This is a genomic window from Franconibacter pulveris (assembly GCF_056780215.1).
The window spans coordinates 2,733,917-2,791,587 of record NZ_CM165555.1 but is presented as its reverse complement, the minus strand read 5'-3'; the positions used below and the strand labels follow the sequence as shown (position 1 = coordinate 2,791,587).

Sequence of the window (57,671 nt, the reverse complement as noted above, 5' to 3'; positions counted from 1 at the left end):
ACGGAAACCACCCGGCGCGCATGCGGCGCGGCAAGGCGCACCCAGTCCACCACCGCGCCGCCTTCTTCTTCGCTCAGGCCGCGGCCGGTTATCATAATGGTGTCGTAAGCAACGCGCGGGTCAAGCTCCGCCAGGCGGTGATCCGCCAGCAGGTTCAGCCCGGACTGGCCGTGAATAACCTGATGAGGCTGCGTGGTGGCCATGCTAATCCGGTAGCGCGGCTGCGCGCTATTCTCCGCATGATGGCGATTGGCCTGCATCAGGATATCGGCGATACCGGCGGCTTCGAACAGCATGCCGCCGTCGGGAACAATAATCAGAAAGGTTTTCATGGCCTGAAAAGTACGCCGCTTACAGAATAAGTCAAGCGGACAGGCTCGCATTTTACGGGATGCGGGCGATAACCTTAATTTCAAAATCAAACCCGGCGAGCCAGTTCACGCCCACAGCGGTCCAGTTTGGGTAGGGCGCGGCGGGGAACATCTCTTGCTTCACTGCCATGATGGTGTCGAACTGTTTTTCCGGGTCGGTATGAAAGGTGGTGACGTCGATAAGGTCGTCCAAGGTGCAGCCCGCCGCGGCAAGCGTGGCCCGCAGATTATTAAACGCGAGCCTGACCTGCGCGGCGAAATCGGGTTCCGGCGTGCCGTCCGGGCGGCTGCCCACCTGGCCTGATACAAACAGCAAATCGCCGGAGCGGATAGCGGCGGAATAGCCATGCTGCTCATAAAGGGCGTGGCGGTCGGCGGGAAAAATGGGTTCACGTGGGATCATGCTGCACCTCTTGTTGAGCGGAGTTAAACGTCTGGACTGTACGACGGCAGAGCGATTTTCATATACTCTGCGTATGTGAAAATCATTACACATACGGCGCGTATGTCAAATGAAATACGACGCGTATGTGAAAAAGGAGAGAGACGATGGCGGCGAAACGTCGTGCGGAAACGATGGAAGAGAACCGGGGCAAGCTGATTGCCGCAGCGCGCAAGGCGTTCGCGGAAAAAGGCTTTGCCGCCGCCTCAATGGATGAGCTGACTGCAAGCGTCGGGCTGACCCGTGGCGCGCTCTATCCCAATTTTGGCGATAAAAAGGGGCTGCTGGCGGCGGTGGTCGCTCAGGTGGATGAAGAGATTGCGCAGCGAGCCAGAAGCCGGGCGAATGGGCAAAAAGATGACTGGAGCAAGCTGCTGGCGGAAGGCGTCGCTTACATTGAAATGGCGCTTGAGCCGGAGGTGCAGCGCATTGTCCTGCTCGACGGCCCCGCTTTTCTTGGCGACCCTTCGCGCTGGCCGAGCCAGAACGCCTGCCTTGAGGCCACGCGCCAGGCGGTAACCGCGTTGATAGCGCGGGGGATAGTTAAGCCGGTCGACGTGGAGGCGGCGGCGCGCCTGCTCAATGGCGCCGCGTTTAACGCGGCGCTCTGGGTCGCCGCAAGCGAGACGCCGCAAGCGACCCTCGCCAAAGCGACCGAGGCGTTTCAACATCTCGCGAGCGGCCTGCTCGTCAACCCTCGCTAACCAACGCCCCGCTGGCAAAGCCGCGCGGGTCAGCGCGGGCTATTTCTCCACGCCCTGTGAAAGGGTCTTAAGCAGCCGCGTCCGCCGCCGTTCCAGCTCCGCAATTTGCCGCTCAATGGCGGCGAGACGCTGGTACTGTACCGGCTGGGTTTCCGGGCAAAAAGCGGCGCCCTCAATCAGGCGCATGCAGTCCGGAAAGCCACGTATCTCTTCAATGCTGAATCCCATGGCGATCAGCCGCTGAATTTGCCTGACCTGCGTCACCGCCTGCTCGGGAAAATAGCGATAGCCGTTGCAGCCGCGCGTGGCGCTCACCAGCCCGTGCCGATCGTAATGACGGATCGCCCGGACGCTAACGCCCGTCGCCTTCGCAAGCTCGCCGATAGATAACGTAATCTCCGCTCCTTATGGTGCGCTTGACTCTGACATTAGTGTCAGGGTTCAGGATACCCCTGAAGCATAAACCCGAGGAGATCTTTATGACGTTATCTGTTTATCGTCACCTGTTACTTTCTTTATTGCTGATGCTGGTTAGCGTATCGGTTCTGGCGGCGGAAAAGCACTACACCGTAACGGCGCCGGATGGCGTCCGCCTGGCGGTGCAGGAGCACGGCGACCCGCAGGGAAAGCCGATAATTTTTATTCACGGCCTGCTCGGCAGCCGCCTGAACTGGGAGCAACAGCTTAACGACCCGCAGCTCCAGCGCTTTCGTCTTATCACCTATGATCTGCGCGGCCATGGGCTTTCGGATAAACCGGATCAGGAAGCGGCCTACCGGGACGGTAAACGGTGGGGGGAGGACCTGGCGGCAGTGATCGACGCCAGCCGCGCCCGCAAACCGCTGCTGGTAGGCTGGTCGTTGGGCGGCGCGGTCATCACGAATTATCTTGCCCTGCATGGCGATGCCGAAATACGCGGCGCGCTTTATGTCGATGGGGTAGTGGCGTTAACGCCCGCGCTAATCCCTTCGCACCCGGAAGTCTATCGGGATATGACCGCCGGGGATTTAAAAACCCACCTGGATGGCGAACGCGCTTTTCTGCGTCTGTGCTTCTGGCGCCAGCCGGATGCGGCAACGTTTGAGCGCCTGCTGGCGAACGCCGCGTTAGCCGCCTGGCCGATGCAGCGGGCGGTGCCCTCCCTGAGCGTGCCGCTGGAGCAGGGACTGAAACAGGTTCGCGTGCCGCTGCTGTTTATTTATGGCGAGCACGATGCGCTGGTGCGCCCACAAGCCTCGCTTGAGCGGGCGGCGAGCGTCAATCCGCGCATTCAGTCGCGCCTTTATGCGCATTCCGGGCACGCGCCGTTTCTCGAAGAGCCCGCGCGGTTCAACCGGGATCTGGCTCGCTTTGCTGGCAGTCTGTAAGTAAAGCGCTCAGGCCCGCAGGCGTAAACCAAATATAAACCTGCGCTTTGCGCCGGCAGGCGATCACGCGTAAGCCCCGCCTCGTTAGTTTAGTGGGGCTTAAATACAAATAAGCAGAAAAAGCGGCTTGTCGTTTTTATAGACAGGTATTTACAGCGGTATGGTTTGCGTTTTTATCAGGGGAGGTTTGCCGGACTCACGGCTAACGCTGAAAACAGCCGCGTCGCGACTGGTCTCTGGAAGAGAGGGCTGATGCCATTAAGAATATATTTTCTCTTCCAGCGTCTCGTATATCGGCAGCGAGATTTAATGAAGTTTAGCCCGGCTAAAATTATTCATTGAGAAAATACACAAGCAATGAGGGCTTTTTTCTGCGCCTTTATAAGTAACCGGGCGTTATTTTTTCCGGCGATATTATTGCTCAATGCCGTTCGGTTTACGTTTTCGCGCCATAGCGCCGTCAATGACACCTTTTGAAACATACTTTTAAAATGCAATTATTCAATCTTATAAATATATTCTTAAGGGTTTTAAAGCCCTTTAGCTACTAATTATGGTAGTGGTCATCATAATGACAATCCGTTAGGGCGTTAAATTACCATTTCATTAAAAGCTATATATATCAATGAGTTGATCTATTAACGGGTTCGCTTAATAAAACAGGTGTGCAATGTTGTGGCGCTTTAAAAAAATGAATCTAAGATTAGTCCTATAATGCTTTAGCCCGCGTTAAAAACAGCCGAACGAAAAGGGTAAATATTGAATTGAAGAAAAGGTGCTGTAGAATTCTTTCCGGTTTGTCAAAAAATGTCAGGTTACGGCTGGGCCTTATTCGCAAGGCTCGTGCGGTAGCTATGCTCTTTGCACAGGAAAGCGGAATTAAAAAATTCATCTTTCTTTAATAATAGCACTTAAGTCAAATTTCACCTCCTCATCAACCATCATCAAGAATATTGCTACGGAAAAGCATATGAAAATGCGAACGCTCCTTTCTGTTTTGTTTGTCTTTGCTGTTGTAGGTTGTAAAGCGCCGCAGAAACCGGCATTAACAGATGACACGATTGTCACAAGCCAGGTCAATGGCGTTACGTTGACCCACCGCTATGCGGTCTCTCCGCCTGCGGAATTTACCCCGGTAAACGTCTCTTACCGCGCGCTGTACCCGGCCTCGCTGATGAGCCGTCCGGATTTTGGCGGTAAAGTCATTCGCACTCTCGAAACCGGTAAAACCTATGAAGTGTTAGGGCAGGTTGAGCACTTCTGGATGGCGCTGGCTGACGAAGGCAAAGACGAGCTGATTGGCTATGTGCCGATGCGCGCCGTGGTGAAAGCCGACCAGTATGACGCGACGGTCCGCAAGCAAGCCATTCGCCCGAAAGCGCGTAAAAAAGCGACCTGCGTGAACGTCGACGGCAGCGGTAAAGCCTGCAAAGACAGCAACAACGGTACCTGGATTCTGGATTAATCCCGCTTCTGCGAGCGAATCCCTATGCATAATAAAAACTTTTTTGGCCGGGTCTGCCTGGCGTTTGGTATTTTGATTTTCACGTTGGTCAGTGGTTGCGCATCGTCTTCACACAGCGAGCCCTCCCGCTACACTCTTCAGTTCCAGGCTCATCCGCAAATCAACGACTCTGCGCCGCTTAAAGTCAGGGTCCTGCTGCTGAAATCTGACGCGGATTTTATGTCCGCCGATTTCTACTCCCTGCAGAACAACGCGTCAGGCGTGCTTGGCGCGAATCTGCTGAACAGCGACGTGTTCTTCCTCATGCCAGGGCAGCTTTCGAAAACGCTGAGCGGACAAAGCTCGCCGGAAGCGCGCTACATCGGCGTGATGGCGGAGTACCAGGCGCTGGACGGCAAAAAGTGGCGCATTTCTCTTCCTCTGCCTGTACCGGGCGAAAGTCATCTCTACCAGTTCTGGAAATGGTCCGCAGACGAGCTGCAGGCCAGTCTCTTTCTTGACGTAAACGGGATCCGCGTCATTAGCCAGTAACGCGTTTCCTTACAGGAAAACACAACATCATGACGAAAGCAGAAAAGGTCGTGTGGACCGAAGGCATGTTCCTGCGCCCGCACCATTTTCAGCGTGCGGAAAGCTACCTGCAAAGCAACATCCGCGAATGGGGTTCGTTGCAACGCCCCTACCTGTGGGGTTTTCTCGATCTGGAGCTGGACGAGGCGATGCTGCGCCAGGGCTGCGTGGCGCTGAGCTACGCCAGCGGGCTTCTGCCTGACGGCACCTTTTTCCATTTCCGCGACGGTCGCAACGGCCCGCCGCCGCTGCACATCCCCGATAACCTTTCCGGGGAAAAAGTGGTGCTGGCGCTGCCGGTCCGCCGTGGCGGGCGCGAAGAGGTGGTCTTTAGCGAAGAGAAGGCGTCGCTGGCGCGCTTTGTGACTTTCGAAGAGGAAGTGGAAGACGACAATGCGATGTCGGTTGGCGAAGCGACGGTGCAGTTTGGCCGTCTGCGCCTGCAACTGATGCTGGAAAAAGATCTCACGGCGGAGTGGACCGCCATCGGCGTCGCGGTTGTCGTTGAGAAGCGCAACGACAACCACGTGCGGCTGGATAACAGCTACATTCCGCCGATGCTCAACGCCAACAACAGCCAGCTAATCTACAGCATGATTAACGACCTGCACGGTCTGCTGGTGCAGCGCAGCCAGCAGATTGGCGGCCGCCTGCGCCAGCCGGGCCGCTTCAATACCTCCGAGCTGATTGAGTTTACGCTGCTGGCGCTGGTGAACCGCCACCTTGGCGACGTCTCGCACATTAAAACGCTGCCTCTTATTCATCCGGAGACGCTCTGGCGCAGCTGGCTGCCTTTCGCCACGGAGCTTGCCACCTGGACTGCCCAGCGCGCCGCGGAAAACGTACTGCCGGTTTATGACCATGACGACCTCGCGGGCTGCTTTAGCAAACTGATGCTGCTGCTGCGCCAGGGGCTGTCGCTGGTGATGGAAGACCACGCCATCCAGCTGCCGCTCAACGAACGCTCTCATGGACTCAACATCGCCACCGTCCCGGAAATCAGCATGGTGCGCGAATTTGGCTTTGTGCTGGCGGTGAAAGCCAACGTGCCGGGCGAGCATCTGCAAACCCATTTCCCGGCGCAGATGAAAGTGGCGCCCGTCTCTAAGATCCGCGATCTGGTCCAGCTGCAGCTGCCGGGCATTGTGCTGCGCGCCATGCCGGTCGCGCCGCCGCAAATCCCCTGGCACGCCGGTTACAGCTACTTCGAGCTGGAAAAGGGCGGCGAGCTGTGGGGTGAAATGGATAAGTCCGGCGCGTTCGCCCTGCATCTGGCGGGCGAATTCCCGGGCCTGGATATGGAGTTTTGGGCCATCCGTAGCCCGACAGAATAATCAAGCGAGCGCTTATTATGCAGGAACGACAGGCCTCCGGCAGCGATGCCGCGTTTACCGGAGCGAGTGGCAATAACCCCCTGGTGGCGGCCGCCAATCCGCTGCTTAACGCCATCCCGCAAATCCGCCATTCCGTCTCTCATGACGACCAGGCGGGGCTGCGCCAGCGTTTAATTGATGAGATCCGTCGCTTCGAGGTGCGCTGCCAGCAGGCGGGGCTGCCTTATGAAGTGATTGTCGGCGCCCGTTACTGTCTCTGTACGGCGCTTGACGAAGCCGCCGCGCTCACGCCGTGGGGAAGCAGCGGCGTCTGGTCCGGCAGCGGGCTGCTGGTGACCTTCCATAACGAAACCTGGGGCGGCGAGAAGTTCTTCCAACTGCTGGCGCGCCTGTCGCAAAACCCGCGCGAGCACATTCTGCTGCTGGAGATGATCAACTACTGCCTGCTGCTCGGTTTTGAAGGGCGCTACCGGGTGCTGGACAACGGCCGCACCCAGCTGGAGACCATCAAGCAGCGGTTATGGCAGATGATCCGCGGCGTGCGCGGCAGTTACCCGCCGCCGCTTTCGCCGCACCCGGAAGACCAGCCGGTACTGCGTAAACTGTGGCGTCCGATGGTGCCGCTCTGGGCCTGCGTGGCGCTCGCGGGTTTCATCGGCTGCCTGTTCTACATCATTCTCAACTGGCGGCTCGGCGACGTCACCAACCCGGTGCTGGCGAAGATTTACCAGACGCCGCTGCCGGAAGCGACTATTCAGCAACCGGCGCAGCGTCTGCCTGCGGTGCTGAACCTGCGCGGCTTCCTGCGTCCGGAAATCGACGCGGGACTGGTGGCGGTGAAAGATGAGGCCGACCGCAGCGTGGTTATCCTCAAAGGCGACGGGCTGTTCGCTTCCGCCTCGACCGTGGTGCGAGACCGCTACGATCCGGTTATCGACCGCATCGCCCAGGCGATGAACAACGTCAGCGGCAAGATCCTGGTGGTGGGCTACAGCGACAACGTGCCGATTCGCAGCGCGCGCTTCGCGTCTAACTATGAACTTTCGCTGGAGCGCGCCCGCTCGGTGCAAAAACAGCTGCAGGAAAGTCTCTCGCAACCTGAACGCGTGAAAGCGGAAGGGCGGGGAGAGATGAACCCGGTGGCGCCGAATAACACCCCGGAAAACCGCGCCCGCAACCGCCGTGTGGAAATTACGCTGCTGGTGTCGCCTGAAAACACCCGGGCTGAGCTGAACGGATTGCCGCAAGGAAACTAAGGATGCTGACTACACTTCTTTCCATTCTTACCAATCGCCTGCTGTGGGGGTTCCTCGGCGTCACGGCGCTGTCGGCGGTGATCTGGATGATTGGTCCGCTGCTCTCCATCGTCGATACCCGGCCGCTGGAATCGGAGCAGAACCGCATCATCAGCATTGTGGTGGTCTACTTTATCTGGGCCCAGAGCCACATTGTGCCGCGGCTTTATAACGCCTGGCTCAACCGCAAGCTGATGGACAAGCTTAAAGAGAACACCACCGAGCCGCAGGCGGTGGACCCGCAAAACCGCCTGAACAGCGAAGACCAGGTCCTCGCCAGCCGTTTTGACGAAGCGGCGCAAATGCTGAAAAAAGCGCACTTCAGCAAGGCGGGCAACCGCGGCGCGCAGTGGACGCAGCGCTTCGGCACCCAGTATCTCTATCAGCTGCCGTGGTATGTGATTATCGGCGCGCCGGGCTCCGGGAAAACCACCGCGCTCGCCAACTCCGGGCTGCAATTCCCGCTGGCGGATCGCTTTGGCAAAACGGCGCTGCGCGGCATTGGCGGCACCCGTAACTGCGACTGGTGGTTTACCAACGAAGCGGTGCTGCTGGATACCGCGGGCCGCTATACCACGCAGGAGAGCGAGCAGGCGCAGGATGCGGGCGAATGGCTGAAGTTCATTGAACTGCTGCGCAAATATCGCCGCCGCCAGCCTGTTAACGGCGTCATTATCACCATCAGCATTTCAGACCTGCTCACGCAGTCCGCCGAGGCGTCGCGCCAGCAGGCGGTGAACCTGCGCCAGCGCCTTTCGGAGCTGCATGAACAGCTGGGCATCCGTTTTCCGGTCTATGTGATGGTGACCAAGGTTGACCTGCTTAAGGGCTTTCGCGCCTGGTTTGCCGATTTCGACAAGGCGCAGCGCGACCAGATCTGGGGCTTCACGTTCCCCTGGGAGCAGACGAAACAGGCCGATTTCGACCTGCTGGGCAGCTTCGCGCAGGAGTTCTCCCTGCTGCAACAGCGCCTCGACGCCGGCCTGCCGGAAACCATGCTCAAAGAGCACGACGCCAAAACCCGCGCCGAAGCGTACCTCTTCCCGCAGGAGTTCGCCGCGCTGCGTCCGCTGCTGGCGGACTACCTGAGCACGGTGTTCGCCCGCTCCAACTTTGAAACCGAGTTTTCGCCGCGCGGCATTTACTTCGCGAGCGGCACGCAGGAAGGGATGCCGTTCGACCGGGTGATGGGCGAGCTTAACCGCGCGCTTTCGCTGCCGGAAGGCAGCGCGGGCGACAACTGGGACTCGGTAAGCAAAGAAGCGCCCATCCCGGGGGCGAAGGGGCAGAGCTTCTTCATTAAAAACCTGCTGCAAAACGTTATTTTCCAGGAAGCGGGCATCGCCGGGGAGAACCGCTGGTGGGAGCTGCGCAACCGCGCGGTTATCTGGTCCGGCTATGCGGCGCTGCTGGCGTTGCTGGTGATCCTCGGCGCCCTGTGGCTTACCAGCTACGGTAAAAATAAAGCCTATCTGGAAGAGGTGCAGGCGAAAGTGCCGCAGGTGGAGCAGCAGAGCAAAGCGCTGCAAAACCTCCAGCAGCGCGACCTGTTTGCGCTACTGCCGCTGCTCAATGGCCTGATGGACTTGCCGAAAAGCAAGGAGTTCGACGTTAACGACCCGCCGGTCACTCGCCGCATGGGGCTTTACCGCGGTTATGACGTCAGCGACGCGTCGCAGTCGCTCTATCAAAAAGCGCTGGACCAGATGCTGCTGCCTGCCGTCGCCATGCATATCACCACCTGGCTTCGCAACGACAACGGCAGCGACGTGGAGTACAGCTACGAAGCGCTGAAAGCCTACCAGATGCTTTATCAGCCGAAGCACTACGACGGGAAATTCCTGCATTCGTGGGTAATGCTGAACCTGGAGCGCAACCTGCCGCAGAACGTCACGCAGGCGCAGCTGCGCGAGCTTGAGTGGCACCTGACGCAGCTGCTGGAGCCGCAGATCCAGTCTTCGCCTTATGCGAAAGACGAGGCGCTGATAGCCCGCGAGCAGGCGCTTATCAACCGTCAGCCGCTTTCCGCCCGCGTCTACGGCCGCCTGAAACGGTTGCTTGAGCATGACGAAAACCTCAAGCCGGTTTCGCTGGCCGCCCTTGGCGGGCCGCAGAGCGAACTGGTTTTCTCCCGCAAAAGCGGCAAGCCGGTGAGCGAAGGGGTGCCGGGGCTTTATACCCCGGACGGTTACTGGAAAAGCTTCAACGGCCAGATAGATAGCGTGACCACCGCGCTGCATGAAGATGACGCCTGGGTGTTGGGCGGCGCGACGGCGCAGGAAGATAAACAGCAGACCGATAACGCTGTGCGCCAGCTCTATATGCGCGACTTTATCGCCAACTGGGACAGCTATCTCGCCGATATCCAGCTCAACAACAGTGCCGATCTCTCCCAGCGCATCAACACGGCGCGGCTGCTTTCCGGCAACAACTCGCCGCTGCGCCGGCTGGTGCTGAACTTAAGCCAGGTGCTGACGCTCTCGCGAGACACGCCGTCGCCGGAAAATGCCCAGCAGGCCAGCGAGCAGAGCAACCGCGCCACCCGCACGCTGGAAGCGCTGTTTAGCGACCGCGATAAAGCGCCGACCCAGGGCGCGGTAATGACGCAGACGCCGGAACAACTGGTGACTGACCACTACGCGCCGATGATTGAGCTGGCGCAGCCGCTGGAGAAGGGCGGCAAAACTATCGTTTTTGACGACTTTCTTAAGCAGGTTGACGAACTCTACCGCTACCTGACCGCCGTGCAGGACGCGGCGAACAGCGGCATGCCCGCGCCGGGCGGCGAAGCTATCAGCCGTTTGCAGGCGAGCGCGGGCCGTCTGCCGGGCGGTTTGCAAACCATGTTCAGCAACATGGCGGTGGGCGCGAGCAGCGATACGCAGCGCCGGGATCTCGAAAACGTGCGCAAGCGCATCAACGTTGAAGTGGGCGGCTTCTGCCGTCAGGCCATCGCCGGACGCTACCCGCTGGTGCGCAGCGCCAGCAGCGAAGTGACGCCGGATGACCTGGCGCGCATGTTCGCGCCGGGCACCGGGCTGATGGACACGTTTTTTCGCGACAACCTGACCAACAAAGTGGACACCACCCAGGCGAACTGGCGCTTTATGCCGGGCATTGACGGCAAAACGCTGCCGGGCAGCGAAGGGCTGCTGCGTCCTTTCCAGCAGGCGCAATCTGTCCGCGACGCCTTCTTCGCCAACGGCGCCACCACGCCTTCTTATAAGGTTACGGTGCGCACCGTGCGGATGGATAACACCATTCTTAACCTGACGCTGGATGTGGACGGCCAGCTGTTGCGCTACAGCCATGGCCCGCAGGCGGTGCAGATCATGAACTGGCCGGGGCCGGGCGGCACCAATCAGGTGCGCATGCAGCTGGGACTGACCAACGGCAGCACCTCGACGCTGGTGACTAACGGCGCCTGGGCGCTGAACCGCTTTTTCGACAAGGCGCGCATCAGCCCGGGGAGTGGCAGCCTGAGCCGCCAGGCCACGTTTACCGTTGATGGCCATCAGGTCACGCTGGAGTTTGCGCCCAACAGCATTCGCAACCCGTTCCAGCTCCCCCGTTTTTCATGCCCCTAACCGCAAGGACAGCCGTATGACGAATTCTCCTGCGATGAACTGGTACAGCTGGTACGGAAAGTTACCCAGTGCCGGCGACTTCTTACAGCGTCGCTTTCCCGACTCGCTCCAGCGTCAGTGGTCGCACTGGTTTCAGGTGGGCCTGCACGCATGGCTTCAGGAAGAGCAGCGCTTCGGCGAGCGCCAGTTCGGCAGCGCGCCGGTCTGGAACTTTGTCGTGCCGCCGATGCTCGGCAGCCAGATGGTGCAGATGGGCTGCCTGCTGCCGGGACGCGACAGCGTAGGCCGCCAGTATCCCGTCTGCGCCCAGATAGCCTTTAGCCCGACAGAGTGGTCGCCGCGACTGCTGGCCCAGGCGGAAAGCTGGTATCAGCAGCTTGGCCGCGTGCTGCTGCATGCCGTGCGCAACAGCTACTCCGCCGAGCAGCTCGACCAGACGCTGATGGCTATCCCTAAGCCGCAGCCCGCCGAACCGGAAAAGCGCTCCGACATCCTCGACGTGATTGGTTATGAAGGGGAGGAGACCTGCACCCTGGGCTGGCCGCAGGCGGCGGAGTGCTTCGACCCGCAGCGTCAGACCAGCTTCTGGTGGACCAACCGCTGCGACGGCTACCCGCTTTACACCCACGTACACAGCGGCAACTTCACCGGGCAGCTCTTTACGCTGCTGTTCGACCCGGCAGGCGGCGCCCGCCCCGGACGCCATGGCCTCTATCCGCCCATGTTTGAGTAAGCAGGTATCTGATGAGCATTGATGACTTTCTCGCCCCGATAAGCCCGGAAAAACCGTGCGGCGAAAACCTGGAGTACGACGCCGACTACCAGGCGATGGAGCAGGCGAGCCAGGGCAAGGCCGAGCAGCAGTTCGGCGACACCATTATTCCGGCGGAACCGGCGGACTGGACCACGGTGGAAAAGCTCGCCGTCAGCCTGCTTGGGCGCACCAAAGATCTGCGCGTTATGCTGGCGCTGACCCACGCCTGGACCCGCCGTCGCGGCCTTGTGGGCTATGCCGACGGGCTGCTGCTGGTGCAGCAGGCTATCTCCCTTTACTGGGAGCCGCTCTATCCGCTGCTGGAGGAGTACGGCGAAACCGACCCGTTCTACCGCATCAACGCGCTGGCGGGGCTCGGCGATAAATCGGAGCTGACCAGCGCCGTGCGCAGCGCTTCGCTCCTGCGCTCAAACGGCGATGAGATCTCGCTGCGCGACGCCCAGGCGCTGCTGGACGGCAGTAAGACGGAGTGCCCGGACTATCCCGGCGGCCGTCCGCGTCTGCTTGATGAGCTGGCGCGCGGCGACCAGCCCGGCATCCAGGCGGTCGTGCAGATAAACGAGCGCCTGCAAACCATCCGCGAACTGCTGACCGGCTATCTGGGGGAAAGCGGCGTACCGGAGATGGAACAGCTGCAAAAAACCGTCGGGCTTGTCGCCAGCGCCTGTCAGGCCACCGACATCGGCTCGCTGCTGGCGGGCCGTGAAGCGGCGGACGTCGGCGAGGCGGACGGCTCCACGCCTGTCGCCGCGCAAGCCGCGCCGTTTGTTGCGGACTGGCGCAGCGTGCAGGTCACCAGCCGCGCCGACGCGCAGCTGATGCTGGAGAAAGCCAAGCACTATTTCGCGCAGTACGAGCCGAGCCACCCTGCGCCGCTGATGATTGAGCGGGTGCAGCGGCTTATCGAGCTCAACTTTATGGACATCATCCGGGACCTGGCACCGGATGGCGTGCACCAGCTGGAAAACATTTTTGGACGCCGCGACTGACGCGTCTCTTATTACGACGCCGGGCATCGCGTCTGGCGACACACCTTCACCGCGCATCTTTGATGGAGAACATCATGGCAATGAGTAACAGTGGGCAGAAATTCATCGCACGTAACCGTGCGCCCCGCGTACAGATCGAATACGACGTAGAAATTTACGGTGCGGAGCGCAAAATCCAGCTGCCGTTTGTGATGGGGGTTATGGCGGACCTGGTCGGCAAACCGGTGGAGAACCTGCCTGCGGTCGACGAGCGCAAATTCATGGAAATCGACATCGATAACTTCGATGAGCGCATGAAGGCGTTGAAGCCGCGCGTGGCGTTCCATGTGGACAACACCCTGACCGGCGAAGGCAAACTGAACGTCGACCTGACCTTTGAAAGCATGGAAGATTTCCTGCCGGACGCCGTGGCGCGCAAGGTCGAGCCGCTTAACAAGCTGCTGGAGGCGCGCACCCAGCTCTCTAACCTGCTGACCTACATGGACGGCAAAAACGGCGCGGAAGAGCTTATCGCCAAAATTCTGCAGGACCCGACGCTGCTCAAATCCCTGAGCCAGATGCCGAAAAACGAAGAGAGCGAAAAAGGTAGCGAGGAGTAATCATGAGCAACCCGACTCAACAACATGAGCAGCAGGCGGGACAGGCGTTCAGCCAGGATGAGTTCAGCGCGCTGTTGAATAAAGAGTTCCGCCCGAAAACCGACCAGGCGCGTTCCGCCGTGGAAAGCGCGGTTAAAACCCTGGCGCAGCAGGCGCTGGAGAACACCGTTACCTTTTCTAACGACACCTACCGCACCATTCAGAACCTGATCGCCGGCATCGACGAGCAGCTTTCGCAGCAGGTGAACCAGATTATTCACCATGACGAGTTTCAGAAGCTGGAGAGCGCCTGGCGCGGCCTGAGCTATCTGGTGAATAACACTGAAACCGACGAGATGCTGAAAATCCGCTTTATGAGCATCTCCAAGCAGGAGCTGGGCCGCACCCTCAAGCGTTACAAAGGGGTGGGCTGGGACCAGAGCCCTATCTTCAAAAAGATTTACGAGCAAGAGTATGGCCAGTTCGGCGGCGAGCCGTTTGGCTGCATCGTGGGCGATTACTACTTCGACCACAGCCCGCAGGACGTTGAGCTTTTAGGCGAGATGGCGCGCATCGGCGCCGCCGCGCACTGCCCGTTCATCACCGGCACCGCGCCGAGCGTGATGCAGATGGAGTCCTGGCAGGAGCTGGCGAACCCGCGCGATCTCACCAAGATTTTCCAGAACACCGAGTACGCCGCCTGGCGTTCGCTGCGCGAGTCGGAAGATGCGCGCTATCTGGGGATGGTGATGCCGCGCTTCCTCTCCCGTTTGCCGTACGGCATTCGCACCAACCCGGTGGACAGCTTCGATTTTGAAGAAGAGACCGACGGTGCGAACCACAACAACTACGCCTGGGCGAACGCCGCCTATGCGATGGCGACCAACATCAACCGCTCGTTCAAAGAGTACGGCTGGTGCACCTCCATCCGCGGCGTGGAATCGGGCGGGGCGGTGGAAAACCTGCCGTGTCACACCTTCCCGAGCGACGACGGCGGCGTGGATATGAAGTGCCCGACCGAAATCGCCATCAGCGACCGTCGCGAAGCGGAACTGGCGAAAAACGGCTTTATGCCGCTGATCCACCGCAAAAACTCCGACTTCGCCGCGTTTATTGGCGCGCAGTCGCTGCAAAAACCGGCGGAATACCACGACCCGGACGCCACCGCCAACGCGCGTCTGGCCGCGCGTCTGCCCTACCTGTTCGCCTGCTGCCGCTTCGCGCACTACCTGAAGTGCATCGTTCGCGACAAGATTGGTTCCTTCCGCGAGCGCGAAGAGATGGAACGCTGGCTGAACGACTGGGTGATGAACTACGTGGACGGCGACCCGGCGAACTCCTCTCAGGAGACCAAGTCCCGCAAACCGCTGGCCGCAGCGGAAGTGCAGGTGCAGGAGATAGAAGACAACCCGGGCTACTACGCCGCCAAGTTCTTCCTGCGTCCGCACTATCAGCTGGAAGGGCTGACCGTTTCGCTGCGTCTGGTCTCCAAGCTGCCTTCGCTTAAGAGCAACGACGCGTAATCCTGCTCTGGCCGTAAGGGCACTCCTTACGGCCTGTCATTAGCGTAAGACACACAAGGAAGCGTGATGAAAATGCGCCTTGCCCTTGCAGGCGGACTGCTGGCGCTGTCGGCTTTAGCCGCAGCAAAAAACACGATTTATACATACCCGCGAGCAGAGTCTTTGCCTGAAGACAGTACCGCCGTATTTCCGCGCGACCCGGCATTATTAACCCGTTTTGACAACCACATGACGGGGGCGCGTTTTTTCGCCGCATGGAGCAACAGGCAGAACGAGCGCGAGCGTATCAAAGCCGATATGTATTTCGCAGGTGTGCTGGATGCCACTGAAGGATCGCAGTGGTGTGCTGACCGACCCATTAAACCTGGCGCTTTGCACGAATGGACCTACGGGTACTTTGCAAAAGTATCACCCGAGCGGCTAAAAAAAGAGCGTGCCGCCGCGCTTATCGTCGAGGCGGTAAAAAAGGTGACGAACTGTCATTAAAACACCATGAAAAAAGATATTTTCGCTTTGCTGTTTATTTGCAACAGCGCTTTTGCCGGTGCGACATCCGATCCTGTCGCTTTTATTAAAGATAAGCCATACATACAGGTCGTAAAAGATATTGTGCTGGCGCGCTGCCTGGCACAAATTGCTGAGCCATATTCCACATTTTCGCTCGATGCGGCGCACACATCAAATGCCCTGCGTGAATGGGTGCCTTTTGATATTGATAACGGTGACAAGAAAATCAATGACCTGATCGACCAGTTTAAAGGCGCTATTAATTATTCGCATAGCGACCGTAGTAAGGACAATAAAGGGTTAACGCTAAATTGTCTGCGTTTATACCACAGCCCTGAACTGGATAAGGTGGCGAAAGCGGTTTTATTAGAAAATCCTGACCGCACCTGGAATCAGGATAATCCACAGTAGTAAAAGACTTCACATTCTTTCCTTTCATTCAGGGGGAATGTAAGACTGTCAAATGACATAGGTCGTTTGATATGAGGCAGAGGTAAAATATGGACGGTTTTATTCAGCCCCATGCTTTCCTGTTTGCCATATAAGTGCTTTTTCGAAAGCAATAATTTTCATTAACGAAGAGTAGATATTATGGCTATTGATATGTTCCTGAAGGTCGACGGCGTAACCGGCGAATCTAAAGATTCTAACCACACCGGCTGGACTGATATTACCTCTTTTTCCTGGGGCGCATCCCAGCCGGGTAATATGAGCGTTGGCGGCGGCGGCGGTGCCGGTAAAGTGAACTTTAACGATCTGCACGTTAATGCGCTGATCGACAAATCGACTACAGCAATCCTGAAACACTGCGCCAGCGGTAAGCACCTGACCAAAGTAGAACTGTCTGTCTGCAAAGCAGGCGGCCAGCAGGTGGAATACGCGCGTGTTACGCTGGAAGACGTGCTGGTAACATCCGTACAGTACAACGGTTCGGAGCACGACGACACTTTGGGCGTGACCTATGCCTTCCAGGCTGCGAAAGTGAAACAGCAGTACTGGGAGCAGACTTCCGCTGGCGGTAAAGGCGCAGAAAGCAGCGCTGGCTGGAACATCAAAGAAAACAAAGAAGTGTGATAACGGAAAAGCAATCCCCTACAGGGGATTGCTTTTTTCTCTGCATTTTTTACACCAGCAGGGACCGTCAAAAAAATTAAATACCCCAATACTAGTTACACTGGGATATCAATATGGCAATTATAGGAACAGTTGGCTTTGGTGGGCGTAATGCCCCTGCTGATGTAAAATTGGTACAGCAGTTATTACAAAAAAATGGTTTCCCGCAACTTCAGGCGGACGGCATGTTCGGCCCGAAAACCTTGCACGCGATTAAAAGCTTTCAGGCAAAATTCATGCGTAACCCGGATGGCCTGATTAATCTTAACGGGCGTACATGGCGCAATCTGGCTGGCTTGGGCAGTTCGAATGTCAAACCGATTCCACAGCCATCGCAACCGACACAAACATCTTTTCCGCAACCAGAGGGCCCACGTAATTTCTCGTCTGGTCGTTTAACCGTAAAGGAAGGGCAACTCACGTTTAACGCTGAAGGTAATGATATGCTGTCCAGTATCTATTTCAGCCGTCGCATTCACTGGCCGGGCGGGGTTTCCGGAGTGACTATCGGGCGCGGCTACGATATGGGCGGACGTACGGCCAATGTCATATATCAGGATATGATTCGTGTGGGTATTCCGGCCGAACAGGCACAGTTACTATCGGAAGGTGCAAAATTAACTGGTACCAGTGCGCAAAGGTTTGTAAAGAGACATGTTGAGAGCTGTGGTATAATTACCCGAGAAGAACAGGCCAGGTTGTTTGAATTAATCTATCCCGGTTACGCCAGTTCTGCAAGAATGGTCTATTTAAATAAGACCAGCGCTTTCCCGACAAGAACGCCGTGGGAAAATTTACATCCAGCTATTAAAGAGCTGGTTGTTGATTTTGTTTATCAGGGTATGGGTTGGGAACGCGTTATGAAATCCTGTATGACCAATGACATTCCCTCGTTGATAAAATATATTCAAGAAACGGCGGAGGTCAGCCGTTATGAAAAAGGCCGACATCGTGCGGATTATTTAAAGAAGTTTCTGTAATCAGGAGTGACAAATGAATTTCAGATTTTCGGTTCCAGTATTGACGTTGGCTATAATGTTTACAGCAAATGCATACGCATTGCAGGATTGTTCTCAAGGGGAAAATGATACCGAAGTGCTTAATTGCTCAACAAGCAATAAAGCTGAAGCTGAAGCTGCGCTCAATAAAGAATATGCAAATGCGAAAAAACGCATCGAACAAATCTTTGCTAACGAGCCGGTGGTAAAAAAAGAATATATGAATATGTTCGTTGAAGCGCAGCGTGCCTGGCTGAAATTCCGTGACTTACAGTGTAGTTTGAAAGCACACCCGGCAACGAAAGGCACTAACTTGCGTCTCGATTTCACCAATGAGTGCGTTACGCAGTTTGATACCGAACGCACAAAAACGCTGCAAGAAATGCCTTACGAACAGTAAGCGTGCCCGCAGGCGACATGATTTCGCGCTGTGGTTATGTTGCCTGCTTTATTATTGCTCCAACAGAGCTCGTAAGTACTTAATTCATGCCGCTCTTAACTTGGAAACCTGCTAAAGTACGCTGCCTGTATCAATCCCTTGGCAAGGTCATAATGACAAAAATCCACGTAATGGTATTCGCTTCGCTGGTACTGCTTACTCAAATTTCATACGCCGCGGTGATATACAGCCCTGAGGAATACCTCAAAAATTATGCACTGAGCACCTGTCTGGCGCAGGGGTATCAGGCCGAAGAAGTTAAAAAAGATGCGTCTGCCGCAGCGAGGGGATACCTGGAGCTTGGTGATTATTCTCTTGAAGCGCATACGGCTGTAGAGAAACTTGGTAAAACCTTCCTTGATAAAAAATATGGCAGCCAAGCCGGCGTGTCGATGACGATGGCAAAGTGCATCGACTTTTATCACAGCAAAGAATTATCTGATCTGGTTAAAGAGTATAAAGGTAAACAGGATAATTAATTGGCAGAGAAAGACGCCGATTCTCTGCCACTGAATTTGCCGTGCTGGTTAGGCGTAACAGGGAAAAGAAATGCGTGCGGAATTGATAGTTTTTGCCTCGTTAGCCTTATGCAGCACAGAGAGCTTTGTTTCATCCGCCATCGCCGCGCAAACGCTGCCCGAGGTGAATTCGTTCTCCCGGCAGCAGATCTTCGCTAACTGGGTACAAAGCCGTTGTCTGGGTAAAATCGCCGACAGCGCATCGCTGAAAGATGACGCTAACGCCAGTGCCGCCGCCTGGCTTGAAGCCAGTACTTTGCCCGTTGAGGCGTTTGAAGAAGCAGATACGGTTATCGACCGTCAGCTTAAAGAGAAAGTTGGCGGTACAGGCGTCGGCGAGTATCAGGTACTGAAATGCACGTTAATTGCTGACAGCGATGCTATTCACAATCTCTACGGTAAAAATGCGGAATAAAGTTTAGCGATTAATTAAAAATGGATATTGTCTGTATTGCTATTGCGTTAGTTATTCTTATCGGTGCCGCGATAACCGCAATGATTTATTACCGCTTTTACAGTAACTATGATGGTCAAGTACAAGCGATATTTAATCTGCTTCAACGTAATGCATTTGTTAGAGCAGAAGACTATGGGTTCTATGAACACCTGGGTATAGCAGGTTTTGGCTTCAGAATGTCAGTATTAAAAAAATCCTGAAGGGCCAGCGTTTTCAGATAGCAAAGGGGCGTTGGATCGAACCGCAAGCAAAAGAGCTGTTACTCAGAAATTATGATTTAACATGGGTGCACACTTTTTATAAGTTAATTCTGGTTATCAGTTTTCTTTTTATAATAATGATGGGTATGGCGTTGATAGTTTGAATGACATTACGGGTGCTGTGGCAACTCGTCATGTACCTCTATTCGTCTTAGTAAGTTAGGCTCTGGTAACATGGTAATTAACCTTTTAAAGCTAACTATTTGCTTGTTAATACAGATTTCCTTTGTTTTTGCTTTGGTCAATTATTATCTGTCCTATCGAAAACATACTGTTGAACTTGCAAGCGCTTGTAAAAATGTTAAATGAGCGTTCATTAATTCATTCCGATAATTATCTCTTTTATGAGCAATTGGGCGCGCCGGGGTTTGGTTATCGGGTGTCAATAATGGCCTTGATCTTGAAGGGTAAACGCTTTCAGCTCGATAAAAAAGCTGGATTGAACCTGAAGCCGCTGAGCTTGTAAAAAAAGCATTATGATTTTTTCTGGATACGCGGCTTTTATCAAAATATCATGCTTATGGGGTTCGGATTAGATTGTGGATTGATTGTCGTTTTTATTGACGCGGCGCTATGAGAATGCCTGGTGGATAAGGTTCTATGAAAATTGAGGCGTTTTTATTGTTCTCAATAATTTTTTTATTAGCGATTTTAGTTTCTTTAAGCATTGCCAATGCCCGTTTTTTTAAGAAGAATGAGCATAAATATAATGTCTTGCTGTCTGAATATCGCCAGAGAGGGTTGGATATTGATCTGGTAACTAATGTCGCGAGTTAATTTGGCGCTTTGGCTCTCTATCAAAAAATAATCTGGTTTGTCCGGCTGCATAAAGGCGTAAGGATGAAATATACCAAAGAGCGATATGTACAGCCAGAAGCCTACCACTTTGTACAGTCTTTGCCGCAAGATAAGATAGGCTGGATTTTAACGCTTCACTGCCGCTTAATAATACAATTTGCGATAGTAACATTATGGTTTCTAATCCTGGCTGCGATATGGATTTTCTTGAAATAATCATTGAATGAAAAATTGTCGCCTGAGAGTTGGCGGATATAGACGATGATTTATGTTTGTACAGGCCTCGCTACAATGAAACTTACATACGCATTGATTTATGTATCTGTTGGCCTTGCTACATTTATTTGTGGTGTATTTGCTCTTTACCTTTATTACCGCTTTTATAAAAAATACACAGAGCAAGTTGCCAATGCTTTCGACCAGTTACGTCAACGTCAAATGATTAGCCTGGATGATTATTACTTCTTCCAACAGCTTGGTGCGCCAGGCTTTGGATATCGTGTCTCGCTGCTTGCGAAAATCCTTAAAGGCGAACGTTATCAAATCGCTAAAAACAGATGGGTTGAGCCTGAGGCCAGCAAATTTCTGCTTTCAACCTATGATTTCTCCTGGATCAAGAAATTCTACCAACTGATTTGGTTTATAGGTTTTCTGATAGTAGTTCTGGTCTTTCTGGTGATACTTAAACGCTAAAGACCGCCTGCATTTCAGTTGCGAGAGTTACCTGGTTCTTTTTTATTTTAATACATCAGACGATAAGAAATAGGGGGCGTTAAAAGCGTCTCTGGCAGCCTAAAGCCTGTAATGCCAAAGGTTTTAAACATTATTAAAACACCCTGCCTTATTTCACGTTATATCGGCTGATATGACGCAGGCTCACGCTTCGTAATAGCAAGGAAAAAGGAATGAAGAAGACTATAAAGCAGTGTTGTCTCGCCTCGTTAATCGCGATGGCCTGTTTTGCCAGCGCCGGTTGTGATGACCAGAAAAACAGCGCCGGCGCCATGCCGGACCCGGCAGCGCAGCAGGAAAACACCGAGCAACAAGAGATAGCCAAATTTAACGCCTATGTGGATGCGGCGAACAGCTTTAGCTACAGCGCGGCGAGCGATCTGGCGAAGCATATCGACTATATGAAGCGTCAGAAGAAAAACGGCGATTACGACGCCTACTGGGTGGCCGACGATACCTCGCTGAAGCGTATGGCCGAGCATCTTAGCGAAGCGCGCGCCATGAAACCTGCCATGGCGGATCTCGACGCGCCAGCCGAATCATACGGTAATGCGCTCAACGCCGCGCTGCCGCTGGTGAAAGAGTTGAATGATTATCAGGATTCAAAAGGGATGCTGGCGGATGGCGGCCAGAAGGCGCGCGAGAAAGAAGAGCAGTATGTCACGCTGATGACAACCCTGGCGGGCGCCCAGCAGAACTTCAATACCGCGCTTGAAAAACGCGATGACGCCAATCTTCGACATACTTTCGAAAGTGCGAAAAAAGGCTCGCCGGATTACTACCGCAGCGGCATCGCGCTCTATGCAAAAGAGACCATGAATGCCGGGGAAACCTTCTTCAACGCCTACAACGACGAGAAGCCGAGTAAGGAGATAGATAACCAGTTCCGCCAGTCGCTGGATAAACTCGCCGAGATGAACCAGGGGTGCGAGCCGCTGAAAAGCGAAGTTAACGACCTGCTGGGCGCAGGCCGTAGCGCGCTACGCGACGCGGAGAAAGGCAGTCTGGCGGTTAACCATTTTCTCAAATCCAATATGAGTATTCGCATGCGCAGCGATGCGGTTAATAGCGCTTATATGAATCTTATCAACAAAATGAACCGCTCCGGTTGTGAAGCGCGCGGCTAAATAACGGACCATGACGAGCGGCGCGCAGGCGCTGCTCTGTTTCTCAGCACTCAAACGCCGGGCGTCTGAACAGAAACGCGACGTTTGAGCGCTAATCATACCAGCAGGAATACGCTATGCGATTCACGATTATTTCCACAAAACCTGGCCACCAGCCGCCCCAGGGCGGCTGTGAGTTTTATGCCCCCGGCGGCACTATCGGCCGCGGCACGGATAACAACCTGGTGCTGCCGGACAACGACCGCGTCATTTCTCGCCTGCAGGCGATTGTTCATGTCGATGCCCAGGGCGAGTGCCGCATCACCAACCGCGGCAGCGTCACCCGCGTTGTGCTGAACGACATCCCGCTGGAGCGGGGGCGTCAGGTGGAGTTGCAGGACGGTGACATCCTCGGCATCGATGATTACCGCATCGAAGTGACCAGTCTGCACCAGGACACCCAGCCGGTGAGCCGCATGGCCGCGGCCATCACGCCGCCGCCCGCGCCAGCCGCCGCGCCTGCGCCGAAGCCTGCCAGCGCGTCAGCGCGCGCAGAGTCTGCGCCAACGGCGGTGCCGACGGAAATCTGGGACAGCCTGATGCAGGAGTTCTCTATCTCCGACAGCATCTCCAGCAACCGCGCGAAGCCGCAGCCCGCCGCTTCGCACGACCCGTTCGCCCAGCCGAAAGCGCCGGAGCGCAATACAGACGATCCGCTGGCGATGTTCCGGGACAGCGATCCGCAGCTTGAGCGTAAGCATGTCGATACCGACAAGCTGTTCAGCGACGACGCGCTGTTTAAGAACGACAGCATTTTTAACGACGCCACGCCCTCCACGCTGGTGGCGCCTAAAGCGAACGAACCAACCCTGCCAAAAGAAGCGCCGCAGGATGAGCTCGATCCGCTGGCGCTGTTCAGCGGCGGGGCGAGCGCGCCCGCCGCGCGCAACGACGACCCGCTTGGTCTGATGGGCGGCGCGCCGTTAACGCACCCGGACGATCTGGCGGACCAGCAGAACGCGTCTGCCGACGCGCGCGAGGCGTCCGCCACGGCGCAGGAGCGGGCGCCGAAAACGGCGCCGCCGCAAGAGGCGGATCCGCTGGGGCTGCTCGGTGGCGAACCGCTAACCGCTGAAGCGCACGCCGCCGCGAAAACGGAACAGCGCGATCCGCTGGGGCTGTTTGGCGACGAGCCGCCAGCCGCCAAAGCGCAAGAGAACGACCCGCTGGGCCTGATGGGCGGCGCGCCGCTGGCGGACGCCCGGGAAGGCTCTTCAGACAACGCGCAGGACAGCGAACCGCTGGCCGCTTCGCCGCTGTTCGATGCCGAACCGCCGCGTCAAGACGCCGATACGCCAGCGGAAGAGCCGGGCCGCCAGGAGTACGCCGGGTTCACCATGCCGACGCCGCAGGCGGTGGCGCGCAGCGCCACCCAGACGCCGAAAGGCCGCCTGCGTATCGACCCGGTGCAGAACGCCGCCTCCTCGTCGGTTGCGCCTCAGCAGCCCGCTCGCGGCGACGTGCTGCAGGGCGAATTGCTGGAAGCGCTGCTGGAGGGCATGGGCCTTGGCGATATGCAGCCGGTGCCGCAGTTCGACCGGGAAAACATGCGCCAGCTCGGGCAGATCCTCAGCATGTTCTCGCAGGGTACGGTGGCGCTGCTCTCGTCGCGCTCCATCCTCAAACGCGGCGTGAAAGCGGACATGACCATGGTGCTGGACGACGCCAACAACCCGTTCAAGCTGCTGCCTTCCGGTAAAACGGTGCTGATGCAGATGTTCGGCACCCGCATGCCGGGCTTTATGCCGCCGAAAAAATCGGTGCGCGACGCGCTTATCGATTTACAGGCGCACCAGCTTGGGATGATCTCCGGCATCCGCGCCATCATCGCCGCGATGCTGCAATCCTTTAACCCGGAACAGCTGGAAGAGCAGGCGAAGCTTGACGGCGTCACCTCGCGCCTGTCGCTGCCGGGCAGCCGCAAAGGAGCGCTGTGGGACTATTTTGTTCGCACCTACGGCGAGACGGCGGGGGAGATAGAAGATGACTTCCACACCCTGTTTGGCGAGGCGTTCCTGCACGCCTATGACATGGAAGTGAATCAGTACAAAGACTCACAGAGCGGATCGGAAGAAGAATGAACATCGCAACGGCTTCTCTCTCCCGCCAGGGAACGCGTTCCAGCAACCAGGATCAGACGGGAGAAACCATCGGGGAACGTTCGGCCTGTTTTGTCGTCTGCGACGGCATCGCCGGGCTGCCTGGCGGCGATGTCGCCGCCGAGCTCGCCCGCAACAGCATCCTTTCCCGCTTCGATGGCGATAAACACTTAAACGCGCAGCATATTCGCGACTACGTTCAGCAGGCGAACCGCGCCATTCTGAGCGAGCAGCAGGCGGCGCAGGATTACCGCCGCATGGGCACCACGCTGGTGAGCCTGTTCATCGATCGCGACTACCGGCTCGCCTACTGGGCGCACGCGGGCGACAGCCGCCTCTATCTGTTTCGGCGCGGCTGGCTCTATCACGTCACCACCGACCACAGTCTGGTTCAGCAGATGAAAGACGCCGGTCATCAGACCGACAACATTAACAGCAACCTGCTTTATCTGGCGCTGGGGATGGAGAACGGCGGACCGGAGGCGAGCTACAGCGACGTGGTGCCGGTGGAAGATGGCGACGCCTTTTTACTCTGCACCGACGGCTTCTGGCATGGCGTCAGCGAAGAGCAGATGAAGCAGTCGCTGCACATGGTCAACACGCCGCAGGAGTGGCTGACGTTGATGAACCAGATCATTCAAAGAAATGGCGAAAGCGAGGGCAGCGCTCAGGATAACTACACCGCCGTGGCGGTGTGGATGGGCAGCCCTCAGGACACCACTTTGCTGCACACGCTTTCTGACGCAGCGCAGTTTTTTCCCCTGCGGGACTGATGAGACACACAAGGATTGATATGAAACTTTGGCTATCGGGTTTGGCGCTCCTGGCGGTGGCTACCACCGCCCAGGCTGAAAATTACCGCATCGTACAGTCGCCTTCGCAAAAGCTGGATGTCTGGATAGATGACATCAAAGACAAAACGCCGCAAAGCTGGTGTAAGCCGACGCTGGCGCTGCGCATTGTGGCGAACGGCAACAAAGAGGTCTCCATCCTCGATAACTTCGTGCCGCGTCTTGGCTCGCTGCTGGAGCACCAGTGCGGCAAGCTGCAACAGCTCACCTGGAAACTGAACGATCCGCAGGGGCAGACGCTGGCGCAGGGCACGGCAAGCAAAGCCAAAGCGTGGGCGGTAGACGTCGCGTCGCAGCAGCAGCAGCCGCAGCTGGCGGTCTCTGCCGCCAGCGCGCCCGCCGGCAACGCGCTCTCGCTGCCCGAGCAGAGCCCGGAAACGCTGTCGCCTGCGGCGGACCGCTCGCCGTGGCAGGAATTCACCCTGCAGGACGGCTGTCACCTGCGCACCTTCTGGCAGGGCGGCGCAGCGGCCCCCGCGCTGTTTATTCCGGCCTCCGGCGCGGCAGGCTGTGAGAAAGGCAGCTGGCTGAGCGGCCATGCCGTGGTGACGCAGGTCAGCAACGGCGCGCCAAAGGAGACGCAGGTGACTTACATTCACGGTTTCCCGGTGGTGGGGCTGAACGACAGCGTCGACCCGGAGAAAGTGCTTATCACCTCGGTTAACAAAGAGCGCATGGTCTTCAGCACCGAGAACAGCGACCAGAGCTGGATGATCCTGCCTTACGACAGCGCGCTGAACAGCTGGAAGAGCGAAGGCACGGTGGCGGTGGAAGTCTCCCGCGATCTCGCCAGCGACGACGTGCGTTTGCAGGCGCGCCTCGATGCGGTGAAACAACTCTGGAGCCCGTGGCTCGCCCCGAACGCCCATCTCAATATTGTGCTGATTGACGCGCTGCGCCCGCAGCTGCGCGATCCCGCCGTTGGCGCCTGGCGCGCAGCAAACTAAGGAGCCGCTATGAATACGCTTTATCACCAGCTGGGCGGCGAGTCGCTCAACGCCGCGCTGCTGCGCCTTGAAGGCGAAATCAAAACCCGCCCGGCGGACGCCGACCTGCGCGCCGCTTTCGTGCAGTTTCTGGCGCTCGACGGCAACTGGTCCCGGGCGCTGACCCAGCTGAAAAGCTGGCTTGCGTTAAAACCGCAGGCGAAGCCCACCGTTACGCTGCTTGAGCAGGCCATTGCGGGCGAGCAGCAACGCGAGCAGGTGTTAGCCGGTAAGGCACGCCCGTCGATGCCGGACGCCCAGTGGCCATGGCTTGCAACACTCGCTTCAGCGCTGGCGGAAACCGGCGAACGCGCCCAGGCGCTGCGCCTGCAGGCGCTGGAAGAGGCCGAGGCGAATCCGGGCCAGCTGACCTTTGAGAATGAAAAAACGCAGCCGTTTGCATGGCTGATGGATGGCGACGCCCGGCTGGGGCCGGTGTGCGAAGCCATCGTCAATGGCCGCTACGTCTGGCTACCGTTCAGCGCCATCGAAGAGATTCGTTTCCAGGCGCCGGCGAGCGTCACCGATTTAGTCTGGCGCCACGCGCTGGTGCGTCTTACCGACGGCGCCGAGCAGGTCTGTCAGATCCCGGCGCGCTATCCCTTTGCGCCAGAGGCGGGCGACCATATCAAGCTTGGGCGCGCCACCGAATGGCTGCCGCTTGATAGCGACGAGACGCTATACCAGGGGCTGGGGCAGAAGGCCTGGCTTGACGAGCAAAACGAAAGCCCGCTGCTCTCGCTAAGCCTGGTCACGTTCACGGCAGGCGACGCGCATGAATAGACCCGCAGGCGAAGGCGATCTGCTGCGCAGCGGCTGGCACGCCCGCAGCAGGCAGGAGAAAGTGGGGGCGCGCGATAAAATGCAGCCCTCGCTGCTTGACCGGCTCACGGATAACGAGCCGGATAAAGTCAAAGAGTCGGCAAACAGCAACCTGATAAGCCATTCCGCGCTGCGTCGTCACGTGCTGCGCGATCTGCAATGGCTGTTTAACACCATCAACCATGATTCTTCGCACGACCTCAGCCTGCTGCCGCAGGTCCGTCGCTCGGTGGTTAACTTCGGCGTCGCGCCGCTCGCGGGGAAACGGATGTCCGATATCGAATGGCATGACATCCAGCGCAAGCTCACCGAGGCGATTATCAATTTCGAGCCGCGCATTCTGCCGCAGGGGTTGCAAGTGCGTTGCCTTTCCGACACCACGTCGCTCGACCTGCATAACGTGTTGTCGATTGAAATCAAAGGGCGCTTGTGGTGCGTGCCGTACCCGCTGGAGTTTCTGTTTCGCACCGATGTCGATCTGGAAAACGGCCATTTTGAACTCAAAGACGCGGGGTAAGCATGGAAAGTAAACTGCTTGAGTATTACAACCGTGAGCTGGCCTACCTGCGCGAGATGGGCGCGGAGTTCGCCGAGCGCTATCCGAAGGTGGCGGGGCGACTGGGGATGCGCGGCATTGAGGTGGCGGACCCTTACACCGAGCGCCTGATGGAAGGCTTCGCCTTTCTCACCTCCCGCGTGCAGCTCAAGATGGACGCCGAGTTCCCGCGCTTCTCCCAGCGCCTGCTGGAGATGCTCGCGCCGAACTATCTGGCGCCTACGCCTTCCATGGCGATTGCCGAGCTGCAGCCCGACAGCGGCCGCGGCGATTTAAGCAAAGGGTTTATCGTGCCGCGCGGCACCATGATGGACAGCCTGGCGCTGAAGAAAACCGGCGTTACCTGCAGCTATACCACGGCGCACGACGTGAACCTGCTGCCGTTGAAAATCGACAAGGTGGAACTGGGCGGCGTGCCCGCCGACCTGCCGCTGGCGCAGACTGGCCTTAGCCAGCGCGGTGTCGCCAGCGCGCTGCGTATCCGCATCGCCTGCGACGGGCCGCAAAACCTCGGGCATCTTGATTTTGACCGACTCGAGTTCTTCTTAAGCGGTCCGGATATCGAGGCGCTGAAGCTGCTGGAGCTTTTGATGGCGCACCCTGTCGGCATCGTCTGCCAGACCGTCGGCGCCCAGCCGCAGCGCCAGCTGTTGCCCGATGAGGCGCTGCGCCAGGAAGGCTTTGAGGCAGACCAGGCGCTGCTGCCGGAAGATTTGCGCAACTTCGACGGCTACCGCCTGTTGCAGGAGTACTTCGCGTTCCCGGCGCGCTTTCGCTTTATCAGCCTGAGCGGGTTAGGCAAGCTGATTAGCCGCTGCGAAACGGAAAAAGCGTTCGATATCTTCATTCTGCTGGATAAGAGCGAGGAGCAGCTGGAGCGGGTGGTGGACGCCAGCCATCTGGCGCTGCACTGCACCCCGGTCATCAACCTGTTTCCGAAACTCGCCGCCCGGCAGAAGCTGAGCGAAAGCCAGCACGAATACCATCTGGTGGTTGATAACATCCGCCCGCTGGATTACGAAATCTACGCGGTGAAGAAGATCCACGGCAGCGTCGACGGCCAGCGGGACGACAAAGAATTTCGTCCCTTCTGGTCTACCTGGAGCAGCGACGCGGGCAATTACGGCGCCTATTTTTCACTTCGCCGCGAACAGCGCGTGCTTTCCGAACATGCGCTGCGCTACGGCACCCGCACCGGCTATACCGGCTCGGAGGTTTTCGTTTCGCTGGTGGATGAGCAGCACGCGCCGTGGCAGGAGAACCTGCGCTATATCACCGCCGAAGCGCTCTGCACCAGCCGCGACCTGCCGCTGATGCTGCAACAGGATCTCGGGCAGTTCATCCTGCCTGACTCGATGCCGGTGAAAACGCTGACCCTGCGCAAAGGACCGACGCCGCCGCGCCCGGCGCTGGCGGAAGGGTTCAGCACCTGGCGGCTTATCAGCCAGCTGCAAATGAACTACCTGAGCCTGATGGACAGTGAAAACGAAGACGGCGCCGCCGCGCTGCGTCAGCTGTTGGGGCTGTACGCGGGCCTTGCGGAAGCGCCGGTCGCGCGCCAGACCGAAGGGGTTCGTCACTGTGTTCTGGAGCCGGTGCACCGCCGCGTGCCGGAGCCGGGGCCGATTGTCTTCGCCCGCGGCATCGGCATCACCCTGACGGTGGATGAGCAGGCTTTCTCCGGCGCCAGCCCCTGGCTTTTCGGCAGCGTGCTGGAGCGTCTGTTCGCCCGCCTGGTCTCCATTAACAGCTTTACCGAGTTCACGCTCAAGAGCCAGCAGCGGGGCGAGATTGGCTACTGGGCGCCGCGCATGGGCAAAAGGGCGCTGATATGAGTGAAACCACCGTCACGTCGCTGCGCGTGCATCGCCTGATGCCGTTGCCCGAGAGCTTCTGGCGCGGGGTGATGGACGCCCCCTGGCGCTACGACTTGTTCCAGCTGTTACGGCGCATCGACGCCCAGGGCGGCGAGCGTTACCCGCTCGGGCGCGCGCCGCTGCCGAAGTTTGAGCCGCTGCGCCTTGGCCAGCAGCCGTCGATGAGCTTTGCGCCGTCCACGGTGGCGGCGGTGAGCAAGCGCGAGCATAACGGCCTGCATGAGGTTTCTATTCTGAGCTTCGGCATGTTCGGCCCCAACGGCCCGCTGCCGGTGCACATGACGGAATATGCCCGCGAGCGTATCCATCATCATCAGGATCACAGCCTGACCGCGTTTGCCGACCTGTTTCATCACCGCCTGACGCTGCTTTTCTACCGCGCCTGGGCGGACGCGCAGCCCGCCGTTTCGCTCGACCGCGCCGACAACAAGCGCTTTAACGGCTATCTGGCCTCGCTTATCGGCATGGGGCAGCCGGCGCAGATGAGCAACGGCAGCCTCAGCCCGCACGCGCGCTTTACTCACAGCGGCCACCTGACGCGCCACAGTCGCGACCCGGAGGGGCTGGAGAAAATTCTGCGCAACTACTTCAAGGCGCCCGTGAAGCTTGTCATGAACGTGCCGCAGTGGATGCCGCTCAGCGCCCGCGAGCAGGCGCAGCTGGGCGCGGGAAAACGCCTGCCGCGCCTGGGGCAGTCCGCTTTTCTCGGCGTGGCGGTGCGCGACGTGCAGCATAAATTTCGCATCGAAATCGGTCCGCTCAGCGCAGACGCGTATGGCCGCTTTCTGCCGGGCGAGCCCTGGGTAACGGAGCTTCGCGACTGGGTGCGTCAGTACGCAGGGCTTGAATTTGAATGGGAAACGCGGGTTATCCTGCGCGCCGACGCCGTCCAGGGCGCAACGCTCGGTAGCGGCGGACGGCTGGGTTACAACACCTGGCTGGGTCTTCAGCCTCAGCCAGTCCCACGTGGCGATCTGGTGTATCGCGCAGAGCGATAATTTTCCATATACCGACGCCTTCAGACCGCATTGAGGCGGCCTGAGGGATGACGTGTATGCAACATTGTTATCAACGGAACCGAACATGTCTGAAATTAGCCGTGCCGTCCTTTTCGGCAAACTGGATACGCTGTTATTTACCTCGCTGGAAAGCGCCACCGCCTTTTGTAAGCTGCGCGGCAACCCCTATGTCGAGCTGGTGCACTGGCTGCACCAGCTGATGCAGCAGCAGGATGGCGACCTCCAGCAGGTCATCCGTCATTTCTCTCTCGACGAGCCGCAGCTGGCCCGGGATATTGTCGCCGCGCTGGATGCGCTGCCGCGTGGGGCGAGCTCGGTTTCCGATCTCTCTGAGCATATCGACAGCGCCGTCGAGCGCGCCTGGGTTTACGGCTCGCTGAAATTTGGCGTCAGCCGCATTCGCGGCGGCCACCTGTTAATCGGCCTGCTGAAAACCTGGAACCTGGCGAACGTGCTGAAGGGCATTTCCGCCCAGTTTGGCCGCATTAACGTTGAGGCGCTGCTGGAGCAGTTCGACGCCATCTGCGCCCAGAGCAAAGAGACGCAGCAGGCCGCGGCGGCGACGGATGCTTCCGCTGGCGCGGCGCCAGTCGCCCAGGGCACGCTTTCGCAGTATGGCCAGGATCTCACCGCGCGGGCGCGCGAAGGCAAAATCGACCCGGTAGTGGGACGCGATGAAGAGATCCGCCAGATGGTGGATATCCTGATGCGCCGGCGACAGAACAACCCCTTGCTCACCGGCGAGGCGGGCGTGGGCAAAACGGCGGTCGTGGAAGGGCTGGCGCTGCGCATCGCCGAAGGCGACGTGCCGGAGCCGTTGCAGAACATACAGCTGTGGCTGCTTGATATCGGCATGCTGCAGGCGGGCGCGGGCATGAAAGGGGAGTTCGAAGCGCGCCTTCAGGCGCTTATCAACGAGGTGCAGTCCAGCGCGACCCCCATCATCCTGTTTATTGATGAGATCCACACCCTGATTGGCGCAGGCGGCCAGCAGGGCACCGGCGATGCCGCCAACCTGCTGAAACCGGCGCTGGCGCGCGGCCAGCTGCGCACCATTGGCGCCACCACCTGGGCGGAATACAAAAAATACATTGAGAAAGATCCGGCGCTGACTCGCCGCTTCCAGACGGTGCAGGTGCATGAGCCAGACGAGGCCAAAGCCGTGCTGATGCTGCGCAGCACCGTTTCGCCGCTGGAAAAACATCACCAGGTGCTGCTGCTTGATGAGGCGGTGAGCGCGGCGGTGAAGCTTTCGCACCGCTATATTCCGGCGCGCCAGCTGCCCGATAAAGCCGTGGCGCTGCTCGACACCGCCTGCGCTCGCGTGGCGGTCAGCCAGAGCGCGCCGCCGCCGCAGCTGGAAGACTGCCTGCGCCGCCTCGCCGCGCTGGAAGTGGAGATGGAGATTGCTGAACGCGAAGCGCGCGTGGGCGCGGGCGATCGCGAGCGCGTTGTTGGGCTCAAAGCGGAGCGCGCAGAGGTTGAAGCGCAACGCGACGCGCTGATGCAACGCTGGGAAGAAGAGCGCGGGCTGGTGCGCGAGATTATCCGCCTGCGCGCTGAGCTGTTTGCCGCCGGGGAAGAAGACCAGACTGACCTGCGCCGCCAGCTTGCCGAAAAACAGCAGGCGCTGGCCGCGCTGCAGGGCGACGCGCCGCTGCTTTTCGCCGCCGTGGATGAAAACGTGGTGGCGGCGGTGGTTTCCGACTGGACCGGCATCCCGCTTGGCCGGATGGTGAAAAACGAAATCGACGCGGTGCTGAAGCTCGCCGACACGCTGAACCAGCGCGTTATCGGCCAGCGTCACGGCCTTGAGCTGATTGCCCGCCGCGTACAGACCTCGCGTGCGAAGCTCGACGACCCGAACAAACCCATCGGCGTCTTTATGCTCTGCGGCCCTTCCGGCGTTGGTAAAACCGAAACTGCGCTGGCATTGGCCGAGTCGCTTTATGGCGGCGAGCAGAACGTTATCACCATCAACATGAGTGAGTTCCAGGAAGCGCACACCGTTTCCACCCTCAAAGGCGCGCCCCCGGGTTACGTGGGCTATGGCGAGGGCGGCGTGCTGACCGAAGCGGTGCGCCGTCGTCCTTACAGCGTGGTGCTGCTGGATGAGATAGAGAAAGCGCACCCGGACGTGCATGAAATTTTCTTCCAGGTGTTCGATAAGGGCTGGATGGAGGATGGCGAAGGGCGGCATATCGATTTTCGCAACACCATTATCATCCTCACCTCTAACGTCGGCACCGATCTCATCAGCGCTATGTGCGCCGACCCTGAACTGATGCCGGAGCCAGAGGCGCTCGGCGGCGCGCTGCGCCAGCCGCTGCTGCAGGTCTTTCCGCCCGCGCTGCTGGGCCGCCTGCTGGTGGTGCCGTACTACCCGCTCAGCGATGAGATGCTGGGTGAAATTGTGCGCCTGCAGCTCAGGCGCATTCAGCGTCGCCTTGAAGAGAACCACAGCATCATTTCAGAGTTCGACGACAGCGTGGTGGAGCAGATTGTTCAGCGCTGCACCGAGGTGGAGTCGGGCGGGCGCATGGTGGACGCCATTCTCACCAATACGCTGCTTCCACAGATGAGCCAGATTTTACTTACCGCCAGCCGCAGCGACGAGCAGTACCGACGCCTTCGCGTCACCTGCGAGCAGGGCGAGTTTCACTGTCAGTTTGCCGCGTAACGCAATCATCAAGAGAACTGTTTAACATGACGGATAATGATAACAATCGGACTGTCCCAAACGCGCTGCCGGTGGGGTACCGTTTCAACGAGTTTGAAATCAAAGAGGTGATTGGCGGCGGTGGATTCGGCATCGTTTATCGCGCCTGGGACCATCAGCTTGAGCGTACCATCGCCATCAAAGAGTTCATGCCGGGTTCCCTTGCCGTGCGCGGCGAAGACATGACGCTGGTGCTCAGAAGCGAGCGCTTCGGCAAGGCGTTTTCCGCCGGGCTGAACAGCTTTATCCAGGAGGCGCGTCTGCTGGCGCGCTTTAACCATCCTAACCTGCTGCACGTGCTGCGCTTCTGGGTGCAGAACGACACCGCCTATATGGGCACGCTGTTTTACAGCGGCACCACGCTGACGCGCCTGCGCGAGCAGAAGCCGGAGCTGATTGACGAAGCCTGGATCCGCCGCGTGCTGCCGATGCTGTTTGGCGCTATCAAAACCATTCACGATGAAGGCTACCTGCACCGCGATATCTCGCTGGATAACATCCAGATTCAGGATAACGGCCTGCCGGTGCTGCTGGATTTCGGCTCGGCGCGCCGCACCATCGGCAACCTTTCCGATGAAACGGAAACCATGCTGCGCCCGGGCTACGCGCCTATCGAGCAGTACACCGACGACAACGAGAGCGAGCAGGGGCCGTGGACCGATATCTACGCCCTTGGCGCCGTGCTGCACACGTTAATCGTCGGCTCGCCGCCGCCGGTCAGCGTGGTGCGCTCCATTCAGGACACCTATAAACCCCTCACAGAACTGCAACCGGCGGGCTACTCGCTCTCCCTGCTGCAGGCGGTGGACCGGGCGCTGGCGCTGCGGATTGAAGATCGTCCGCAGTCGATTGATGCGTTCGCCGCGCTTATCGAGATGCCGGTGGCAGGCATCAACGAGGTGCTGAGCGTGAAAAAGCCGGGCACCATGCTGGTGCCGGTGGAAGAGCACGAGGAACCTGCCGCCGCGCTGGACTGGAAGCGCTATAAAGCGCCGGCGATTGGCGCGGCGGGCATCCTTGTCGGGGTTATCGCGGGCGCGCTGCTCTTTAGCGGCGGCAGCGATGAGGCGCCTGAGCAAACCGCCAGCACGAACACCGAGCAAGCGCGCCCGGCTGAAGAGCCTGCGCAAACGCCATCCACCGCGCCGGCGGCGACAGAAACGGCGCAGGCGCCCGCCGCCGCAAGCGCGCAAGCGCCCGTTGTGGAGGAGCCCATCGTGCTGGTTTACGTTCGCATGCGCGAAGGCGAAACGTTGGAGGTCAACGGCGAGCCGAAATCGCTGCGGCCTGCCGCTAACGGCTACGCCTCCTTTAAGCTGGCCGCAGGCCGTTACAAGGTCTTACTGCAGGGTAATGGTGAAACGCGCGCCCAGACGCTTGAGATTGCCAAACCCGGCACCTGGCTTGTGAACCCATAAGCCGCCTTAATAGGCGTTTCGCTAAAAATCGGATCGGCAAGCCCGATCCGGCTGCGTTTTACTCCCCCTCGTTTGTCCGCACCGCATACATTACGGAATGAAGATTATGCTCAACCGCATCACCGTCCAGCTCCCCGTGGAGGGGCTGCTTTTCTGGAAACTCTCCGGCCGCGAGGCGATGTCGGAGTCGTTCGCCCTCACGCTGACCCTGCTGTCCACCGACGCCCGTATTGACCGGAGCAGACTGCTGGGCCAGCCGGTGACCGTCACGCTGCCCACCCGGAGCCTGCTGAGCCCGCGCTTCATCAACGGCAAAGTCACCCGCGCCGGGGTGAGTGCGGTGGAGCTCAGCGGCACGCGCTATGCGGTCTACACGCTGACGGTGGAGCCGGACCTGTGGCCGATGAAGCGCGACCGCAACCTGCGTATCTTCCAGGGGCAGACGGCGCCGCAGATAGTGAAGACGCTGCTTGGCGAGTACAAAGTGAACGTGGAGGACCGGCTCACCGGCAGCTACCGGGTGTGGGACTACTGCGTGCAGTACCAGGAGTCGAGCCTGGACTTCATCAGCCGGCTGATGGAGCTGGAGGGTATCGCCTACCACTTCCGCCACGAGGCGGACAAACACACGCTGGTGCTCACCGACGCGGCGACGCAGCACCAGCCGTTCAGCGGCTATGAGGTGATACCGTATCACGCGACGCCGTCGGGAGGCAGCACCAGCGAGGAGGGGGTGAGCCAGTGGGCGCTGGAGGACAGCGTGACGCCGGGTATCTACAGCCTCGACGACTACGACTTCCGCAAGCCCAACGCGTGGCTGTTCCAGGCGCAGCAGAACCCGGCCTCGCCGCAGCCGGGGAGCATCGACGTCTATGACTGGCCGGGCCGCTTTGTGGAGCACGGCCACGGGGAGTTCTACGCCCGCATCCGCCAGGAGCGCTGGCAGGTGGAGCACCGTCAGATACAGGCGACCGCGACGGCGCTGGGCATTGCGCCGGGGCACACCTTCATGCTGGCGAACGCGCCGTTCTTCAGCGACAACGGGGAGTACCTGACCACGGCGGCGGAGTACCGGTTCGAGGAGAACCGCTACGCCAGCGGGGCGGACGGGGCGACCCTCCACCGCACGGACTTCACGGTCATCCCGTCGTCGGTGGTGTTCCGCCCGGCGCAGGCGACGCCGTGGCCGCGGACCTACGGCCCGCAGACGGCGCGGGTGGTGGGGCCGCAGGGGGAGAGTATCTGGACGGATAAATACGGGCGGGTGAAGGTGAAGTTCCACTGGGACCGGCTGGCGAAGGGCGACGACACCAGTTCATGCTGGGTGCGGGTGTCGAGCGCGTGGGCGGGCCAGGGATACGGCGGGGTGCAGATACCGCGGGTGGGTGACGAGGTGGTGGTGGACTTCATCAACGGCGACCCGGACCGGCCGATAATCACCGGGCGGGTGTACAACGAGGCGAGCATGCCGCCGTGGGCGCTGCCGGCAGCGGCGACGCAGATGGGGTTCTACAGCCGCAGTAAGGACGGGCATAAAGATAACGCCAACATTCTTCGTTTCGAAGACAGAGCTGGTCATGAGCAAATCTGGATCCATGCCGAGAAAAACATGGATACGGAGGTTGAGCATTGTGAAACGCACGACGTCGGCGTTGATCGTAAAAAAAGCATCGGTCGCGATGAAAACATTACCATCAAGCGGAATTTGAAGGTCGATGTCGGCGTGAATGCCACCAATAATACGGGCGATAAGCACATTATTAATGTTGGCAAAGACCAGACCGTTTTAACCATGGATAAAGAGGGCAACGCCCTGCTTGAGGCCGCGACCAGTATTAAGCTTAAGGTCAATGACAACTTTATTTTAATTACCCCGACCTCCATTGAGATAAAAGTGTCCGAAGGCAACCTGAGCGCTGAAGCCGTAAAAGAGGCCTCCTTTAAAGGGGATGAGCTGACCCGCCTCGGCGACGGCATTAATACCGAAATGAAGGCCAACGATACCGTAAGCATAACCGGAACGAACCTTACGGATATTAAAGGCGCTATTGTGAAAATTAACAGCTAACCGCACATTCAGGGATCGTTATTATGGGACAACCTGCTGCCAGAGCCAGAGTGGATACCAGCGCGCATACTGGCCCCATTCAGAGTGGAAGCCCGGATGTGATTATCGGCGGCTTTCCGGCCGCCAGAAAAAATGACCCGCTTTCCTGTTCTCAACACGGCCAGGGCGCCATCGTCGGCGGCTCGGCCACCGTCTTCGTTAATGGGCTGCCGCTGGCGCGCATGGGCGATAAAACGCTCTGTAATACGTCCGGCACGCCCGCCGCGCCGCAGGCAAAAGCGGCTCCGCCGCAATACTGGAGCGCAACGCTTGCAAAAAAGGCGGGCGAAGATGGCGCCATGCATGGCGATAATTACGATGCGCGAGTGTTGGGCGCTTACGCCAGCATCGAAGATAAAGACGCGACAGGTAAACCGGAATCCGTGTCGGCTGGGTTTGCGCTTGGAGACATTACTGTCGGCAACATGAAAAGTCAGGATATGGTTAAAGGCGAATTGCGCACCAAAATTGCCGTCGCCAATGCTGGCGTTTCCATGATCGTTGAAAACCCTGACTATGCGACGATGAACGCCAGCGCGACGGCGACAGGCATGCAATATGGCGCCTCCGCCGAAGCCGGGAAAGAAGGGATGCTTTACGGCGGCGTCGGCGGCGATTTTACCGTGGGTACCGCCGAAGCCAAAGTGGTGAGCGAAGTCTACAAAGGCAACAAAGGGCGTTACGGATTTTCAGGCGAGGTAGGGGCGGAAGCTGCTGGCATCAAAGGTGAAGTCTCGGGTAAAAGCAACATCCTTGGCATTATCACCAGCGAAGGCAAAGTCAGCGGTGCGGTTGGCGGGGTTGGCGTATCAACCGGCGGCGCGCTCATCGTCGATAAAACCGATTATTCCTTAACCGTAAAAGCGTCCGGGAAATTAGCTTTTGTGCTTGGCATTGGCGCGGATGTCAATATTAAAGTGGCGCTAAAACCTATACTCGACCTCCCTTTTAAATTATTTAAAAAAGCCATGCCAGCGCCTTCTTCGGGAGATGGCGCTATTAAGACCGGGTGTGTTACAGTCCTGGTTGGCGGTTAATAGCTTTGTATGGAGAATTATTTTATGAGTTGGCTCGGCTTTTTTCTTTTTCTTGTTCTTGCGTTAATCCTTATCTGGAACGGGAAAGATCGTTACGCTAAAAAGGACTGGCTGCGTTGCGGTGTAATGCTGATTGGCGTCTTAGTCGCCACCTTAATCATAGGGTTTATTTTTAGATGGTTGTCGGAATCATGGTCGTTATTTTCTATTGAGAGAGCGCAACAACTCGCCGCCGTCTGGTCCATGTCTTTGCTCTGCTTATGGGGCGTCAAATTAGTTATTACGCTGCTTGTCGCTATCTTTGGCAATATCATGAAATTCCATAAGACGCACAACGCTGAGAATTATCCTAAAATTACTTCAACCACTGACAGGTTCGGTCCGCCGCTTTTAGTCGTGGCAAAGGTCTTTGTTTCGCTGGTGAGCGTGTTACTGTTTTATGGACTCTGGTTAGATTAAATCGCCACGCTGAGGTTTAAAATGAATTTAGATCCTGAATTTTCATTCCCCCTGGAAATGACTTATAAGAATGAGGAAATCCGGGAGAAATTCTGGAAGTGTCTCTATACCTCTACCGAGCAAGAGATGTTCCACTACTGGATACTGCTTCCACAAGCGGTTAAGCCCGCGGAGGTTAAGCCTGTTCACTTTCCTGACGTGGGGCTGACGAATATCGGTCGCTACATTACCGAAGATACCTCGCCTTATATGGAAGTGTGGGCCGCGTATGAGCGCTGCCAGTGGGAGATGAACCCATCAGACTGGTTAGAGAACAAGCTTTCGCTGATGGGAGAAAAAATCCTTCATCAGCGTCTTATCAATCATCCCTCCGGCAGCGGGAAATTTGCCGATGTATTAACCATCAAGACGCTGGCATCGGGTGATGAAGTAGTATCGCGCTATACCGTTCAGAAAGATTATAACCCGGTCGACGGTGGCGGTAATTATTTCCTCATTAAAGTTTCCTGCGCTTCTGCTATTTATAATTCACTGGCGAATGATATCCACTTTATTGCCGTTAACTGGGATTTGCAGCATCGCAGTAATATGATGCTTGCCGAGTTGGTGAAAACCGTTAGCCTGAGCAGTAAAAACAGCAGCGGGTTTAAGGTGCCGGACTCCTGGCAGGTGAACGTCATTGCGGATAATCGTCTCGTTATTGAGCATACTTTTGACGGCGTAAATTACGGCGTCATTAATTTATGCTTCTATTCTCAGGAAACTTATAAAACAGCCGAAGAGGTGTTTCAGCTTTCAACGTCCCGGTTCCACCAGCATGATAATGCTGTCTCGCTCACCGCATCCGCTCTGGAAACCGTGCCGAATGATATAAACAGTGCTTTTACCGGCGCTGTTTATACATGCACCGGGGAAATAGTGAGCGCGGCTGATAAAGTCAGGGCGTTTTATCAAATGTATATCGTCAATGTGGAGGGTCTCTGGTGTTATGCGGAGTCGGTGGGTAAACATCGCAATCATCAGGATTACTACTATGAGGCTAACAAACGTTGCCTTGAGTTGATTCTTTCAACGCTGCATCTTGAAAATGGCTGAGTTAATTATCCTCCGATAATATCCAGTCGCTTTTGCTTTTACCCTAAACCCGTCGACTTACCGTGACGGGTTTTTGTTTCCAGTCTTACTGCATAAACTATTACGGAAAAAAGATTATGCTCAACCGCATCACCGTCCAGCTCCCCGTGGAGGGGCTGCTTTTCTGGAAACTCTCCGGCCGCGAGGCGATGTCGGAGCCGTTCGCCCTCACGCTGACGCTGCTGTCCACCGACGCCCGTATCGACCGCAGCGCCCTGCTGGGCCAGCCGGTGACCGTCACGCTGCCCACCCGGAGCCTGCTCAGCCCGCGCTTCATCAACGGCAAAGTCACCCGCGCCGGGGTGAGCGCGGTGGAGCTCAGCGGCACGCGCTACGCGGTCTACACGCTGACGGTGGAGCCGGACCTGTGGCCGATGAAGCGCGACCGCAACCTGCGTATCTTCCAGGGGCAGACGGCGCCGCAGATAGTGAAGACGCTGCTTGGCGAGTACAAAGTGAACGTGGAGGACCGGCTCACCGGCAGCTACCGGGTGTGGGACTACTGTGTGCAGTACCAGGAGTCGAGCCTGGCGTTCATCAGCCGGCTGATGGAGCTGGAGGGTATCGCCTACCACTTCCGCCACGAGGCGGACAAACACACGCTGGTGCTCACCGACGCGGCGACGCAGCACCAGCCGTTCAGTGGCTATGAGGTGATACCGTACCACGCGACGCCGTCGGGAGGCAGCACCAGCGAGGAGGGGGTGAGCCAGTGGGCGCTGGAGGACAGCGTGACGCCGGGTATCTACAGCCTCGACGACTACGACTTCCGCAAGCCCAACGCGTGGCTGTTCCAGGCGCAGCAGAACCCGGCCTCGCCGCAGCCGGGGAGTATCGACGTTTATGACTGGCCGGGTCGCTTTGTGGAGCACGGGCACGGGGAGTTCTACGCCCGCATCCGCCAGGAGCGCTGGCAGGTGGAGCACCGTCAGATACAGGCGACCGCGACGGCGCTGGGCATCGCGCCGGGGCACACCTTCATGCTGGCTAACGCGCCGTTCTTCAGCGACAACGGGGAGTACCTGACCACGGCGGCGGAGTACCGGTTCGAGGAGAACCGCTACGCCAGCGGGGCGGACGGGGCGACGGTGCACCGCACGGACTTCACGGTTATCCCGTCGTCAGTGGTGTTCCGCCCGGCGCAGGTTACGCCGTGGCCGCGGACCTACGGCCCGCAGACGGCGCGGGTGGTGGGGCCGCAGGGGGAGAGTATCTGGACGGATAAATACGGGCGGGTGAAGGTGAAGTTCCACTGGGACCGGCTGGCGAAGGGCGATGACACCAGTTCATGCTGGGTGCGGGTGTCAAGCGCGTGGGCGGGCCAGGGATACGGCGGGGTGCAGATACCGCGGGTGGGGGATGAGGTGGTGGTGGACTTCATCAACGGCGACCCGGACCGGCCGATAATCACCGGGCGGGTGTACAACGAGGCGAGCATGCCGCCGTGGGCGCTGCCGGCGGCGGCGACGCAGATGGGGTTTTTAAGCCGGTCAAAGGATGGCTCGGTGGACAACGCCAACGCCCTGCGCTTTGAGGACAAGGCGGGGGAAGAGCAGGTGTGGCTGCACGCGGAAAGAAATATGGATACCGAAGTGGAGAATGATGAAACCCATTCGGTCGGCAGCAACCGCACGAAAACCATCGGCGCGAATGAAACCACGACGGTGAAGAAAAACCGGACGGAAACGGTCGTCGAAAATGAAACCATCACGGTGCATCAGAACCGCACCGAGACGGTGGACGGCAATGAAACCATCACGATCCATTCCAACCGCACCGAGACGGTCGATCAAAATGAAAACGTGCGTATCGGTCAGAACCAGAGCGTGACCGTCAACGGCGCGCAGACGCTGCGCGTCGATAAAACCAAAACGGAGACGATAGCGCTCGCCTCCATGCTCAACGTCGGGCTCGCGCAAAATACCAATATCGGCGCGGCGTATGTCCTCAACGTCGGGGCAGGCTGGATGACCAACGTTGGCGCGATGCAGATGCACAACGTGGCGCTTAAATATTCCGTTAATTCGGGCAAAGATATCAGCCTTACGGCGGGCACAACGGCGGATTTCAGCGCGGAAGAGAAAATAACGCTGGTCTGCGGGGAGTCGATGATTGTGCTGGAGCAGAACGGCACCATCACGCTGAGCGCCAATAAGATCAAGCTCGTCGGTGAAAAAGTCATCGATATCGACGGCACGGAAATCAACATCAACTGATATGGAAAACTTTACTAATCTCAGCGCCTTTCCGGCCATGCTGTTCGATTCGTTCGACCAGAACGACCACGGCTTCAGTACGGTCGTCGCCAGAGTCAGTTACGAACTTGATATCGCCACGGGCGCGCTGACGCTCTGTGACGATCAGGGTGAGCTGGTTGAGCAGGATATGCATTACGGCGAGCCGGGCTACAGCAGCGTAAGGTTTGAAAGCGATCTGGCGCCCTATAAGCCCTGGATGGATGTCGTGATAAACGCGAGCGCCTTCGCACCGCAGGATAAACCGGCGCGCAGCTTTACCGTCGGCGCGCAAATTGGCGACACGACGCGCCTGTTGCGTATCCACGGGCCGCGCGAATGGTGGCAGGTAGTGGCGGGCTGGCGGCTGACGGAGCCTGAGGCCATCGGAACGCTTGAATTACGCTACGAATACGCCGCCGGGGGGTTATACACGCTGCCTGACGGTCATGTTATCGCCGCCCAGGAAAATACGACCGGCATGGGGTGGTACCCGCGCGAGGTCAGAAAGCAGCTGAAAAAAGACCGGCTGCCCGCCCCGCAGATTGAATGGGTCACGCAGCCGGTGAAGAAAATCGATGAGGCCGGGATTGCCGCCGGGTTTGGCTTTTATGGCCGCGGCTGGCAGGGGCGCATCGAACATGCGGGCACCTATGACGAAGAGTGGAAACAGCACCGGCACCCTTTTTTACCGAAGGATTTCCGCTTTGATTACTGGTGCGGCGCGCATCCGTTATTGCAGTTTCCTCTGCCTGCGCCGTTAAGCGCGGTGCCGGTGACGCTGAAATATCTCATCTCCGCCCGTGACAAAGCCGATCAGGAGATACGTTTTCAGGTACCGGTGGAGAGCCTGTTCGTTTTTATCATGACGCAGAAAGGCGCCGGGGTCGCGCAGGATATGGCGCTCGATACGCTGGTCGTGGATGTGCCTGCGCGTAAAGTGCACTGCAGCTACCGGACCGTCATGTCGGAGCTGATGGAGCCGGTCATGACCGAGCTGCGCTTTATCGCCCGTGATGAGCGCGCAGGCCAGGTGGCGCGCGCGCGTCAGCTGACCCAGGATCGCGCATCGGCGGAATTTGTCCCGCTGCCCCCGTCGTTATTGAATCTGAAAGAGAGAGGCGCGCATGGCTGAGAACTTTGCCGCCCGTAAAAACGGGAAATATAAGCTGGTTGGCCTGGCGCCCGATTTATGTTTTACGCCCGGCATCCAGCCGCCGGTGCCATACCCGGTCACGGCGACGCTTGAGCCTGCCAAAAGCACCGTTAACTCGGTGAACTTCGGCGGCAAACCCGCGTTTGTGTATGACCAGAGCTTTGTCCCGACCACCATTGGCGATGCGGCAGGGCGCAATAAAGGCGTGGTCAGCGGTACGGTGGAAGGCGACTGCTGGTCTATTGAACACAGCCCGGATACCAACGTCGGCGGGCACCCGCTTAACCGCGTGCAGGATACGTTCGCCATGAACGGTAAAGCCAACGGCGGGCGCGGCGGGAACTTCACCAAGAAAGAAACCTGGGAGCGGCGTAAGGCCCTTATCGCGAAGGGCAAGCAAAGCAGCGACCCTAAAGCGCAGGCCGCGGCGCAGCGCCTTGAGCAGAATAACGTTGCGGTAGAGAAGGCGCGCCTCGCCGATTACGTCTACGAACCGCGCGACCCGTCGAAACCCACGCCGGAAATCCCGACGGGCTGGAAAGATATCTCTAACGACCCGCAGGCGCTCGCAAAATATAACCTGTCGCCTAATGACTTACGCGAGAACGGCGCACCGCAGTTTCGCGCGCGGATGTATGAGCCAGACGAAGCCGTGTTCGGCAAAGATATGTCGCCCTCGGTGGTTTTCCGTGGCACGCAGTCGGGGCCGGACTGGGGCGTCAATGCTAAACAGGCGTTTGGGGTCAGCAATCCGTACTACAAAAAGACGGTTGAGATTGGCACCTCGTTAAAAAGGGCGAAGACGCCTGTCGACTGTGTCGGGCACTCACTGGGCGGCGGGCTCGCCTCCGCCTGTTCGCGCGCCAGCAACAAGCCGGGCTGGACCTTCAACGCGGCGGGCCTTAACGGCGGAACGGTGGAGAAATATGGCGGCAAAGTGCTTGAGAAGAGCGTGACGTCAGAGAACATCAACGCTTACCGCGTTAAAGGGGAAGTGTTAACCGGCCTGCAGGAGCCTGGCGTGCTGGGTACCCTGGGCCTCGTGGGCGGGCTTGGCGCGCTGGGCGCAAAATTTGGCGGCCTGTTTGGCGGGCTCATTGGTGCCGGGCTCGGGCTGGTTATCGCCGCACTCCCGGCGGCGGTGGGTAAAAAACATGATATGTCGGGCGGCAAAGGCAACCCGGTGAATCGCCACTTTATGAGCGAGGTCATCCCCTGTATCGAAGCCGAAAAGGCAGAGGATGAGGCTATACTGATGGCTTTATAAGGAGATCAGAATGAAGACGTTCCGAAGGCTAATTTGCAGTATCCTCGCAGGGCTGGCACTCTTTTCTGTTGTAATACCTGGTCACGGAAGCACGAATATGAAACAAGCAGCGCCGGAAGTTTATTTTAGCGGTACGCAATTACAGCTTGCTCAGGCCATTGCTGAGCATAATCTTTCCGAAGTAAAAGCCTTATCAAAGAGCACGGATTTAAATAAACCCGGCAGTCAGAGCATGACCTTGCTGATGTACGCGCTGTTAGAGGCGACCAATGGCGATGCGAAATCGCTGGAGATTGTGACAGCACTTGTGAAAGCGGGTGCGGATCCGCTACAGGATATCCCGGATTTCGGCAGCCCGGCGGCGGTGATGGCAAGCTCCAACAACCCTGTCTATATTAAAGCGCTGATTGAAGGCGGCCTTAGCCCGAACGCTATGACCAACTACCAGCCGTTAATTTTCAACGCCGCTTCAGACAATTCGTTTGCCGTCCTGAAGTACTTATTATCAGCGGGTGCCGATGTTAATAAAACCGACAGCGCCGGTAAAACGGTATTAATGTCTGCACTGGCTGGCATGGAACTTGATCAGGTTGAGTATTTGCTGAATTATGGCGCTAACCCCAATATTGAAAACCAAAATGGCTTAAATTTTGGAAAGATGCTGTCAGATGTTATCGAGCGCGAAAAAGACAGTAATAAAAGAACCATCGATAAATTAGAAGAGATCCGTCAGCTTGCCATTCGCAAAGGGTTACACTGGCCCCCCGCTGATGACTGAATAAAACATCACAATGATTATCGCTCCTGTTTGGGGCGATAATTTCATTTCTGACTTATATCTACGCTTTATTGCCTTTAATAGTGAATGCGCCTTTTTCTATAGCGCAAAATAAAGTCATTGCGGGTAGTATCTGAAAATAAAGCATTACCTTTATTTTCCACGGCGATAACTATTTAAATATTCTGTTAAGAACACGCAATCCATCGCAGGGAATTTATATGGCGACAGGAAATACTATCGGAAAATTGCAATATGCGCCCGCGCCGAAAAGCAGCGTAAAAGCGGGCAGCGCCAACCCCCCGAAAAAGAAAAGCTGGTGGGGCGACTGGGGCGATATTGTTCATACCGGGCTGGATATCATAGGAGCGGTGCCGGTGTTGGGCGTCGTGGCCGATGGCGCGAACGCGGCCATTTATGCCGCCGAAGGCGACTACGGCAACGCGGCGTTGTCGGCAGCTTCCGCCGCGGCGAACTTCGTGCCCGGCGGCGGCGCGGCGTTCAAAGCCGGTAAGATGGCGGCCAAAGCGGGCAAAGCGATAGAGGCCGCGAGCGCAACAAAAGGGCTGGTCAAAGAGACCGCGAAACTCGCCGAGAAATCCGCGTTTAAAGCGGAAAAAGCGGCCGTAAAAGCCGAAGGCAAAGCCGCTAAAGAAGGCGCGGAAGACGCCGTAAAAGCGAAAAAAGCGGGCAGTGAAAAGGGCGGCAGCGATAAAGGCAAGGCGAAAAAAGAGACCGAGCCGTGCAAAATCCCGAATACCGCCGCGGTCGAGCCGCTGGTCGGCAGCCCGGTCAACGCTATTCTCGGCATCAAAGTACTGTTCGGCAGTGAAGATAACGACTTTGCCTTCCCGGCGTCGGTCCCGCTCAACTGGCAGCGCTATTACTTCTCAGATGAAACCGGCAACGGCTGGCTCGGGCAAGGATGGTTTTTACCGCTGTCGCTGGAGGTACGCGCGCAGGATGACGTGCTGCTGTTTATCGACGAGCAGGGGCGCGAAATCGAGTTCCCGTGGCCGGAGCCGGGCCACCCGCCGAAACTGCATCGCTATGAACAGCTCTCGCTTTCTCAGCCTCTGCCGGGCGAGTTCTGCATCGCGACCGCCGATGAAGCGAGACGCTGGCATTTCACACATCAGGCGCAGCCTGGCCGCTGGCTGCTCACAGCGATAAGCGACAGGCACGATAACCGGTTAACCCTGCACTACAACGCGCATCATCAGCCCGAGCAGGTTATCGACAGCGCCGGGCGGCGGTTCATTATTCATTTCACCCGGCTCACGCTTGCCGGTGACGACACCGCAGACCGCATCACGGGCGTCAGCGTCTGTCACCCTTCCGACCCGCTCCATGCCGAAAGCCTCTGCCGTTATGACTACTCGCCGCAGGGCGACTTGATCGCCGTCAGAAATGGCCAGGGTGAAGTGCTGCGCGAGTTCCGTTACCGCAACCACATTATGGTGGCGCATCGTCTCGCCGGCGAGATGGAGTGTTTCTACCATTACGACAAACACGAGCCTTCCGGCAAAGTGCTGGCGCATCGCGACAGCCTGGGCGGTGAATGGCGGTTTGAATATGGCGCCGATAGCACGACGGTGACCGACGCGCTGGGGCGCGTCACGCGCTACGAATTCGACGATAACCATGAGCTGCTGGGCTACAAAGACGCGGCTGGCGGCTATACCCGGTTTCGTCGCAACGTACGCGGGCAAACGACCCACCTCACTGACCCAGCTGGCAGAACAACGCGTTACCGTTACGATGAGCGCGGCAACTGCACCGCCGTGACCGAGCCGGACGGGCAGATGACGCGCATCGATTACCACGAGCGTTGGAACCTGCCGGTGCGCATCACCGATATGCAGGGCGGCACGCGGGAGTTCGCCTATGACGTGGCGGGCAACCTGATCCGCGAGATGGATGAGCTTGGCCGCATTACGGAATATAACCATGACGATCGCGGGAACCTGGTGCGCATTCGCGATGCGGCGGCGGGCATTCAGCGCCTCGTCTGGAACAGCGCCGACTTTCTTATCAGCCATACCGATTGCTCCGGGCGTACCACCACCTTCGGCTACGACAAATATGGCTGGCTGAAAGAGCAGACAGATGCCGCGGGCAACCGCACGCTGATTAACAACCGGCAGGATGGCCTGCCGCTGAGTATTGTTCATCCGGATGGCGCGACGGAGACGTTTGAGTTTGACCGCTGGCAGCGTCTTACCACCTGGCGCGACGCGCAGGGGCAGATGACGCAATGGCAACTGGCGCCGGATGGCCTGCCGCTGGCGCGTACCGATGCGCTGGGCCACCAGGTGAAGTATGAATACGATCTGGCGCGCCGCCTGACCACCCTGATTAACGAAAACGGCGCGCGCTACGAGATGGAATATGACGCGCGCGATTATCTAATCCGCGAAACCGGGTTTGATGGCTGCACCACCCGCTACCGTTACGATGCCGGCGGCTTTCCGACGGCGCGGGAAGAAGAGGGCAACGGGAACGGCAGCGTTATCCGCACGCATTATCAGCGTGACGCCGCCGGGCGGCTGGTGGAAAAACTGGTGGCGCGCGGCGGCGAGACGCAGTGGCAGCGCACCCGCTACCGGTATGACTCGCTCGGGCGCCTGATTGCTGGCATCAACCACGGCGGGCGCGTGGAGCTGGAGTGGGACGCCGCCGGGCAGCTTACGCTTGAGCGCAACCTCATTCGCGGCGTCAGCCATGAGCTTCGTCATCAGTACGATGAGCTCGGCAACCGCACCGTCACCACCCTGCCGGATGGACGTGAGCTGAAAAACTTCTACTACGGCAGCGGGCACCGTATTCAGGTGAACCTCGGCAGCCGGGTTATCAGCGAGAGCGAGCGCGATGTCCTGCACCGGGAAGTTCGCCGCACGCAGGGCACCATCAGCAGCGAGTATGTGCATGATGAAATGGGGCGGCTGGTCAGCCAGCGCGCCGGGCGCAACGGGAAAATCGCGGTGGCGCGTGATTACGCCTGGCGGCGCGACGGCCAGCTGTTGCAGATGGTGGATAAATACACTGGCGAGCATCGCTACGACTACGATGCGCTGGGCCGCCTGACCCGCGCCCGCGACGAGCATTTCGCCTTCGACCCGGCCCATAACCTGCTGAGCAACACCGCCGCGGCCCCGCTGCACGACAACCGCCTGCGCGTGTATGAGGACAAACGCTGGGAGTATGATAACTTCGGCAACGTCACCACCAAACTGACGGCGCGGCACACGCAGCAGCAGTTCCGCTGGAACGCGGAGCATCAGCTGGCGGAATCGGTTACCGTGCGTAACGGCGCAGAGCAGCGCACCACCTATGGTTATGACGCCTTCGGCAGACGCAGCTGGAAGCAGGATGCATTCGGCGTGACGACGTTTGTGTGGGACGGCAACCGCCTGCTGAGTGAATCACGCGGCGGGCGCAGCCACCTGTGGATTTACGAAGACGACAGCTTCGCGCCGCTGGCGCAAATCAGTCTGCGCAAGGGCGACACCGAACACGATGCGGAGGTGTACTGGTATCACAACGATGTGTCCGGCATGCCGCGCGAGCTGACGGGCGCGGGCGGGGAAATCGCCTGGCGGGCGGAATACCGCGCCTGGGGCAATACGCTACGCGTTGAGCATATCGCAACCCGCACCGGCGAGCCGGTGTATCAGCCGCTACGCTACCAGGGGCAGTACTTCGATGCCGAGACGGGTTTGCACTATAACCGTTTTCGCTACTATGATCCGGATGCGGGGCGCTTTATCAGCCACGACCCGATAGGGCTTGCGGGCGGGATAAACCTGTACCAATATGCGCCGAACCCGCTGGTGTGGGTGGATCCGCTGGGGTTGGCTCGCAGTAGGGCGGGTAAACAGGCTCGTCTGAGGGCTTTAGCTGAGGATCCTAAGCAACCTAGCCATATTAGAGGATGGGTTAAGCAAGACATTAATATGATAACCGAGGGCCGTCGTAAAACTATTCGTAATCCGCCTGGATATGATTTAGCCCACTGGCGAGGTTATGAATCGGCAAAAGGCTTTAGTTATGAATACTCTGAGCCTCAAATTAGAGAACAACACCGTGCGCAGCATCGCTATGATAATGGTGGCAGGAAAAACAAGATTCGTGTTAGTAAAAAGTGTAAGCAGAGTTCAGCGGACAGTGAAGGATAATCTACAATGAATATATCTAATCAAGAAATTGATGTAATGTTTAAAAAGAATGCAAAAGAACGCTATATATATTTCGTGAAAAAAATAGCAGATTGGGAGTGCGTGTGGGCACTAGGTGATGACTCCGGCTATATTACAACAGAAGATGATGATGGGAAGCTGTCTTTACCGTTATGGCCTGGTAAAGAATATGCTCAAAAGTGTGCTATAAATGAATGGAAAAACCTTGCTGTTAAAGAAATTTCATTAGATGAACTTTTAGATGATTTGCTTCCTGAGTTAATAGAAGATGACGTTGATGTAGTTGCATTTATGTCTCCAGATGAAACCAGACTACCTACGCTGTCAGCAGCGAATGTTTTAAAAGATTTGCTTGCTGAGTGTGAAAAATACGAATGATTTTCGCCTGTAATATAAAATAAAACTCAGGTGATGGGGCTGCGGCTATAATAATTTGGTCGCAGTTTTTATAAAATAGTAAAAAAATGCAATATCGACAAATCTAACAAGGTTAGTTTTAGATATACGAAGACGACAGCTTCGCGCCGCTGGCGCAAATCAGTCTTCGCAAGGGCGACACTGAACACGACGCAGAGGTGTACTGGTATCACAACGATGTGTCCGGCATGCCGCGCGAGCTGACGGGCGCGGGCGGGGAAATCGCCTGGCGGGCGGAATACCGCGCGTGGGGCAATACACTACGCGTGGAACACATCGCAGCGCGTACCGGCGAGCCGGTGTATCAGCCGCTACGCTACCAGGGGCAGTACTTCGATGCCGAGACGGGTTTGCACTATAACCGTTTTCGCTACTATGATCCGGATGCGGGGCGCTTTATCAGCCACGACCCGATAGGGCTCGCGGGCGGGATAAATCTGTACCAGTATGCGCCAAACCCGCTGGTGTGGGTGGATCCGCTGGGGTTGAAGTGTGAACGAAAAGTAATATGGACTAAAAAAGGTTGGAAACATATTTATGATCGCCATTTCAAGAAGAAGAGTCCCCGATGGGGCCATAAAAGTAAATTTGAAGTTGGTGATGAACAAGATTTAAGAAAAATAATTGAGAAGACTGTACGTAAAGGTAATGAAAGCTATCAAGAATTTGGAAGAACAGCTTACGAGCATGATTTTGGTAGGGTGGTTGGTTCACGAATAAACAAACAAACTGGTGCGATAGAATATCAAACGAAGGTCAGAGTAATATTAGATAAGTTTGGAGAGATTGTAACAGCTTTTCCGACTTCATAATGAGAGGGGTTATTATGTCATTAGATTTTTTCGCAAGCGATCACCAAAAGAATATTGGTCAAGATACATCCTGTTTTGTTATGGATGAAAAAATGCATAAAGACATTTTTTCTATTATCCAGAAAGAGAATAGTAAATACAGGGTTGTTCCTAAGTTTAAAGATTATTACTCTGATTCCGTTATTTTATTTGGTGAGGCACATTCCCTATTGAATGAGTTAAATGATATCAAAAAAAAAGGCGGCGATATTAACAAGATTAATGATTTCATGCAGTTTGTATCATATTCTATAGAGCGTCAATTCAACATATACATATACTGTGATTAATTTTATGTGCAATTTTTTTAAAATTACACTGGCTATTTTCTTTTAAAAAAATTATCAGAGGCATTAAGTGAGAAGTTTTTTAATTAATTGTAGAGTGAGCTATTAATGTTAATCAATTAATGTGTTACGCGCACAGACAAAACAAGCCGGGGTATCCATCTATTTGCAAAGCGTCTTTTAAGATTAGATGGCATTAACACTAAAAACGAGAAGTTCTTAACAGGGGAGGTAAATAGGGTGGTGCGATGTTCGCAGGTGGTTTTAGAATGAAAAATAAAGTAGCGGTAATTTTAATATTCGCCAGCCCTGGGCTTTTTAGCTCAAAGGCTATGGCTGCCGGTGAGTTTACCGGCCAGTGGACCGGCGAGGAAAAAGATCAGTCCACGATGACTCTGCAACTCAAACAGAATGACAATACAATAACAGGAAGCTACTGCTATATTTCGCAAAACGGTAACCGTATCGACTGTCCGGATGAAGGCGAAAATAATCTTAAGGGTACTGTTAGTAACCACCGGGTCAGCGTTGAATTTTCCTCTTCTTTCGGTGGCACGGGATATGCGAATCTGGAAGTCGAGGGCGAAAAGCTGGTCTGGAATAAAGCCCCGTCTTCCGGGCAAGGAAAATACTACGCCCCCCAACATTATACGTTGACTAAAAAACCGCTTCCGACTTCCTCAGCCAGCCCGTTATCAAAAGCCGATTTTTCTGTTCATCTGGATAACGCAACCGTTTCTTTAGGCCAGCCATGGGAGCCTCAAATCATCTCTGCTTTAGGGAACGCGCTGGGGGATGATTTTGCCGGTGAGGTTCCCTTTGATGACGAGAATTATAAATTCTACCGCCATACTTACAGCGGCTTTGATATTTACAGCGCTAACCTCTGGTGGGATAAATCAGACAAAAGCGTGGATGATTATATTGTTGCGCAAATTACCCTTAACTCTCCTCACTACACAACCCGCCGGGGCATTCATGTCGGTAGCGCCGCAGATGAAATTGAGCAGCTTTACGGCCCCACTAAAAAAGAGCGTAGTGAAGGTGAAGAATGGCTCTCTTACGTATTGGCCAAAAGGGTTATTTCATTTGAATTGGTTAATAATAAAGTCGCCTCGGTTATCATGACCTATGATAACGGCCAGTAGCATGATAATGGAATAAACCCACTTGCCTGAGGGCAGCCTCAAGGAATCAGAGTCAATCACGCTTTTCATCTCTACATATTTAACGATAAGCCGCTTAAGGTTTTGGCTAATAAAGACAGCACAGATTATCAATGACCGTTTGGTGTTTATAATGCTGTTTTTAGTGCGTCGGAAACCTTTGCCAGAACAAACCGCAGCAACACATCACAGGCAAGGAGCAAGGCTGATGAGCGCAAAACGAAAACTATTCTGTTTCTGGGGCTGCATGGACGCGCTCGCGCTTGTTGTGTACGTCATTCATAGCCTGAGGCACGGGCGAGTGCCGTTTGTTACCGATGTTCAGGCTTTTTTTCTGGCAGGTGATGACAGGTTCTTCGGCATTGCGCCAGGCCTGCTGTTTCTGCTGGATGCCACGCTGCTCCTCTCTTTATTCGTCTCCGCCTGGCTGTTCCTTAACGGCAGCCGCTATGCGCTCCACTTCGCGCTGGGGCAGGAGCTGCTGCGCTTCATCGCTTTCCGCTCCTCCGTTACGCTTCTTCCGCTGTTCATCGGCGTTACAGGGCTGACCACCCCATGGGTAAACCTGCCGCTGTTTCTGATTGGCGAGGCGGTAAAAGTCGGCTCGCTTATCCGGGTTAGCAAAGAGACGCGGTAAGCATTTCGCTCATATCGCCTGCGCGCGCCCCCCTTCCAGTCTCCCTTTCTTTATCTCCCGCTTCGTGACGTTTAACGGGCACGCGCCGGGACATCGCTACCCTGATTTTCTGCACGAGGTCGCTCCGCTGGCGGCGCAAGGTCGTATTAAATACGCCAAAGCGCTTATCGACGAGTTTGAAAATATCCCGAACGCTTTTGTACAGCTGTTAAAGGCCGCAACCGCGGCCAGCCGATCGTCATAGTGGGCAGGGCGCTAAGCGCTCTTCATACAAAACGAGGTAAAGCTGATGAACGAACTGAAAGGCAAACGCGCGCTGGTGACCGGCGCATCACGCGGCATTGGCGCAGCCATCGCGCTGACGCTTGCGCAAAAAGGGGCTGACGTGGTGATTACGTATGAACGTTCAGCCGAAAAGGCGCTTGAGGTAGTGCGCGCAATTGAACAAACCGGCCAGCGCGGCTTCGCCATTCAGGCGAACAGCGCGGATGCGCAGGCGGTGCAGCGTTCGGTGGAGGAGGCGGCAGAGCGGCTTGGCGGGCTGGATATCCTCGTCAACAATGTCGGCATAGCCCGCGTGGGGTCGCTGGTGGAGATGAGCCTTGAGGATATCGACGCGCACCTTAACATTAATATTCGCTCCGCCGTGCTGGCGTCCCGGGCGGCGATCCCCCATCTGGGGCAGGACGGGCGCATTATCACCATTGGCTCCAACGTGGCTAATCGCGTGCCGCAGCCAGGGCTTACGCTCTATGCGTTGACCAAATCGGCGCTTATCTCCTTTACCAAAGGGCTGGCGCGAGATTTAGGCCCGCAGGCGATTACCGTAAACCTGGTCCAGCCGGGGCCGGTGGATACCGACATGAACCCGGCGGACTCCGGCAACTTCGCTGACCAGAATCGCCAGTTTACCGCGCTGGGCAGATACGGCGAGCCGGCGGAGATAGGCGCGGCGGTCGCGTTTCTGGCAAGCCCTTCGGCGGCATTTATCACCGGCTCTGCGCTGACGGTGGATGGCGGGTTTAACGCCTGAACCTCTTTTCTGTTGTCGGCGGGGCGCGGCTGCCGATAACAAAAAGGCCGGAATCTTCCGGCCTTTTTACTTTCTGCTTAACCTGAAACGGTCTGCGGCGTATGCGGCTGTTGCTTGCGCCCATGCTGGCGGCGAAGCTTGTCGATAAGACGGTGCGCTTCCGCCCGCGACGCGACGGCCGGAGACGAGCCGCTCAGCGGTTTGCGGGCCGTTTCACGCAGCGTCAGCACGGTGAGAAGGCCAATCACGCCCGCGCCCATCATGTAGTAAGCCGGCATCATCACGTTATGCGTGGTATCCACCAGCCAGGCGGTAACCAACGGCGTAGTGCCGCCGAACAGCGAAACGGACAGGTTAAAGCCAATCGCCAGCGCGCTGTAGCGGATATCCGTCACGAACAGCGCGGGCAGGGTGGCCGGCATCGTGCCGCTAAAGCAGGTGTGCAGGAAGCCGAGCACCACCAGGCCTGCAAATACCGCCCACATGTTGCCGGAGCCAATCAGCATAAAGCACGGCACCGCCAGCACTATCAGGCCCACCGCGCCCAGGCCTATCACCGGGCGACGTCCGATGCGGTCTGTCCAGTGGCCCCACATCAGCGTCAGCGGCATCATGACGAACATCACCACCATCACCAGCAGCAGCCCGGTAAGCTCGCTCAGGCCCAGCACGCCGGTCAGGTAGCTTGGCATGTAAGAGGTCAACATGTAGTTCGAGACGTTGAAGATCAGCACCAGGCCAATGCACTTCAGCATCTGTTTCTTGTATTTCACCAGCATCTGCCACATGTTCAGGCGCGGCTTGCTGTGCTCAAGCGCTTCCTGCTTATCCATGTGTTCTTTAAACGCTGGCGTCTCTTCAAGCTTCAGGCGGATATAAAGCCCGAACAGTCCCAGAGGCGCGGCCAGGAAGAACGGCACGCGCCAGCCCCAGTCCAGCATGGCTTGCGAGGGGATGGTCGCCATCATCACCGTCACAAGCGTAGCGCCAAGCAGGTAGCCGCCCAGCGTGCCGAACTCGAGGAAGCTGCCCATAAACCCGCGGCGTTTGTCCGTGGAGTATTCCGCGATAAAGGTCGCCGCGCCGCCATATTCGCCGCCGGTCGAAAAGCCCTGAACCAGACGGGCGATAAGCAGCAGTACGGGCGCCATAATCCCGATGCTGCTGTAATCCGGGATAAGGCCGATGCAGAAGGTGCCTACCGACATCATTATCATCGTCAGCGCGAGGATCTTCTGGCGTCCGAAGCGGTCGCCCAGCGGGCCGAAGACCATTCCGCCAATCGGACGCACCAGGAACGCGGCGGCAAAAGTGCCGAAAGAGGCGATAAGCTGCGCCGTGGCGCTGGCATCCGGGAAAAAGACTTTACCGATTATCACGGCCAGATAGCTGTAAACGCCGAAGTCGAACCACTCCATCGCGTTGCCAAGCGCAGCGGCCCCGACGGCGCGTTTGAGCAGTTTGCTGTCGATAACAGTAATATCGTCTACGGTTAATTCGGTTGGTTTGACAGAGGTTGCTGGCGTGGTTGGTTGATTAGTCGAGATCGTTCTGGTGCTCATAAACTCCCCATGAATACGAATGAAGCGATCTTATAGCTTTCGCAGCCGTAACGTTCGTATCAAAAAGGAAAAGAAAGCTATAAGAGGCTGAAGATTGTGACCGGTCGCACAAAAGGCGCCGGGCAATACCATAAATAAAATGCCATCCCGGTGCAACTTTGTAGCGTTAAAAACTACCTTGCAGGCGTTTTTGTTCATAAAAAACTATCCTGAAGGGGCGGAGGGCTGCGAAATATCTTCCTGCAGAACACGCCCGTCACCGAATAATTGTCAATTATTTGTCAATAAGCGCCCAAAAAAAGGCAAATCGACTGTTGCACCGGCGGATAACCCTGGCGTTTTTACGGGTGAGTTTTTTTGTACGAAAGTGTTACTTGCAGCCGTTACCGGCTCAGAAAGCGCGCTGCCCGGCAGGGGATGTGGCCTCCATATTGGTGCACTCGCCTTTCAAAATCGCCTGCCACCGCCGGTTTCAGGAAATTTTTAACCGCCTCGCTTTCCTGGCACAATGCCGGGCCGCGCAAAATTAACACAGCAATTTCAGTCTGATAGACAAAGACTCAACAAACGACCCATTCACGCGATAAATAGATTACATGTGTTTAAAAAATCTACTGGATATTTAAACAGGGATTGTTTACTATTTCCTCAGTTTAACTGGTAGTAGTGTCAGTGAAGTGAGTGGTGAAACCTATGGTTATTGCTTTAGAGAATCTCAATCCTCAGGACCGGTCGGCCACCATGAGCAGCCGCGAAATCGCTAAGCTGATGGGGGTGACCCATGGCGAAGTGAAGCGTATGGTCAAAAGCCTTGAAACGGCGCAGCGCCTGTCGCAGCCCGTTACGGTCAACCTTTACGAGCGCGAAGGGGAGACGCTGCAAGAGTTTTTGCTGAACAAACGGGACTCGCTGCTGACTGTCGCGCGCATATCGCCAGGCTATACCGCTGAAATGCTGGACCGCTGGCAGGAGCGTGAAAAACAGATAATCCTGCCAGACTTCACTAACCCGGCGGCGGCGGCCCGCGCCTGGGCGGAAGAGTATGAAAAACGTAAACAGGCGGAGGAGCAGCTTGCGCTTACCGCCCCAAAGGCGGAGTTTTTTGACGCCTACATCCAGGTGGATGAAGCGCTTGGCTTCCGTCAGCTCTGCAAAATGCTGAAGGCGAAGGAGCCGGAGTTCCGCCAGTTCCTGCTCGAGCGCAATATCATGCAGCGCGCCAACGGCGCGTTGATGCCGGCTCAGCATCACGTTCAGGCGGGTTACTTCACCGTGCATGGCGGCATGGGCGAAAATCGTCATACTTACTCCCAGGCGCGCTTTACGGCGCGGGGCGTGAAGTGGATTGCCGGCCTGTGGGCGGCGCATCTCTCCTCGCGACCGGCGGAGCCGCGCGTGCCGGAGCGTAAAGAACTGGCGCAGGGGCCCGGCTGGTTTTAACAGACCCGCTAACGCCTCTGCGGCATCGCAAAAACAGAAAATCCACGCCATGGCGTGGATTTTTCATCTTCTGATGACGGACGGTCATGTTCTCAATAAAAATTGTTTGTCTAAGCTTCCTTTGCATCATTCTGCTTTCTCTCGCCGCCAGCCTCGCCCAGGCGATGCATCAACGGCAAGCGTCAGAGCAGGGCGGCTGGTGGTCTGCCCGGCGTGATTCGGCGGGACTGGCGCCGGATGCCCGGCAACATCCCGGGCTTGCTGTGGTGCAGGTCTACGCTGCGCCCACCTGGGGCTGGAAAGGGGCGGTGGCGGTACATCCGTGGATCATTTTTAAACGCGCCGGCGAAACGGAATATAACCGCTACGAAGTGATTAGCTGGGGGGCGGGCGAGAAAGTACGTCGTAACCGCAACGCGCCGGATGGCTACTGGTATGGCGCAAAACCTCGCCTGCTGGCGGATCACCGGGGGCCGCAGGCGCAAGCGATGATCCCGCAGATTGAAGCGGCCATCGCCTCCTATCCGTGGCCCGATAGCTACCGCGCCTGGCCTGGCCCTAACAGCAACACCTTCATCGCCCATATCGGGCGCGAAGTGCCGGCGCTGAAACTGGATATGCCTGCCAATGCGGTGGGGAAAGATTATCGCGCGTTGGGAAACCCCATTGGCTTGCCGCCATCGGGGCGCGGCGTGCAGGTTTCGCTGCTCGGCGTGGCGGGCGTGACGCTCGGCGCCCAAGAGGGCGTCGAACTCAACGTGCTGGGGCTGAACGTGGGCGTCGACTTCACGCCGCTGCGTTTACGCTTGCCATTTATCGGCGGGATTGGTCGCGACAACCTGCAAAAGAACAACGCGGCGAACGCCAGCGACGGCTTTCAGTAAGCGACTGTTAATAAAAATCCACGCATTAGCGTGGATTTTTTTTGCCTTTTTACCTTAACCGCGCTCAGGCAACCGCGCGCGACGCCTCTTCGCTTTCTGCGCTCACCCGCACGTCCAGCTCGTCAAACACCATGCAATGTTTGTCATCGAAGGCGAGATCGATTTTCTGCCACGGCGCGAATTTGACATCCCCCGGCAGCAGAATCTTCACATTATCGTGGCCGTAACATTGCCCGAAGAGGTAGGTATTGTTGCCTAAGCGTTCAACCACTTCACAGTTGAACGCTAAGCGCGCGCTGTGGCGCGTGTCGGTCGTCAGGTGCTCGGGGCGAATGCCGAGCGTGACAGTGCTTCCGGGCTTAAGCGGCGTGGTGGTTATCGCAAGCTTCAGGGTATGCTGCTGGGCAAGGCTAACGGTCAGCTCGCCCGGCTGCCATGCGTCGACCCGCGCCGGCAGGAAGTTCATTTTCGGTGAGCCGATAAAACCGGCGACGAATTTGTTTACCGGTTTATAGTAGAGATCCATCGGCGCGCCCATCTGTTCAACCTTGCCATAATTCATCACCACAATCTTATCCGCCAGCGTCATCGCCTCTATCTGGTCGTGAGTGACATAAACCATGGTGGTTTTAAGCTCCTGATGCAGGCGCGCCAGGTGCAGGCGCATCTCAACGCGCAGTTCGGCATC

Annotated in this window: 50 protein-coding genes and 1 pseudogene (2 of these 51 running past the window's edge); 46 read left to right on the top strand and 5 right to left on the bottom strand. The window is 57.2% G+C overall.

Annotated features, from left to right (window positions below; genetic code table 11):
• On the bottom strand, positions 1–332 hold the 5' end (the start) of the coding sequence (locus ACU4F7_RS13140; RefSeq protein ID WP_029591762.1) for a GlxA family transcriptional regulator. Its footprint begins 649 nt before the window's first position; the window shows 332 of its 981 coding nt (coding positions 1–332); it begins with the start codon at positions 330–332; its stop codon lies beyond the left edge, outside the window.
• A gap of 52 nt (positions 333–384) precedes the next feature.
• A complete protein-coding gene (locus tag ACU4F7_RS13135) occupies positions 385–774 on the bottom strand; it encodes a RidA family protein (RefSeq protein WP_024557966.1) in 390 nt (129 codons plus the stop codon).
• Positions 775–920: 146 nt separating this feature from the next.
• On the opposite strand from ACU4F7_RS13135, the gene ACU4F7_RS13130 reads away from it, so the two are divergent.
• Positions 921–1,517, top strand: coding sequence for a TetR/AcrR family transcriptional regulator (locus ACU4F7_RS13130; RefSeq protein WP_029591761.1), 597 nt, complete (start codon positions 921–923; stop codon positions 1,515–1,517).
• Positions 1,518–1,556: 39 nt separating this feature from the next.
• Here ACU4F7_RS13130 and ACU4F7_RS13125 read toward each other — a convergent pair whose 3' ends face one another.
• On the bottom strand, positions 1,557–1,913 hold the full coding sequence (locus ACU4F7_RS13125; RefSeq protein ID WP_481638732.1) for a MerR family transcriptional regulator: 357 nt from the start codon (positions 1,911–1,913) through the stop codon (positions 1,557–1,559).
• Between the two features lie 83 nt (positions 1,914–1,996).
• Here ACU4F7_RS13125 and ACU4F7_RS13120 point away from each other — a divergent pair, with 83 nt between their 5' ends.
• The 43 genes and pseudogenes from ACU4F7_RS13120 to ACU4F7_RS12910 all read left to right on the top strand — a co-directional run bounded on the left by ACU4F7_RS13120 (position 1,997) and on the right by ACU4F7_RS12910 (position 53,097).
• The gene (locus tag ACU4F7_RS13120; RefSeq protein WP_481637097.1) at positions 1,997–2,884 is read left to right on the top strand and encodes an alpha/beta fold hydrolase; all 888 of its coding nucleotides are present in this window, start codon (positions 1,997–1,999) and stop codon (positions 2,882–2,884) included.
• A 970-nt stretch (positions 2,885–3,854) separates the two neighbouring features.
• Positions 3,855–4,349, top strand: coding sequence for a hypothetical protein (locus ACU4F7_RS13115; protein ID WP_029591760.1), 495 nt, complete (start codon positions 3,855–3,857; stop codon positions 4,347–4,349).
• A 24-nt stretch (positions 4,350–4,373) separates the two neighbouring features.
• Positions 4,374–4,880, top strand: a complete 507-nt coding sequence (gene tssJ / locus ACU4F7_RS13110; protein WP_024557971.1) for a type VI secretion system lipoprotein TssJ — start codon at positions 4,374–4,376, stop codon at positions 4,878–4,880.
• A 29-nt stretch (positions 4,881–4,909) separates the two neighbouring features.
• Positions 4,910–6,253, top strand: a complete 1,344-nt coding sequence (gene tssK / locus ACU4F7_RS13105) for a type VI secretion system baseplate subunit TssK (RefSeq protein ID WP_029591759.1) — start codon at positions 4,910–4,912, stop codon at positions 6,251–6,253.
• Between the two features lie 17 nt (positions 6,254–6,270).
• Positions 6,271–7,509 (top strand): DotU family type VI secretion system protein, encoded by a 1,239-nt coding sequence (locus ACU4F7_RS13100; protein WP_029591758.1) that lies wholly within the window; start codon positions 6,271–6,273, stop codon positions 7,507–7,509.
• 2 nt (positions 7,510–7,511) lie between these two features.
• Positions 7,512–11,135: a type VI secretion system membrane subunit TssM gene (gene tssM / locus ACU4F7_RS13095; protein ID WP_481637096.1), complete on the top strand. Its 3,624-nt coding sequence runs from the start codon at positions 7,512–7,514 to the stop codon at positions 11,133–11,135.
• Positions 11,136–11,151: 16 nt separating this feature from the next.
• The gene (gene tagF / locus ACU4F7_RS13090; RefSeq protein ID WP_024557975.1) at positions 11,152–11,868 is read left to right on the top strand and encodes a type VI secretion system-associated protein TagF; all 717 of its coding nucleotides are present in this window, start codon (positions 11,152–11,154) and stop codon (positions 11,866–11,868) included.
• Positions 11,869–11,879: 11 nt separating this feature from the next.
• Positions 11,880–12,899, top strand: a complete 1,020-nt coding sequence (tssA, locus tag ACU4F7_RS13085; protein ID WP_029591755.1) for a type VI secretion system protein TssA — start codon at positions 11,880–11,882, stop codon at positions 12,897–12,899.
• 74 nt (positions 12,900–12,973) lie between these two features.
• Positions 12,974–13,498 carry a type VI secretion system contractile sheath small subunit gene (gene tssB, locus ACU4F7_RS13080; RefSeq protein ID WP_024557977.1) on the top strand — a complete coding sequence of 175 codons (525 nt, stop codon included), beginning with the start codon at positions 12,974–12,976 and terminating at the stop codon, positions 13,496–13,498.
• A gap of 2 nt (positions 13,499–13,500) precedes the next feature.
• Complete coding sequence (tssC, locus tag ACU4F7_RS13075; RefSeq protein WP_024559630.1) at positions 13,501–15,000, top strand: type VI secretion system contractile sheath large subunit; 1,500 nt, start codon at positions 13,501–13,503, stop codon at positions 14,998–15,000.
• 66 nt (positions 15,001–15,066) lie between these two features.
• Complete coding sequence (locus ACU4F7_RS13070; protein WP_481637095.1) at positions 15,067–15,486, top strand: Rap1a/Tai family immunity protein; 420 nt, start codon at positions 15,067–15,069, stop codon at positions 15,484–15,486.
• Between the two features lie 6 nt (positions 15,487–15,492).
• Complete coding sequence (locus ACU4F7_RS13065) at positions 15,493–15,918, top strand: T6SS amidase immunity protein Tai4 family protein (RefSeq protein ID WP_481637094.1); 426 nt, start codon at positions 15,493–15,495, stop codon at positions 15,916–15,918.
• Between the two features lie 180 nt (positions 15,919–16,098).
• Positions 16,099–16,581, top strand: a complete 483-nt coding sequence (locus ACU4F7_RS13060; RefSeq protein WP_481637093.1) for an Hcp family type VI secretion system effector — start codon at positions 16,099–16,101, stop codon at positions 16,579–16,581.
• A gap of 113 nt (positions 16,582–16,694) precedes the next feature.
• Positions 16,695–17,600, top strand: a complete 906-nt coding sequence (locus tag ACU4F7_RS13055; protein ID WP_110877541.1) for a peptidoglycan-binding protein — start codon at positions 16,695–16,697, stop codon at positions 17,598–17,600.
• A gap of 13 nt (positions 17,601–17,613) precedes the next feature.
• Positions 17,614–18,018 (top strand): lysozyme inhibitor LprI family protein, encoded by a 405-nt coding sequence (locus ACU4F7_RS13050; protein WP_481637092.1) that lies wholly within the window; start codon positions 17,614–17,616, stop codon positions 18,016–18,018.
• 170 nt (positions 18,019–18,188) lie between these two features.
• Positions 18,189–18,536 (top strand): T6SS amidase immunity protein Tai4 family protein, encoded by a 348-nt coding sequence (locus ACU4F7_RS13045; protein ID WP_481638731.1) that lies wholly within the window; start codon positions 18,189–18,191, stop codon positions 18,534–18,536.
• Between the two features lie 70 nt (positions 18,537–18,606).
• Positions 18,607–18,990: a T6SS amidase immunity protein Tai4 family protein gene (locus ACU4F7_RS13040; protein WP_048888619.1), complete on the top strand. Its 384-nt coding sequence runs from the start codon at positions 18,607–18,609 to the stop codon at positions 18,988–18,990.
• Between the two features lie 1,391 nt (positions 18,991–20,381).
• Positions 20,382–20,783 (top strand): hypothetical protein, encoded by a 402-nt coding sequence (locus ACU4F7_RS13035; protein ID WP_481637091.1) that lies wholly within the window; start codon positions 20,382–20,384, stop codon positions 20,781–20,783.
• A gap of 212 nt (positions 20,784–20,995) precedes the next feature.
• Positions 20,996–21,949, top strand: coding sequence for a DUF3829 domain-containing protein (locus ACU4F7_RS13030; protein ID WP_029591747.1), 954 nt, complete (start codon positions 20,996–20,998; stop codon positions 21,947–21,949).
• 116 nt (positions 21,950–22,065) lie between these two features.
• Positions 22,066–24,069: a type VI secretion system-associated FHA domain protein TagH gene (gene tagH / locus ACU4F7_RS13025; protein ID WP_481637090.1), complete on the top strand. Its 2,004-nt coding sequence runs from the start codon at positions 22,066–22,068 to the stop codon at positions 24,067–24,069.
• Complete coding sequence (locus ACU4F7_RS13020; RefSeq protein WP_029591745.1) at positions 24,066–24,860, top strand: PP2C family protein-serine/threonine phosphatase; 795 nt, start codon at positions 24,066–24,068, stop codon at positions 24,858–24,860. The genes tagH and ACU4F7_RS13020 overlap by 4 nt, the downstream gene beginning before the upstream one ends.
• A gap of 20 nt (positions 24,861–24,880) precedes the next feature.
• The gene (locus ACU4F7_RS13015; protein ID WP_481637089.1) at positions 24,881–25,885 is read left to right on the top strand and encodes a hypothetical protein; all 1,005 of its coding nucleotides are present in this window, start codon (positions 24,881–24,883) and stop codon (positions 25,883–25,885) included.
• A 9-nt stretch (positions 25,886–25,894) separates the two neighbouring features.
• Positions 25,895–26,707: a type VI secretion system accessory protein TagJ gene (locus ACU4F7_RS13010; RefSeq protein ID WP_481637088.1), complete on the top strand. Its 813-nt coding sequence runs from the start codon at positions 25,895–25,897 to the stop codon at positions 26,705–26,707.
• Positions 26,700–27,263, top strand: a complete 564-nt coding sequence (tssE, locus tag ACU4F7_RS13005) for a type VI secretion system baseplate subunit TssE (protein WP_029591742.1) — start codon at positions 26,700–26,702, stop codon at positions 27,261–27,263. Before ACU4F7_RS13010 ends, tssE begins: the two co-directional genes overlap by 8 nt.
• Before the next feature lie 2 nt (positions 27,264–27,265).
• The gene (gene tssF, locus ACU4F7_RS13000; protein ID WP_029591741.1) at positions 27,266–29,137 is read left to right on the top strand and encodes a type VI secretion system baseplate subunit TssF; all 1,872 of its coding nucleotides are present in this window, start codon (positions 27,266–27,268) and stop codon (positions 29,135–29,137) included.
• Positions 29,134–30,177, top strand: coding sequence for a type VI secretion system baseplate subunit TssG (gene tssG / locus ACU4F7_RS12995; RefSeq protein WP_481637087.1), 1,044 nt, complete (start codon positions 29,134–29,136; stop codon positions 30,175–30,177). Before tssF ends, tssG begins: the two co-directional genes overlap by 4 nt.
• Before the next feature lie 85 nt (positions 30,178–30,262).
• Positions 30,263–32,878, top strand: a complete 2,616-nt coding sequence (gene tssH, locus ACU4F7_RS12990) for a type VI secretion system ATPase TssH (RefSeq protein WP_481637086.1) — start codon at positions 30,263–30,265, stop codon at positions 32,876–32,878.
• Between the two features lie 26 nt (positions 32,879–32,904).
• Complete coding sequence (locus tag ACU4F7_RS12985; protein ID WP_481637085.1) at positions 32,905–34,335, top strand: serine/threonine protein kinase; 1,431 nt, start codon at positions 32,905–32,907, stop codon at positions 34,333–34,335.
• Positions 34,336–34,441: 106 nt separating this feature from the next.
• Positions 34,442–36,403, top strand: a complete 1,962-nt coding sequence (locus ACU4F7_RS12980) for a type VI secretion system Vgr family protein (protein WP_481637084.1) — start codon at positions 34,442–34,444, stop codon at positions 36,401–36,403.
• A 23-nt stretch (positions 36,404–36,426) separates the two neighbouring features.
• Positions 36,427–37,479, top strand: coding sequence for a PAAR domain-containing protein (locus tag ACU4F7_RS12975; protein ID WP_481637083.1), 1,053 nt, complete (start codon positions 36,427–36,429; stop codon positions 37,477–37,479).
• Between the two features lie 24 nt (positions 37,480–37,503).
• Positions 37,504–37,938: a hypothetical protein gene (locus tag ACU4F7_RS12970; protein ID WP_481637082.1), complete on the top strand. Its 435-nt coding sequence runs from the start codon at positions 37,504–37,506 to the stop codon at positions 37,936–37,938.
• A gap of 21 nt (positions 37,939–37,959) precedes the next feature.
• Positions 37,960–39,033 carry a hypothetical protein gene (locus tag ACU4F7_RS12965; RefSeq protein WP_481637081.1) on the top strand — a complete coding sequence of 358 codons (1,074 nt, stop codon included), beginning with the start codon at positions 37,960–37,962 and terminating at the stop codon, positions 39,031–39,033.
• Positions 39,034–39,149: 116 nt separating this feature from the next.
• Complete coding sequence (locus ACU4F7_RS12960) at positions 39,150–41,288, top strand: type VI secretion system Vgr family protein (protein ID WP_481637080.1); 2,139 nt, start codon at positions 39,150–39,152, stop codon at positions 41,286–41,288.
• Position 41,289: 1 nt separating this feature from the next.
• Complete coding sequence (locus tag ACU4F7_RS12955) at positions 41,290–42,441, top strand: DUF2169 family type VI secretion system accessory protein (RefSeq protein WP_029591451.1); 1,152 nt, start codon at positions 41,290–41,292, stop codon at positions 42,439–42,441.
• Positions 42,434–43,729: a DUF4150 domain-containing protein gene (locus ACU4F7_RS12950; RefSeq protein WP_029591452.1), complete on the top strand. Its 1,296-nt coding sequence runs from the start codon at positions 42,434–42,436 to the stop codon at positions 43,727–43,729. The genes ACU4F7_RS12955 and ACU4F7_RS12950 overlap by 8 nt, the downstream gene beginning before the upstream one ends.
• A 97-nt stretch (positions 43,730–43,826) precedes the next feature.
• Complete coding sequence (locus ACU4F7_RS12945; protein ID WP_481637079.1) at positions 43,827–44,507, top strand: ankyrin repeat domain-containing protein; 681 nt, start codon at positions 43,827–43,829, stop codon at positions 44,505–44,507.
• 221 nt (positions 44,508–44,728) lie between these two features.
• Complete coding sequence (locus tag ACU4F7_RS12940) at positions 44,729–48,685, top strand: RHS repeat-associated core domain-containing protein (protein WP_481637078.1); 3,957 nt, start codon at positions 44,729–44,731, stop codon at positions 48,683–48,685.
• Positions 48,686–48,691: 6 nt separating this feature from the next.
• Positions 48,692–49,084 (top strand): DUF2750 domain-containing protein, encoded by a 393-nt coding sequence (locus ACU4F7_RS12935; protein WP_481637077.1) that lies wholly within the window; start codon positions 48,692–48,694, stop codon positions 49,082–49,084.
• A 122-nt stretch (positions 49,085–49,206) separates the two neighbouring features.
• Positions 49,207–49,935, top strand: a pseudogene (locus tag ACU4F7_RS12930) (RHS repeat-associated core domain-containing protein); the annotation flags it as partial.
• 14 nt (positions 49,936–49,949) lie between these two features.
• Positions 49,950–50,264: a hypothetical protein gene (locus tag ACU4F7_RS12925; RefSeq protein ID WP_481637076.1), complete on the top strand. Its 315-nt coding sequence runs from the start codon at positions 49,950–49,952 to the stop codon at positions 50,262–50,264.
• A 266-nt stretch (positions 50,265–50,530) separates the two neighbouring features.
• On the top strand, positions 50,531–51,409 hold the full coding sequence (locus ACU4F7_RS12920; protein WP_481637075.1) for a hypothetical protein: 879 nt from the start codon (positions 50,531–50,533) through the stop codon (positions 51,407–51,409).
• Between the two features lie 226 nt (positions 51,410–51,635).
• Positions 51,636–52,064, top strand: a complete 429-nt coding sequence (locus ACU4F7_RS12915) for a hypothetical protein (protein WP_481637074.1) — start codon at positions 51,636–51,638, stop codon at positions 52,062–52,064.
• Positions 52,065–52,350: 286 nt separating this feature from the next.
• Positions 52,351–53,097, top strand: coding sequence for a 3-oxoacyl-ACP reductase family protein (locus ACU4F7_RS12910; RefSeq protein WP_481638730.1), 747 nt, complete (start codon positions 52,351–52,353; stop codon positions 53,095–53,097).
• 77 nt (positions 53,098–53,174) lie between these two features.
• Here the strand turns inward: ACU4F7_RS12910 and proP are convergent, their stop codons facing one another.
• A complete protein-coding gene (gene proP, locus ACU4F7_RS12905) occupies positions 53,175–54,659 on the bottom strand; it encodes a glycine betaine/L-proline transporter ProP (protein ID WP_029591461.1) in 1,485 nt (494 codons plus the stop codon).
• A 693-nt stretch (positions 54,660–55,352) separates the two neighbouring features.
• On the opposite strand from proP, the gene ACU4F7_RS12900 reads away from it, so the two are divergent.
• A complete protein-coding gene (locus tag ACU4F7_RS12900) occupies positions 55,353–56,099 on the top strand; it encodes a phage antirepressor KilAC domain-containing protein (RefSeq protein WP_029591462.1) in 747 nt (248 codons plus the stop codon).
• 86 nt (positions 56,100–56,185) lie between these two features.
• On the top strand, positions 56,186–56,983 hold the full coding sequence (locus ACU4F7_RS12895) for a DUF3750 domain-containing protein (protein WP_481637073.1): 798 nt from the start codon (positions 56,186–56,188) through the stop codon (positions 56,981–56,983).
• 64 nt (positions 56,984–57,047) lie between these two features.
• Here the strand turns inward: ACU4F7_RS12895 and ACU4F7_RS12890 are convergent, their stop codons facing one another.
• On the bottom strand, positions 57,048–57,671 hold the 3' portion of the coding sequence (locus tag ACU4F7_RS12890; RefSeq protein WP_481637072.1) for an ABC transporter ATP-binding protein. Its footprint extends 492 nt past the window's final position; only the last 624 of its 1,116 coding nucleotides appear in the window; the start codon falls outside the window, past its right edge; it ends in the stop codon at positions 57,048–57,050.

Excerpts from the sequence above, each read along its gene's own strand:
- ACU4F7_RS13135 (WP_024557966.1), bottom strand. The coding sequence starts at position 774 with ATGATCCCACGTGAACCCATTTTTCCCGCCGACCGCCACGCCCTTTAT.
- ACU4F7_RS13130 (WP_029591761.1), top strand. The coding sequence starts at position 921 with ATGGCGGCGAAACGTCGTGCGGAAACGATGGAAGAGAACCGGGGCAAG.
- ACU4F7_RS13120 (WP_481637097.1), top strand. The coding sequence starts at position 1,997 with ATGACGTTATCTGTTTATCGTCACCTGTTACTTTCTTTATTGCTGATG.
- ACU4F7_RS13115 (WP_029591760.1), top strand. The coding sequence starts at position 3,855 with ATGAAAATGCGAACGCTCCTTTCTGTTTTGTTTGTCTTTGCTGTTGTA.
- tssJ (WP_024557971.1), top strand. The coding sequence starts at position 4,374 with ATGCATAATAAAAACTTTTTTGGCCGGGTCTGCCTGGCGTTTGGTATT.
- tssK (WP_029591759.1), top strand. The coding sequence starts at position 4,910 with ATGACGAAAGCAGAAAAGGTCGTGTGGACCGAAGGCATGTTCCTGCGC.
- ACU4F7_RS13100 (WP_029591758.1), top strand. The coding sequence starts at position 6,271 with ATGCAGGAACGACAGGCCTCCGGCAGCGATGCCGCGTTTACCGGAGCG.
- tssM (WP_481637096.1), top strand. The coding sequence starts at position 7,512 with ATGCTGACTACACTTCTTTCCATTCTTACCAATCGCCTGCTGTGGGGG.
- tagF (WP_024557975.1), top strand. The coding sequence starts at position 11,152 with ATGACGAATTCTCCTGCGATGAACTGGTACAGCTGGTACGGAAAGTTA.
- tssA (WP_029591755.1), top strand. The coding sequence starts at position 11,880 with ATGAGCATTGATGACTTTCTCGCCCCGATAAGCCCGGAAAAACCGTGC.
- tssB (WP_024557977.1), top strand. The coding sequence starts at position 12,974 with ATGGCAATGAGTAACAGTGGGCAGAAATTCATCGCACGTAACCGTGCG.
- tssC (WP_024559630.1), top strand. The coding sequence starts at position 13,501 with ATGAGCAACCCGACTCAACAACATGAGCAGCAGGCGGGACAGGCGTTC.
- ACU4F7_RS13070 (WP_481637095.1), top strand. The coding sequence starts at position 15,067 with ATGAAAATGCGCCTTGCCCTTGCAGGCGGACTGCTGGCGCTGTCGGCT.
- ACU4F7_RS13065 (WP_481637094.1), top strand. The coding sequence starts at position 15,493 with ATGAAAAAAGATATTTTCGCTTTGCTGTTTATTTGCAACAGCGCTTTT.
- ACU4F7_RS13060 (WP_481637093.1), top strand. The coding sequence starts at position 16,099 with ATGGCTATTGATATGTTCCTGAAGGTCGACGGCGTAACCGGCGAATCT.
- ACU4F7_RS13055 (WP_110877541.1), top strand. The coding sequence starts at position 16,695 with ATGGCAATTATAGGAACAGTTGGCTTTGGTGGGCGTAATGCCCCTGCT.
- ACU4F7_RS13050 (WP_481637092.1), top strand. The coding sequence starts at position 17,614 with ATGAATTTCAGATTTTCGGTTCCAGTATTGACGTTGGCTATAATGTTT.
- ACU4F7_RS13045 (WP_481638731.1), top strand. The coding sequence starts at position 18,189 with ATGGTATTCGCTTCGCTGGTACTGCTTACTCAAATTTCATACGCCGCG.
- ACU4F7_RS13040 (WP_048888619.1), top strand. The coding sequence starts at position 18,607 with ATGCGTGCGGAATTGATAGTTTTTGCCTCGTTAGCCTTATGCAGCACA.
- ACU4F7_RS13035 (WP_481637091.1), top strand. The coding sequence starts at position 20,382 with ATGAAACTTACATACGCATTGATTTATGTATCTGTTGGCCTTGCTACA.
- ACU4F7_RS13030 (WP_029591747.1), top strand. The coding sequence starts at position 20,996 with ATGAAGAAGACTATAAAGCAGTGTTGTCTCGCCTCGTTAATCGCGATG.
- tagH (WP_481637090.1), top strand. The coding sequence starts at position 22,066 with ATGCGATTCACGATTATTTCCACAAAACCTGGCCACCAGCCGCCCCAG.
- ACU4F7_RS13020 (WP_029591745.1), top strand. The coding sequence starts at position 24,066 with ATGAACATCGCAACGGCTTCTCTCTCCCGCCAGGGAACGCGTTCCAGC.
- ACU4F7_RS13015 (WP_481637089.1), top strand. The coding sequence starts at position 24,881 with ATGAAACTTTGGCTATCGGGTTTGGCGCTCCTGGCGGTGGCTACCACC.
- ACU4F7_RS13010 (WP_481637088.1), top strand. The coding sequence starts at position 25,895 with ATGAATACGCTTTATCACCAGCTGGGCGGCGAGTCGCTCAACGCCGCG.
- tssE (WP_029591742.1), top strand. The coding sequence starts at position 26,700 with ATGAATAGACCCGCAGGCGAAGGCGATCTGCTGCGCAGCGGCTGGCAC.
- tssF (WP_029591741.1), top strand. The coding sequence starts at position 27,266 with ATGGAAAGTAAACTGCTTGAGTATTACAACCGTGAGCTGGCCTACCTG.
- tssG (WP_481637087.1), top strand. The coding sequence starts at position 29,134 with ATGAGTGAAACCACCGTCACGTCGCTGCGCGTGCATCGCCTGATGCCG.
- tssH (WP_481637086.1), top strand. The coding sequence starts at position 30,263 with ATGTCTGAAATTAGCCGTGCCGTCCTTTTCGGCAAACTGGATACGCTG.
- ACU4F7_RS12985 (WP_481637085.1), top strand. The coding sequence starts at position 32,905 with ATGACGGATAATGATAACAATCGGACTGTCCCAAACGCGCTGCCGGTG.
- ACU4F7_RS12980 (WP_481637084.1), top strand. The coding sequence starts at position 34,442 with ATGCTCAACCGCATCACCGTCCAGCTCCCCGTGGAGGGGCTGCTTTTC.
- ACU4F7_RS12975 (WP_481637083.1), top strand. The coding sequence starts at position 36,427 with ATGGGACAACCTGCTGCCAGAGCCAGAGTGGATACCAGCGCGCATACT.
- ACU4F7_RS12970 (WP_481637082.1), top strand. The coding sequence starts at position 37,504 with ATGAGTTGGCTCGGCTTTTTTCTTTTTCTTGTTCTTGCGTTAATCCTT.
- ACU4F7_RS12965 (WP_481637081.1), top strand. The coding sequence starts at position 37,960 with ATGAATTTAGATCCTGAATTTTCATTCCCCCTGGAAATGACTTATAAG.
- ACU4F7_RS12960 (WP_481637080.1), top strand. The coding sequence starts at position 39,150 with ATGCTCAACCGCATCACCGTCCAGCTCCCCGTGGAGGGGCTGCTTTTC.
- ACU4F7_RS12955 (WP_029591451.1), top strand. The coding sequence starts at position 41,290 with ATGGAAAACTTTACTAATCTCAGCGCCTTTCCGGCCATGCTGTTCGAT.
- ACU4F7_RS12950 (WP_029591452.1), top strand. The coding sequence starts at position 42,434 with ATGGCTGAGAACTTTGCCGCCCGTAAAAACGGGAAATATAAGCTGGTT.
- ACU4F7_RS12945 (WP_481637079.1), top strand. The coding sequence starts at position 43,827 with ATGAAACAAGCAGCGCCGGAAGTTTATTTTAGCGGTACGCAATTACAG.
- ACU4F7_RS12940 (WP_481637078.1), top strand. The coding sequence starts at position 44,729 with ATGGCGACAGGAAATACTATCGGAAAATTGCAATATGCGCCCGCGCCG.
- ACU4F7_RS12935 (WP_481637077.1), top strand. The coding sequence starts at position 48,692 with ATGAATATATCTAATCAAGAAATTGATGTAATGTTTAAAAAGAATGCA.
- ACU4F7_RS12925 (WP_481637076.1), top strand. The coding sequence starts at position 49,950 with ATGTCATTAGATTTTTTCGCAAGCGATCACCAAAAGAATATTGGTCAA.
- ACU4F7_RS12920 (WP_481637075.1), top strand. The coding sequence starts at position 50,531 with ATGAAAAATAAAGTAGCGGTAATTTTAATATTCGCCAGCCCTGGGCTT.
- ACU4F7_RS12915 (WP_481637074.1), top strand. The coding sequence starts at position 51,636 with ATGAGCGCAAAACGAAAACTATTCTGTTTCTGGGGCTGCATGGACGCG.
- proP (WP_029591461.1), bottom strand. The coding sequence starts at position 54,659 with ATGAGCACCAGAACGATCTCGACTAATCAACCAACCACGCCAGCAACC.
- ACU4F7_RS12900 (WP_029591462.1), top strand. The coding sequence starts at position 55,353 with ATGGTTATTGCTTTAGAGAATCTCAATCCTCAGGACCGGTCGGCCACC.
- ACU4F7_RS12895 (WP_481637073.1), top strand. The coding sequence starts at position 56,186 with ATGTTCTCAATAAAAATTGTTTGTCTAAGCTTCCTTTGCATCATTCTG.